The 56,127-nt window shown below is 65.0% G+C and carries 48 protein-coding genes, 5 tRNA genes, 3 rRNA genes and 3 pseudogenes (1 of these 59 only partly in view); 31 read left to right on the top strand and 28 right to left on the bottom strand.

All coding sequences use genetic code 11. From position 1 onward, the window contains the following. Positions 1 to 73, top strand: the 3' end of a protein-coding gene (locus WS92_RS27905; RefSeq protein WP_015600090.1) for a HugZ family pyridoxamine 5'-phosphate oxidase. 608 nt of this gene lie to the left of the window's left edge; 73 of the gene's 681 nt are visible here — the last part of the coding sequence; the start codon falls outside the window, past its left edge; its stop codon occupies positions 71 to 73. A 73-nt stretch (positions 74 to 146) separates the two neighbouring features. Here WS92_RS27905 and WS92_RS33595 read toward each other — a convergent pair whose 3' ends face one another. Next, positions 147 to 395 carry a hypothetical protein gene (locus WS92_RS33595; RefSeq protein WP_009913893.1) on the bottom strand — a complete coding sequence of 83 codons (249 nt, stop codon included), beginning with the start codon at positions 393 to 395 and terminating at the stop codon, positions 147 to 149. 62 nt (positions 396 to 457) lie between these two features. Between WS92_RS33595 and WS92_RS27900 the strand changes: the two genes are divergently transcribed. Further along, complete coding sequence (locus WS92_RS27900; RefSeq protein ID WP_015600403.1) at positions 458 to 751, top strand: H-NS histone family protein; 294 nt, start codon at positions 458 to 460, stop codon at positions 749 to 751. Positions 752 to 990: 239 nt separating this feature from the next. Next, positions 991 to 2,181 carry a cation diffusion facilitator family transporter gene (locus WS92_RS27895; protein WP_059934776.1) on the top strand — a complete coding sequence of 397 codons (1,191 nt, stop codon included), beginning with the start codon at positions 991 to 993 and terminating at the stop codon, positions 2,179 to 2,181. A 72-nt stretch (positions 2,182 to 2,253) separates the two neighbouring features. Here the strand turns inward: WS92_RS27895 and WS92_RS27890 are convergent, their stop codons facing one another. The 3 genes from WS92_RS27890 to WS92_RS27880 form a co-directional block, all read right to left on the bottom strand. Next, on the bottom strand, positions 2,254 to 2,712 hold the full coding sequence (locus tag WS92_RS27890; protein ID WP_004195771.1) for an Lrp/AsnC family transcriptional regulator: 459 nt from the start codon (positions 2,710 to 2,712) through the stop codon (positions 2,254 to 2,256). Between the two features lie 90 nt (positions 2,713 to 2,802). Beyond that, on the bottom strand, positions 2,803 to 3,456 hold the full coding sequence (locus WS92_RS27885; RefSeq protein ID WP_015601404.1) for a 3'-5' exonuclease family protein: 654 nt from the start codon (positions 3,454 to 3,456) through the stop codon (positions 2,803 to 2,805). Further along, on the bottom strand, positions 3,453 to 4,097 hold the full coding sequence (locus WS92_RS27880; RefSeq protein ID WP_059934777.1) for an MBL fold metallo-hydrolase: 645 nt from the start codon (positions 4,095 to 4,097) through the stop codon (positions 3,453 to 3,455). The genes WS92_RS27885 and WS92_RS27880 overlap by 4 nt, the downstream gene beginning before the upstream one ends. A 603-nt stretch (positions 4,098 to 4,700) precedes the next feature. Here WS92_RS27880 and WS92_RS27875 point away from each other — a divergent pair. Further along, a complete protein-coding gene (locus WS92_RS27875) occupies positions 4,701 to 5,333 on the top strand; it encodes a septal ring lytic transglycosylase RlpA family protein (RefSeq protein WP_059934778.1) in 633 nt (210 codons plus the stop codon). A 96-nt stretch (positions 5,334 to 5,429) separates the two neighbouring features. Here WS92_RS27875 and rsmI read toward each other — a convergent pair whose 3' ends face one another. Beyond that, complete coding sequence (gene rsmI, locus WS92_RS27870; RefSeq protein WP_059934779.1) at positions 5,430 to 6,317, bottom strand: 16S rRNA (cytidine(1402)-2'-O)-methyltransferase; 888 nt, start codon at positions 6,315 to 6,317, stop codon at positions 5,430 to 5,432. 46 nt (positions 6,318 to 6,363) lie between these two features. Between rsmI and WS92_RS27865 the strand changes: the two genes are divergently transcribed. The 5 genes from WS92_RS27865 to WS92_RS27845 all read left to right on the top strand — a co-directional run bounded on the left by WS92_RS27865 (position 6,364) and on the right by WS92_RS27845 (position 8,813). Next, entirely contained in the window at positions 6,364 to 6,798 is a 435-nt protein-coding gene (locus WS92_RS27865) for a YraN family protein (RefSeq protein WP_015601782.1), read from the top strand. Between the two features lie 122 nt (positions 6,799 to 6,920). After that, positions 6,921 to 7,499, top strand: a complete 579-nt coding sequence (locus WS92_RS27860) for an SIS domain-containing protein (RefSeq protein WP_006023787.1) — start codon at positions 6,921 to 6,923, stop codon at positions 7,497 to 7,499. Positions 7,500 to 7,517: 18 nt separating this feature from the next. Continuing rightward, the gene (locus WS92_RS27855; RefSeq protein WP_043281834.1) at positions 7,518 to 8,318 is read left to right on the top strand and encodes a BON domain-containing protein; all 801 of its coding nucleotides are present in this window, start codon (positions 7,518 to 7,520) and stop codon (positions 8,316 to 8,318) included. After that, positions 8,315 to 8,677 (top strand): c-type cytochrome, encoded by a 363-nt coding sequence (locus tag WS92_RS27850; protein ID WP_171845246.1) that lies wholly within the window; start codon positions 8,315 to 8,317, stop codon positions 8,675 to 8,677. Before WS92_RS27855 ends, WS92_RS27850 begins: the two co-directional genes overlap by 4 nt. 60 nt (positions 8,678 to 8,737) lie before the next feature. Continuing rightward, positions 8,738 to 8,813, top strand: a tRNA-Ala gene (locus WS92_RS27845). 158 nt (positions 8,814 to 8,971) lie between these two features. Here the strand turns inward: WS92_RS27845 and WS92_RS27840 are convergent. Beyond that, complete coding sequence (locus tag WS92_RS27840) at positions 8,972 to 10,378, bottom strand: amino acid permease (RefSeq protein ID WP_059934781.1); 1,407 nt, start codon at positions 10,376 to 10,378, stop codon at positions 8,972 to 8,974. Positions 10,379 to 10,887: 509 nt separating this feature from the next. On the opposite strand from WS92_RS27840, the gene WS92_RS27835 reads away from it, so the two are divergent. Next, the gene (locus tag WS92_RS27835) at positions 10,888 to 11,205 is read left to right on the top strand and encodes a hypothetical protein (protein ID WP_059934782.1); all 318 of its coding nucleotides are present in this window, start codon (positions 10,888 to 10,890) and stop codon (positions 11,203 to 11,205) included. Between the two features lie 331 nt (positions 11,206 to 11,536). Here the strand turns inward: WS92_RS27835 and WS92_RS35315 are convergent. Together WS92_RS35315 and WS92_RS27825 are read right to left on the bottom strand one after the other, a co-directional pair. Continuing rightward, positions 11,537 to 12,421, bottom strand: a pseudogene (locus WS92_RS35315) (ATP-binding cassette domain-containing protein); the annotation flags it as partial. Beyond that, positions 12,376 to 12,648, bottom strand: a pseudogene (locus WS92_RS27825) (iron chelate uptake ABC transporter family permease subunit); the annotation flags it as partial. The pseudogenes WS92_RS35315 and WS92_RS27825, both read right to left, overlap by 46 nt. 66 nt (positions 12,649 to 12,714) lie before the next feature. On the opposite strand from WS92_RS27825, the gene WS92_RS27820 reads away from it, so the two are divergent. Further along, positions 12,715 to 13,464, top strand: coding sequence for a 3-deoxy-7-phosphoheptulonate synthase (locus WS92_RS27820; RefSeq protein ID WP_082744157.1), 750 nt, complete (start codon positions 12,715 to 12,717; stop codon positions 13,462 to 13,464). 50 nt (positions 13,465 to 13,514) lie between these two features. Then, complete coding sequence (locus tag WS92_RS36845) at positions 13,515 to 14,084, top strand: hypothetical protein (RefSeq protein ID WP_059934783.1); 570 nt, start codon at positions 13,515 to 13,517, stop codon at positions 14,082 to 14,084. 46 nt (positions 14,085 to 14,130) lie between these two features. Here WS92_RS36845 and WS92_RS27810 read toward each other — a convergent pair whose 3' ends face one another. Next, positions 14,131 to 14,502, bottom strand: coding sequence for a hypothetical protein (locus WS92_RS27810; protein ID WP_059934784.1), 372 nt, complete (start codon positions 14,500 to 14,502; stop codon positions 14,131 to 14,133). Between the two features lie 652 nt (positions 14,503 to 15,154). Between WS92_RS27810 and WS92_RS36005 the strand changes: the two genes are divergently transcribed. Continuing rightward, a complete protein-coding gene (locus WS92_RS36005) occupies positions 15,155 to 15,385 on the top strand; it encodes a hypothetical protein (protein ID WP_015600273.1) in 231 nt (76 codons plus the stop codon). A 112-nt stretch (positions 15,386 to 15,497) separates the two neighbouring features. On the opposite strand, the gene WS92_RS27800 is transcribed toward WS92_RS36005, so the two are convergent. After that, entirely contained in the window at positions 15,498 to 16,253 is a 756-nt protein-coding gene (locus tag WS92_RS27800) for a Mut7-C RNAse domain-containing protein (RefSeq protein WP_006023776.1), read from the bottom strand. Between the two features lie 128 nt (positions 16,254 to 16,381). Here WS92_RS27800 and WS92_RS27795 point away from each other — a divergent pair, with 128 nt between their 5' ends. Both WS92_RS27795 and WS92_RS27790 read left to right on the top strand, forming a co-directional pair. Beyond that, positions 16,382 to 17,251 (top strand): NAD(P)-dependent oxidoreductase, encoded by an 870-nt coding sequence (locus WS92_RS27795; RefSeq protein WP_015600834.1) that lies wholly within the window; start codon positions 16,382 to 16,384, stop codon positions 17,249 to 17,251. Positions 17,252 to 17,358: 107 nt separating this feature from the next. Beyond that, positions 17,359 to 18,015 (top strand): LysE family translocator, encoded by a 657-nt coding sequence (locus WS92_RS27790; RefSeq protein WP_059934785.1) that lies wholly within the window; start codon positions 17,359 to 17,361, stop codon positions 18,013 to 18,015. A gap of 76 nt (positions 18,016 to 18,091) precedes the next feature. Here the strand turns inward: WS92_RS27790 and WS92_RS27785 are convergent, their stop codons facing one another. Beyond that, positions 18,092 to 19,366 (bottom strand): MFS transporter, encoded by a 1,275-nt coding sequence (locus tag WS92_RS27785; protein ID WP_059934786.1) that lies wholly within the window; start codon positions 19,364 to 19,366, stop codon positions 18,092 to 18,094. Positions 19,367 to 19,460: 94 nt separating this feature from the next. Between WS92_RS27785 and WS92_RS27780 the strand changes: the two genes are divergently transcribed. Next, positions 19,461 to 20,399, top strand: a complete 939-nt coding sequence (locus tag WS92_RS27780) for a LysR family transcriptional regulator (protein WP_009913870.1) — start codon at positions 19,461 to 19,463, stop codon at positions 20,397 to 20,399. Positions 20,400 to 20,586: 187 nt separating this feature from the next. On the opposite strand, the gene WS92_RS27775 is transcribed toward WS92_RS27780, so the two are convergent. The 7 genes from WS92_RS27775 to WS92_RS27740 form a co-directional block, all read right to left on the bottom strand. After that, a complete protein-coding gene (locus WS92_RS27775; protein WP_006023771.1) occupies positions 20,587 to 21,417 on the bottom strand; it encodes an OmpW/AlkL family protein in 831 nt (276 codons plus the stop codon). A 19-nt stretch (positions 21,418 to 21,436) separates the two neighbouring features. Beyond that, complete coding sequence (locus WS92_RS27770; protein WP_059934787.1) at positions 21,437 to 22,687, bottom strand: DUF2957 domain-containing protein; 1,251 nt, start codon at positions 22,685 to 22,687, stop codon at positions 21,437 to 21,439. Between the two features lie 121 nt (positions 22,688 to 22,808). Next, on the bottom strand, positions 22,809 to 24,182 hold the full coding sequence (locus WS92_RS27765; protein WP_041861563.1) for a DUF2957 domain-containing protein: 1,374 nt from the start codon (positions 24,180 to 24,182) through the stop codon (positions 22,809 to 22,811). A gap of 477 nt (positions 24,183 to 24,659) precedes the next feature. Next, entirely contained in the window at positions 24,660 to 25,604 is a 945-nt protein-coding gene (argC, locus tag WS92_RS27760) for an N-acetyl-gamma-glutamyl-phosphate reductase (protein ID WP_059934793.1), read from the bottom strand. A 147-nt stretch (positions 25,605 to 25,751) separates the two neighbouring features. Beyond that, complete coding sequence (locus tag WS92_RS27755) at positions 25,752 to 26,327, bottom strand: flavodoxin family protein (protein ID WP_006023766.1); 576 nt, start codon at positions 26,325 to 26,327, stop codon at positions 25,752 to 25,754. A gap of 101 nt (positions 26,328 to 26,428) precedes the next feature. Beyond that, entirely contained in the window at positions 26,429 to 27,004 is a 576-nt protein-coding gene (locus tag WS92_RS27750; RefSeq protein WP_171845256.1) for a YbhB/YbcL family Raf kinase inhibitor-like protein, read from the bottom strand. Positions 27,005 to 27,342: 338 nt separating this feature from the next. Beyond that, on the bottom strand, positions 27,343 to 28,029 hold the full coding sequence (locus WS92_RS27740; protein ID WP_006023763.1) for an orotate phosphoribosyltransferase: 687 nt from the start codon (positions 28,027 to 28,029) through the stop codon (positions 27,343 to 27,345). A 531-nt stretch (positions 28,030 to 28,560) separates the two neighbouring features. Here WS92_RS27740 and WS92_RS27735 point away from each other — a divergent pair. Continuing rightward, the gene (locus WS92_RS27735) at positions 28,561 to 30,831 is read left to right on the top strand and encodes an NADP-dependent malic enzyme (protein WP_059934790.1); all 2,271 of its coding nucleotides are present in this window, start codon (positions 28,561 to 28,563) and stop codon (positions 30,829 to 30,831) included. Positions 30,832 to 31,003: 172 nt separating this feature from the next. On the opposite strand, the gene WS92_RS27730 is transcribed toward WS92_RS27735, so the two are convergent. Beyond that, positions 31,004 to 34,588 carry an indolepyruvate ferredoxin oxidoreductase family protein gene (locus tag WS92_RS27730; RefSeq protein ID WP_059934791.1) on the bottom strand — a complete coding sequence of 1,195 codons (3,585 nt, stop codon included), beginning with the start codon at positions 34,586 to 34,588 and terminating at the stop codon, positions 31,004 to 31,006. A gap of 324 nt (positions 34,589 to 34,912) precedes the next feature. On the opposite strand from WS92_RS27730, the gene WS92_RS27725 reads away from it, so the two are divergent. After that, a complete protein-coding gene (locus WS92_RS27725) occupies positions 34,913 to 35,110 on the top strand; it encodes a hypothetical protein (RefSeq protein WP_059934792.1) in 198 nt (65 codons plus the stop codon). A gap of 157 nt (positions 35,111 to 35,267) precedes the next feature. On the opposite strand, the gene hppD is transcribed toward WS92_RS27725, so the two are convergent. Then, complete coding sequence (gene hppD / locus WS92_RS27720) at positions 35,268 to 36,365, bottom strand: 4-hydroxyphenylpyruvate dioxygenase (protein ID WP_006023759.1); 1,098 nt, start codon at positions 36,363 to 36,365, stop codon at positions 35,268 to 35,270. Positions 36,366 to 36,516: 151 nt separating this feature from the next. Between hppD and WS92_RS27715 the strand changes: the two genes are divergently transcribed. Beyond that, positions 36,517 to 37,032 carry an Lrp/AsnC family transcriptional regulator gene (locus WS92_RS27715; RefSeq protein WP_006023758.1) on the top strand — a complete coding sequence of 172 codons (516 nt, stop codon included), beginning with the start codon at positions 36,517 to 36,519 and terminating at the stop codon, positions 37,030 to 37,032. 107 nt (positions 37,033 to 37,139) lie between these two features. Here the strand turns inward: WS92_RS27715 and WS92_RS27710 are convergent, their stop codons facing one another. From WS92_RS27710 to WS92_RS27700, 3 genes are all read right to left on the bottom strand, one after another. Then, the gene (locus tag WS92_RS27710) at positions 37,140 to 37,787 is read right to left on the bottom strand and encodes a GNAT family N-acetyltransferase (RefSeq protein WP_015600051.1); all 648 of its coding nucleotides are present in this window, start codon (positions 37,785 to 37,787) and stop codon (positions 37,140 to 37,142) included. Positions 37,788 to 38,030: 243 nt separating this feature from the next. Next, entirely contained in the window at positions 38,031 to 38,630 is a 600-nt protein-coding gene (locus WS92_RS27705) for a TetR/AcrR family transcriptional regulator (RefSeq protein WP_015601996.1), read from the bottom strand. A gap of 39 nt (positions 38,631 to 38,669) precedes the next feature. Continuing rightward, positions 38,670 to 39,500, bottom strand: a complete 831-nt coding sequence (locus tag WS92_RS27700) for a DUF1835 domain-containing protein (RefSeq protein ID WP_015601954.1) — start codon at positions 39,498 to 39,500, stop codon at positions 38,670 to 38,672. Positions 39,501 to 39,666: 166 nt separating this feature from the next. Between WS92_RS27700 and WS92_RS27695 the strand changes: the two genes are divergently transcribed. After that, on the top strand, positions 39,667 to 40,764 hold the full coding sequence (locus tag WS92_RS27695; RefSeq protein ID WP_015602980.1) for an IS5 family transposase: 1,098 nt from the start codon (positions 39,667 to 39,669) through the stop codon (positions 40,762 to 40,764). 208 nt (positions 40,765 to 40,972) lie between these two features. Here WS92_RS27695 and paaE read toward each other — a convergent pair whose 3' ends face one another. The 5 genes from paaE to paaA form a co-directional block, all read right to left on the bottom strand. Beyond that, positions 40,973 to 42,061 (bottom strand): 1,2-phenylacetyl-CoA epoxidase subunit PaaE, encoded by a 1,089-nt coding sequence (gene paaE / locus WS92_RS27690; RefSeq protein ID WP_006023754.1) that lies wholly within the window; start codon positions 42,059 to 42,061, stop codon positions 40,973 to 40,975. A 1-nt stretch (position 42,062) separates the two neighbouring features. Next, entirely contained in the window at positions 42,063 to 42,701 is a 639-nt protein-coding gene (gene paaD, locus WS92_RS27685; RefSeq protein WP_059931994.1) for a 1,2-phenylacetyl-CoA epoxidase subunit PaaD, read from the bottom strand. Between the two features lie 31 nt (positions 42,702 to 42,732). After that, positions 42,733 to 43,536 (bottom strand): 1,2-phenylacetyl-CoA epoxidase subunit PaaC, encoded by an 804-nt coding sequence (gene paaC / locus WS92_RS27680; RefSeq protein WP_059931992.1) that lies wholly within the window; start codon positions 43,534 to 43,536, stop codon positions 42,733 to 42,735. A 10-nt stretch (positions 43,537 to 43,546) separates the two neighbouring features. Beyond that, entirely contained in the window at positions 43,547 to 43,831 is a 285-nt protein-coding gene (gene paaB, locus WS92_RS27675; protein ID WP_006023751.1) for a 1,2-phenylacetyl-CoA epoxidase subunit PaaB, read from the bottom strand. Between the two features lie 63 nt (positions 43,832 to 43,894). Beyond that, complete coding sequence (gene paaA, locus WS92_RS27670; RefSeq protein ID WP_015601658.1) at positions 43,895 to 44,893, bottom strand: 1,2-phenylacetyl-CoA epoxidase subunit PaaA; 999 nt, start codon at positions 44,891 to 44,893, stop codon at positions 43,895 to 43,897. Between the two features lie 392 nt (positions 44,894 to 45,285). Here paaA and WS92_RS27665 point away from each other — a divergent pair, with 392 nt between their 5' ends. The 11 genes and pseudogenes from WS92_RS27665 to WS92_RS27605 all read left to right on the top strand — a co-directional run bounded on the left by WS92_RS27665 (position 45,286) and on the right by WS92_RS27605 (position 56,125). Continuing rightward, a complete protein-coding gene (locus WS92_RS27665; RefSeq protein ID WP_059931990.1) occupies positions 45,286 to 46,572 on the top strand; it encodes an SGNH/GDSL hydrolase family protein in 1,287 nt (428 codons plus the stop codon). Positions 46,573 to 47,093: 521 nt separating this feature from the next. Continuing rightward, positions 47,094 to 48,624, top strand: a 16S ribosomal RNA gene (locus tag WS92_RS27655). A 64-nt stretch (positions 48,625 to 48,688) separates the two neighbouring features. After that, positions 48,689 to 48,765 (top strand) — tRNA-Ile (locus WS92_RS27650). Between the two features lie 38 nt (positions 48,766 to 48,803). Beyond that, a tRNA-Ala gene (locus WS92_RS27645) sits at positions 48,804 to 48,879 on the top strand. 395 nt (positions 48,880 to 49,274) lie between these two features. After that, positions 49,275 to 52,154, top strand: a 23S ribosomal RNA gene (locus WS92_RS27640). 183 nt (positions 52,155 to 52,337) lie between these two features. Beyond that, a 5S ribosomal RNA gene (gene rrf, locus WS92_RS27630) occupies positions 52,338 to 52,450 on the top strand. The 16S, 23S and 5S rRNA genes sit together here with 2 tRNA genes alongside, the layout of an rRNA operon. A 243-nt stretch (positions 52,451 to 52,693) precedes the next feature. After that, a pseudogene (locus tag WS92_RS37315) lies at positions 52,694 to 52,843 on the top strand (transposase); the annotation flags it as partial. A 46-nt stretch (positions 52,844 to 52,889) separates the two neighbouring features. Continuing rightward, positions 52,890 to 53,417 (top strand): IS66 family insertion sequence element accessory protein TnpB, encoded by a 528-nt coding sequence (gene tnpB, locus WS92_RS37025; RefSeq protein WP_331457897.1) that lies wholly within the window; start codon positions 52,890 to 52,892, stop codon positions 53,415 to 53,417. Positions 53,418 to 53,479: 62 nt separating this feature from the next. Next, positions 53,480 to 55,012: an IS66 family transposase gene (locus WS92_RS27615; RefSeq protein WP_059929090.1), complete on the top strand. Its 1,533-nt coding sequence runs from the start codon at positions 53,480 to 53,482 to the stop codon at positions 55,010 to 55,012. A gap of 912 nt (positions 55,013 to 55,924) precedes the next feature. Beyond that, a tRNA-Tyr gene (locus WS92_RS27610) sits at positions 55,925 to 56,010 on the top strand. A 41-nt stretch (positions 56,011 to 56,051) separates the two neighbouring features. Beyond that, positions 56,052 to 56,125, top strand: a tRNA-Gly gene (locus tag WS92_RS27605). Positions 56,126 to 56,127 lie beyond the last annotated feature (2 nt).

The following is a 56,127-nucleotide window of genomic DNA, read 5'->3' as shown; positions in this document are numbered from 1 at the left end:
CGACGCGCCGAAAATGGATGCCGAAGCGTTGTCCGCGGCGCTGCGCGAGGTCGCCGCCGTTTCGCTCACGTAAAGCGGTTGCGCCGATTATGAGCGATTCCGCACATTGTGAGCGTATTAAACGAGATAAGACGGCGTCCATGCTTTCAATCAACGGAACCTTTCGTTTCATGAAAACTTCCAATTTCGATTGTTCGGATCAATTGCGCAGTTTGCGAGCTTAAAATATGTCCTGAATTTTGCCAATCCACTTGTAAGACTGGCGATAATTGCAAATGAAGCGGATGCTGGTCAATTTGAACAATCAAATCACAAAGTACAACATTTATTTTCTGCGATGCGGTATTCACTGAATTCTTTTTTGTGCTAACCTTTGATCCAATTATCCGAGGCATCGTTAGTTAAGATGGCAAGCCGGCTCAAGATCGGCGCCATTTGGTCAGATAAAAGGGAATTTATGTCTTCTTACAAGGACCTTCTCGCTCAGCGAGAGAAGCTGGAGAAGCAGATCGAAGAAGCCAAGTCGCGCGAATACGCGGAGGTATTGGGCGACGTCAAGCAAAAGATCGCCGATTACGGTTTCACGCTCGCAGAACTCGGTCTCGGTCGTGGCAAAGCTGGAAAGGCGGGTCGTCCCCGCGCCGGTGTCGCGGCGAAATACCGCGACCCGGAATCCGGCGCGACCTGGTCAGGCCGCGGGAAGCCTCCTCGCTGGATCGCCGGCAAGAATCGCGAGCAATTCGCAATCTGAGCGCAACCTGCCCGCCAAACACAAAAGGCCACGCCCTTTCGAGGAGAACGTGGCCTTTTGTGTTTTGAATGCCGGGCGCCGCGCCCGGTATTTGTCATAAAAGTGTCATGTTGATGCTAAATGAAAATGCGTTGCGTTTCCATAAGCGGTTGATTTTGCTTGTTTTTTTGAGCCCGCTTCGCGCACTTTCAAGTCCGGCTTGATAGAATTGCGGTGTCCTTTGCCGCATTCGATATTTCATGTCTACGTTTTCAAATGACGACCTGGCGTCGGAAAAACAGGTCGTCGCCCGCAAGAGTACATTCGTCAGCATCGTCCTCAACGTGATTCTGGCGACGCTGCAGGTGGTCGTCGGTGTTATTGCGCATTCCCAGGCTTTGATTGCCGATGGCGTCCACTCTTTGTCGGATCTGGTTTCCGATTTTGTGGTGCTGCTCGCCAACCGGCATAGCGGCGCAAAACCGGACGCCGACCACAATTACGGTCACAGCCGTTATGAAACGGTTGCTTCATTCTTTCTCGGCGCAATCCTGATCGCGGTCGGCGTCGGGATGTTGTGGCGCGCGGGCGACCGGCTCGTGCATCTCGAAAACATCCCGCCCGTCCACGCGAGCGCGCTCGCGGTCGCGGTGGTCGTGCTGCTGTCGAAGGAGGGGCTGTTCCGCTACATGCTGCGCGAGGCGCAGCGCGTGCGCTCGGCGATGCTCGTCGCGAATGCATGGCATGCGCGTTCGGACGCCGCGTCGTCGCTCGTCGTCGCGATCGGCATCGTCGGCAGTCTTGCCGGCGTGCGTCTTCTCGACCCGATTGCCGCGGCGATCGTCGGCTTCATGGTCGCGCGGATGGGCTGGACGTTCGGCTGGGACGCGCTGCAGGATCTGTCGGATCGCGCGCTCGACGAGAACGCGTCGGCCGAAATCCGCGCGCTCATCGTATCGACGCCCGGCGTGCGCGACGTGCACGATTTGCGCACGCGCAAGATGGGCGATTCGGCGCTCGTCGATGCGCATATCCTCGTCGATCCGATGATGTCCGTCTCCGAGGGGCACTACATCGCGGAGGCCGTGCGCGCGCGCGCGCTCACCGACCGGCGCGTGCTCGACGCGCTGATTCACGTCGACCCCGAGCACGACGTTGCGCGCCGCACGGTGCTCGACCTGCCGCCGCGCGATCGGATCGAAGGGCAGATCGAGACGGCGCTCGAGAAGGCGGGGCTGAAGGCGAGCACGATCAACCTGCACTACCTGAGCACGGGGCTCGAAATCGACATCACGCTTGCGCCGGGCGCAAGCGGGGATCGGGAGGGCGACCACGATCCGGCCGCTCGTTTGGACATCGAAGCATTGAAGCGGCTGTTCGGCGCGCGACGCCTCAGCATTTCGCGCGCGCTCGTGTCGAGCGACGCGGCGGCGGTCGGCCGGCCGTTCTGATCGGGTCGAGCGCGACGCGGCGCGGGCGGCGCCGAAGCCGCCTGAACCTGCTCGAACCCGACTGGGCCCGCGTCAGAGCGGCAACTGCGTATCGAACTTGATCTCGCGCAGCACGACGCTCGTGCGCACCTGCGAAACGGCAGGAATCTTGAAGATCCGCTCGTGCAGGAAGATGTCGTAGGCCTTAATGTCCGGGGCGACGATCTTGAGGATGTAATCGGCCTCGCCCGTCGTGCTGTAGCACTCGGTCACCTCGGGGCAGGTCGCGATCTCCCGCTCGAACTGCTCGACGCCGCCTTCGTTGTGGCGGGTCAGGTGAACGTGCGCGAGCGCGCAGATATGGAGCCCGAGCTTCTCGCGATCGAGGAGGGCGGTGTAGCGCTGGATCACGCCGGACTGCTCCATATCCTTGATGCGGCGCCAGCACGGCGTGCTGGAGAGGCCGACCTGATCGGAGATCTCCTGCACGGAGCGGCGCGCGTCGAGCTGCAACAGGCGAAGGATTTTTTGCGAAAAGGTATCGAGGGTCACCTGCGCCTCCAAAGCGGCTACATCATTTGGCAATGGTAGAGGCGGGTGAAAAGAAAGGCAATCTGAGGCCGTTGAAACGAGCGATATTCGCTAATTTCTCGGGCCGTCGGCGGCATTTTGTGCTGATTCGTCAGCTTCTTCGACGGGCGGCGCCGACGCCTTCGCCGTCTGCAGCGCGCGCAGGTCGGCGAGCATGTTGCAGAAGAGCGCGCCTTGCTCGATCGCGTCGTCGAGCGCGATGTGCGTGTGCGGATGGTCGTCGAACCAGTGCTTCGGGAAGCGCGGCTTGATCGCCTTCCGGTACGGCAGGCCGGTGATCGCGAACGCGAGCGTCTTGATGTCGAGTGCCGACCACGAGAACGGGCAGCGCCCGGTGAAGCGCATCATGTACCAGAACATGAACGTGAAATCGAAGCCCGCCGGCATCGCGACGAACACGGGCTTGCCGGGCAGCGCCTCGACCCATTCGACGTACGCGGCGAGCGCCGCCTCCGGCGCTTGCAAATCGCGCCGGCATGCGGCCCACGCTTCGGGCTGCGTCTTCCACCAGGCATCCTGCACCGGGTGAGCCGCCGCGCCCGGCAGCAACTCGAGATTCGCGGAGAAGGTCGCGATCAACTGCTTGTCCTCGGTGAACGCGGCGGACGCGAAGCTCAGCATCGAATGCGGGCCCGGGATCGGGCCGTCCGCCTCGACGTCGGTGCTCACGTAGATTTCGCGGATCGGCATCGGCGCGGCGCTCATCCCGCCACCCCGTCTGCGACGAACGGATTCGTGCGGCGCTCGTTGCCGAACGTCGACACGGGGCCGTGGCCGGGCACGAACGTGACGTCGTCGCCGAGCGGCCAGAGCTTTTCGCGGATCGAGCGGATCAGGTCCGCGTGGTTGCCGCGCGGGAAGTCGGTGCGGCCGATCGAGCCGGCGAACAGCACGTCGCCGACGATCGCGAGCCGATGCGCGCGGCTGAAGAACACGACGTGGCCCGGCGTGTGCCCCGGGCAACGATAGACCTCGAGCGTCTCTTCGCCGAACGTCACGGTATCGCCATCGTCGAGCCAGCGGTCCGGCTCGAACGCTTCGGCGGCCGGAAAGCCGAAGCGTTCGCTTTGCATCGGCAGCTTCTCGATCCAGAAGCGCTCGTCCTCGTGCGGCCCCTCGATCGGCACGCCGTAATGCGCGGCGAGCCGCTTCGCGCCCGCGCAATGGTCGACGTGACCGTGCGTGAGCAGCACCTTCTCGACCTGCCCGCTCTGCCGGGCAACTTCCTGCTCGATCAGTTCGAGATCGCCGCCGGGATCGACGACGGCGGCGCGCCCTGTCTTCTCGCAAACGAGCAGCGAGCAGTTCTGCTGGAACGGCGTGACCGGAATGAGCGTGACTTTCATGGCGCGAGCGGCGGCTAAAAGCCCCGATTGTACTGGCCCGACGGATCGCCCGCCGCGCGCGCCGGTTCAATGTCGATTGTTTCGATCATAGAGAGAATCAATCATCGGAAGCGGTCGTTTTTGAGGCGACTGTTTTCGTTTATGTATAATGCGGCCCAGTGTGCGTGGAAGACCACGCCGTCAGTGGGCGTTCGGAACCTGTTTTCTTCCGGTTTCCGTGACGCCGTCAATGCAAGAGCCGCCGGTTGTCCGGCGGTGCATCCAGTGCCGATTCGTCGGTGCTCACGTCTTGTCCGGCCGGGCGCAACGCGCCCGCTGCGGCCCTGCTGCCGCGACGCCGGATGAGGCCTATGCCGCCGTTCCTGCGCGTTTGAGTTCACGATGCGCACGAACGTGGAAGCCATGTTCGATTGGCGGCATGTGGGGTCTGGTCAGGCTGCCGGGGACAGGTTGCGCCAGACGTGAAAGCTAATCAGGACCGGTTGCGGCAGAACGTGAGCCGCGCCAGATGCAAGCCGCCCGCGCGCGAGCGCGACTGGGGCATGCATGTCCGTCCGGATCGCATTCGTGGCGACGCGATCCGTACAAGCAGGCGACACGTCGATGAGATTTCGATTACCGAGACACCTCGGGACTCTAGCTGTATTTTTCGCGCTGACGGGCTGCGCGGTGCCGCCGAACGCACCGACTTCCGAACAGGCGAAAGGCGCCGCGGCGAAGGACGCGCTGCGCACGGCCGCGTCAGGCGCGGCCAACAACAATAAGGAATCGGCGGGCGCGCCGCTGAACTTCGACACGGCGCTCGCTTCGATGCCCGCAGCCGGCTCGCAGGACGCATCGCGCCCATCGCTTGCGGACGCGAAGCCGATCGACGCCGCGGACGTTTCGGATTTCCGCCAGACGGGGCGCGCATCGTGGTACGGCAAGGGCTTTCACGGCCGCCGCACCGCGAACGGCGAACGCTTCAACATGAACGAGCTCACGGCCGCGCACCGCACGCTGCCGCTCGCGTCGTACGTGCGCGTGACGAACCAGGCGAACGGCAAGTCTGTCGTCGTGAAGATCAACGATCGCGGACCGTTCTCGCGCGGCCGGATCCTCGATCTGTCATATGCGGCGGCGAAGGTGATCGGCCTCATCCACGCGGGCACCGCGCGCGTGAAGATCCAGGGGCTGTCGCCCGAAGAGGCGCGCGTCGCGCGCGACGAGACGCTCGCGTCGAACCTCACGAAGTAATCGCGGCAAGGGCGGCGCATCGGCCGCCCGGACGACAATCGAACGCATGCGAAAGGGGCCGCTTCATGCGGCCCCTTTCGCTTGTGCGGCGAATCCTTACTCCTCTTCTTCTTTCTTCAGCGCGAGCGCGCGCGCATAGAGCGCGTTGCGCGACGCGCCCGTCAGCGCCGCCGCGAGCTTCGCCGCACTCTTGACCGGCACTTCGTCGAGCAGCAGCTTGAGCAGCGCGTCGTGCGCGCGTTCATCATCGTCGCGCTCGTCCTGCGGCGCGCCCTCGACGACGAGCACGAACTCGCCGCGCTGCCGGTTCGCGTCCGCGCGCAGCCACGTTGGCCCTTCGGCCAGCGTGCCCTCGAACAGCTCCTCGTGTAGCTTGGTGAGCTCGCGCGCGATCAGCAGCCGGCGGTCGCCGCCGAGCGTCGCCGCGAGCGCCTCGACCGTCTCGACGATCCGGTGCGGCGCTTCGTAGAACACAAGTGCGTATGGATGCGTCTTCAGCGGCTGGAGCGCCGCGTCGCGCTGCTTCGGCTTCGGCGGCAGAAAGCCCGCGAACGTGAATGCGCCCGCCCAGGCGCCCGCCACGCTGAGCGCAGCGGCGGCCGCGTTCGCGCCCGGCAGCGGGATCACGCCGAAGCCGGCGGCGCGCACGGCGTCGACGAGTTTCGCGCCGGGGTCGGAAATGCCGGGCGTGCCGGCGTCCGACACATACGCGATCCGCTCGCCTGCGCGCAGGTGATCGATCAGCCTCGCGGCGGCCGCGCGCTCGTTGTGCTCGTGCACGGCGACGAGCGGCTTCGAGATTCCGTAGCGCGCGAGCAGTTGGCCCGTGTTGCGGGTGTCCTCGGCGGCGATGCGGTCGGCGAGCGCGAGCACGTGCAGCGCGCGCAGCGTGATGTCGGCGGCGTTGCCGATCGGCGTCGCGACGACGTAGAGGGCGCCCGTCGGATAGTGCTGCGCCTGCGCGAGATCGAGGAGGGAAGTCATGACACGAAAGGCGCCCGCACGCGGCGCAAACGGAAGAAGCCCCGCATTGTGCCACGCGCGCGCGTCGCGGCAGGAGGCGGGCGATGCCGAAGCCGCGCCGCGCAACAGCTTTTCGAAGGCGGCCGGGTCTGGGCGCGTCGTCGGCGCCGCGTTCGAGACGCGCGCGCAGCGCTTCCTCGAGCGCGCTGGGCTCGCGCTCGTCGCGCGCAACGTGACCGTGCGCGGCGGTGAAATCGACCTCGTGATGCGCGAGCGCGACGGCACGCTCGTGTTCGTCGAAGTGCGCGCGCGCACGAGCGGCCGCTATGGCGGTGCGGCGGCGAGCATCGGCGCGCGCAAGCGCATGCGGCTCCTGCACGCGGCGCATGCGTTCTGGGCGCGCACGGGCGGCGCGAGCGCGTGCCGCTTCGACGTCGTCGCGTTCGAGGGCGGCCGGCTCGAGTGGCTGCGCGACGCGTTTCGCGCCGACGAACCCGCTTAGCTTGTGTCGAGATGTAAGGAGATGCGGCGACGCTCGGGCGGCGGGGGCGGAGTGCGGTAAACTCGCCGCACTCACGATGCCGCGCGACGCAGACCACGCGCGCAGTACCCGATTAGGAATCGATGTCAGTCGAACGTATTCAGCAACATATCCGCGACAGCGCCGCGCTCGTTCGCGAAGCGCTTGACGCGCTGTCCCTGCCGATCGCGGCGGCCGTCGACGCGATGTTCATGGCGCTCGCGAACGGCAACAAGATCGTCGCATGCGGCGACGGCCCGTCGGCCGCCGCGAGCGAGCGGCTGGCCGCCGCGCTGATCGGCGGATTCGAGCGCGAGCGTCCCGGCCTGCCCGGGCTCGCGCTCCACACCGATGCGAGCCGCTCCGGCACCGGGGGCGACGGAGATCAGATCTTCGCGCAACAAGTGCGCACGCTCGGCCAGATGGGCGACGTGCTGCTCGTGCTCGATCCGCTCGGCGAATCGCCGCGCGTGCTGGCCGCCGTGGAGGAGGCGCGCGAGCGCGAGATGATCGTCATCGCGCTGACGGGCAACGGTGGAGGACGCCTGGGCGCGTCGCTCGCCGACACCGATATTCAGATCTGCGTGCCGTCCGAGCGGGCGGTGCGCATCCAGGAAGTTCATCTGCTGACCATCCATTGCCTGTGCGACGGCATCGACGCGATGCTGCTGGGCGAGGATTGATTCGAAGGAGAGCCGTCGATGAGTAACAGCCGCGTCAGACAGACGCTAGTCAGAACTACGCTCGTGATCGGCCTGTCGGCCGGCCTGGCCGCAACGCTGCAAGGCTGCGTGCTGGCAGTTGCCGGCGCGGCGGCGGGCGGCGGCGCGCTCGTCGCGACCGATCGCCGCACGCTCGGCGCGCAGACCGAGGATCGCGAGATCCAGGTGAAGGCGCTGACGCAGATGAACAACGGGCTGCCGGACGGCTCGCACGTGAACGTGACGGTGTTCAACCGCCGCGTGCTGCTGACGGGCGAAGTGCCGAGCGACGCCGCGAAGCAGCGCGCCGAAGAGATCGTCCGCGGGATCAACAACGTGAACGCGATCGTCAACGAGCTCGGGGTCGGGCCGGCGAGTTCGCTGTCGGACCGGGCGAACGACTCGTATCTCGAAGGCCGCGTGAAGACCGCGATGATCGCCGAGAAGGGCATCTCCGCGAACAACTACAAGGTGGTGTGCGAGCGCGGCAACGTTTATCTGATGGGTCTCGTGACGACCGACGAAGGCAGCCGCGGCGCGGACGTCGCGAGCCGTGTGCCGGGCGTCGAGAAGGTCGTCAAGGTGTTCCAGTACATCAAGCCGCAGGAAGCCCAGGCGCTGACGGCGGCGACGCCCGCGAGCGGCGCGTCGGCGGCCGCCGCGCCCGCGACGGCCGCCGAAGGCGCGACGGTCGGCGCGGTGCCGGATTCGAGCGTCACCGCGACGCCGCTGCAGACGCCCGCGCCGGTCTCCAATTCGACGAACGTGCATCCGGGCAATCCGAAGGCGGGGACGCCGTGATGGTGGCGAAGTACGTGAAAAGGATGATGGGCGGTGCCGTTGCTTCGATTGTGGTGCTTGGCGGCGCGATGGTGGCCGCGCCGGCGCGTGCGGATGTCGGCGATGGCCTGAAGGTCGCGCGCAGCAACGCGTGCATGGGCTGCCACGCGGTGGACCGGAAGCTCGTCGGGCCGTCGTTCCGGCAGATCGCCGAGCGATACAAGAGCGATCAGCAGGCGGTGCCGAAGCTTGCGAAGAAGGTGAAGGACGGCGGCTCGGGCGTGTGGGGCGCGATCCCGATGCCCGCGCACCCGCGGATGAGCGATGCCGATGTGCGCTCGGTCGTTCAGTGGGTGCTGGCCGGCGCGCCGTCGAAATAATCGGCGCAAATCTGTTGTCAAGTGCTGATGATGTGATGTATTATCATCGGCTGTTGGTGAGGGGCGGTAGCTCAGCTGGGAGAGCGTCGCGTTCGCAATGCGAAGGTCGGGAGTTCGATCCTCCTCCGCTCCACCAAAGAATTCAAAGGGCTTGGCCGAATGGCCAAGCCCTTTTTTTGTTTGGCCGGCTAAGACCTCCTCAAAACACTCAACAGAGCAGCGCGCCGAACCGCACAGCAGCCCACGCAACCGGCCATCGCAAACCACTTCGCGCCGCTCTCCTTCGCGAATCAATCAACCGCGCCCATACCTGCGCTCCAACCCCGCCGCCTTCCCACCCTCCGGTTCGAGCTTCAACGCGTAATACAGCACCACGAGCAACACGAGCCAAGCCGGCCCGACATAAAGCGCGACCCGCGTGTCCGGAAAATAAGCCATCAACCCGACCACGAGCACGAGAAACGCGAGCGCCACCCAGGACCCATACGGCCAGAACGGCATCCGGAACCGCAGCGCGCGCTCCTCTGCCGGCGCGAGGCTCGCGCGAAACTTCATCTGCGTGACGAGAATGACGCCCCACGTCCAGATCGCCCCGAACGTCGAAATCGACGTCACCCAGACGAACACCTTCTCCGGCACCAGGTAGTTGAGCAGCACGCCCACCAGCAGCGCCACCATCGAAACAAGAATCGCCCGGCGCGGCACGCCGCTTGCCGTCGCCTCGCCGAACGTGCGCGGCGCGTGGCCCTGCTTCGCGAGGTTGTACAGCATGCGCCCCGTGCTGAAGATGCCGCCGTTGCACGACGAAAGCGCCGCCGTCAGCACGACGAAGTTGATGATGCCCGCGGCCGTCCTGATGCCGAGCCGCTCGAACGTCATCACGAACGGGCTGCCTTGCGTGCCGATCTCGTTCCACGGGTAGATCGACAGAATCACGAAGAGGGCGCCGCCGTAGAAGAGCAGGATGCGCCAGAACACCGAATTGATCGCGCCCGGAATCGTCTTCTGCGGATTCTCCGCTTCACCCGCCGTCAGCCCGATCATCTCGACGCCGAGGTACGCGAACATCACCATCTGCATCGACATCAGCACGCCCTGCGCACCGTTCGGGAAGAAGCCGCCGTGCGCCCAGAGGTTCAAGATGCCGATCGGCACGCCGTGATTGCCGATGCCGAAGGCGATCATCGCGATGCCGGCCGCGATCATCACGACGATCGTCACCACCTTGATCAGCGCAAACCAGAATTCGAACTCGCCGTATGCCTTCACGGTGAGCAGGTTCACCGAGCCCATCGCGGCCAGCGCGGCGAGCGCCCAGATCCAGCGCGGCACGTCCGGGAACCAGATGCCCATGTAGATGCCGACCGCCGTGATTTCGGCGATGCAGGTGACGAGCCAGAGGAACCAGTAGTTCCAGCCCGTCAGGTAGCCAGCGAGCGGCCCGAGGTAGTTGCGCGCGTAGCGGCTGAACGAGCCGGCGACCGGCTCGTGCACGGCCATCTCGCCGAGCGCGCGCATGATCACGAAGATCACGGCGCCGCCGATGATGTACGACAGGATGATGCCGGGCCCCGCCATCTTGATCGCATTGGCCGAGCCGAGGAAAAGGCCGACGCCGATCGCGGCGCCGAGCGCGATCAGGCGCATCTGTCGTTGTCCGAGCCCTCGGTGTAGGTCGGTTTCCGTACTTCCTTTCTGCATCGGGATGTCTCCTTTGAGTTTGTGAAATCGGCAACGCATGCGTCGGCGCCGTGCGCATGCCTCGCGTCGTCTCGAGGACGGCGAGCAGGATGTGAATCGGCTGCGCGAAGGCGCGCGGGCAGCGCTTCAGGCGCGCGCGGTACGGACGTCCCGCTTGCGCGAGCCGGCGTGACTCAAGTGGAAGATAGGGCGAACAACACGCGGTGAAGTGGTGCATGACGTCGCGCGGCGCGGTCGGCGCTCGGCGGCGATGGCGGGCGTGGTGCGCGCGTATCGGTTCGCGCGGCGAATCGGTGGATGCATCGAGCGTTGTCTCCAGCATGCATGAACAGATGCCCCCCGGTCGGAGTCTGGTATTTGGCGCTATGCTAGTGGCTGTTCGCGAGTGGATGTTCCTGTATTTGTCTTAATTTTAGTAAAAGAAACTATGGGCGCGCGAGCACGCAGCGTCGTGCACGATACCCCGATCGCACGCGCCATCCGAACGACGACATTCACGGAGTCCGATCATGACGATCGACAGCGGTTGGGTTGCGTCTACCGGGTTGCCTGCGGCCGTCTACTGGTTCTGTTTCGGCTATGCGCTCTTTCGCGCGTTCGGGCCGCGCCACGCGCGCTATCCGAAGCTGATGCGCGGTTATGCGATCGCGTGCGCCGGCGCGATGCTGTTCGGGTTGCTCGCGGCGTTCGGCGTCGAGATTCGCGCGCCCGATGCGTCGGCGCTCTCGTCGCTCGGGACGACGGTCACGTTCATCGGGATAGTCGGCGTGTTGATCGGCTGCATGTGCGAAGCGACGGTGTCGTTCGGCAGGCGCTGGGAGCGCTGATTCGGCTCCGCTTTTCGGGCTCGTTCGACTGAATGCCGGGTTCGTGCGCGTCGACTTGAAGCGGCTGTAAAAGCGAATGCAAACACAGGAAAACATTGGGCCTGCGTGCGAAGAACAAGAGTTATCCACACCCAGATCTGGAAATCCTCGGGATAACTCGTCGCCCAGCCTGTGGACCAAATCTTGATAAAACCGGCCTCGCTTCCGGACGCATCGAAGTTGTCCTTTGCTCGCGGCGGATATTCACGCACAGCCGATACAGTTATGGAATTGATGCCGCTCTGATCCGTCAGGGAAAACCTGGGTTGTCCACAGGAAAGAGCCGCTTTTGTTAACTTTTACTACGTATACATCCATCAATTAAAAGAATTGGAGACAAAACGGCCGACGGCGCTTGTGTCGACGCCGAAAGCAGTCGACGAGTCGAATCGAACAAAGCCGCATTGGCAGGGTTGATGAGAACTGTGTTCGGTTCGAATCGACTGGATGGAGAAAGGCGTGCCGATGCGTCGTCGCGTCGATTCGGATTCGAGCGAGCTCGCAGCCATCGAACGTTCACGGAGGCGCACAGAAACGGGCTGGCGGAAAACGTGACGTTGCGCGGCTGAATGTAGATTGCTTCCGTCGCCAAGCAGCGCGATCCGCAGCGGAGATGCGAATCGATATGCACAAGGAAAAGACGCCGAAGAGAGCGAAGCGTGCATGCGCGCATCTCCGCCGCGCGCATGCCGATGAAAAGCCCGGACAACGCGGCCGCGCTTACCGGCCCGTCGTCTCGTAATCGACGCCAGGAACCGCCCGCTCGACGAGTACGAGGTGCTCCCCCTCCGAAGTGCGTTCGACCCGCGCATCGACCGCATACGCGCGCCGCAAGCGCGCCGGTTCGAGCACTTTGAACGGCAAGCCGTCCGCCCGCCAGCACGCCGTCCGGCCCGAGCAGCACCATCCGGTCGCAGAAGCGCGATGCGAGATTCAGATCGTGCATCGCGACGACGACGATCGCCGCGCGGCGGCTTGCCGCGTCGCGCATCGCTTCCAGCGCGAGCAATTGCCAGCGCAGGTCGAGCGCGCTCGTCGGCTCGTCGAGCAGCAGGAGCGGCGTGTGCCGCACCAGTACCTGCGCGAGGCCGACCATCTGGCGCTGGCCGCCCGACAGGCTGTCGAGCGGCTTCATCGCGAGCCGGTGCAGGCGTAACTGCTCGAACAGCCATCGCGTCTGCGCCGACTGATCAGCGTCATGAAAAGCGGCACGCCGACGAGCGCGGTGATGATGCCGATCGGCAGCACGAGGCCGCTGATGAGCGTTTTGCTGAGGATCGACGCGCCCGACAGCATGATTGCGCCCGCAAGCATGCCGCCCGGCAGGTAGTAGCGGTGATCGTCGCCGACGAGAAGTCTCGCGATGTGCGGCCCGACGAAGCCGATCGTGCCGACGAACAAAACATCACCCTGTACCCGAACGGCGGCGTGGCCGGGGCGCGCGCGAGCGTCGCGCGGCAGCGGGTCGGCATGCGGCTGCCGACGCCCGCCGCGCTGCGCCGCCGCTATCCGCTCTCGGCTGCCATCCAGACGACCGTCGACGCTGGCCGACGGCAAGTGCAGGCGATTCTCGAGCAGCGCGATCCGCGCTGGCTCGCGATCGTCGGACCGTGCTCGATCCACGATCCGCAGGCAGCGCTCGACTACGCGCTGCATCTCGCGCGCCTCGCGGATGCGGTGCGGGACGTGTTCTGCGTCGTGATGCGCGTGTATTTCGAAAAACCGCGCACGACGGTCGGCTGGAAGGGGCTCATCAACGATCCGCGCCTCGACGGCAGCCATCGGATCGACGAAGGGCTCGCGACCGCACGCCGGCTGCTGTGCGAAGTGAACGCGCTCGGGCTGCCGGCCGCGATCGAGGCGCTCGATCTCGTCACGCCGCACTACCTCGGCGATCTTGTGAGCTGGGCGGCGATCGGCGCGCGCACGACCGAATCGCAGGTGCATCGCGAGATGGCGTCGGGGCTGCCGATGCCGGTCGGATTCAAGAACGGCACGGACGGCGGCGTCGAGATCGCGATTCACGCGATGCAGAGCAGCATGCGGCCGCACGCGTTCATCGGCTTGCACGACGAAGGCTATCCGGTCGTGCTGCATACCGACGGCAATCCGTACGCGCACCTCGTGCTGCGAGGCGACCGCGACGGCCCGAATTACGATGCCGCGAGCGTCGCGGCGGCCGCGCACGCGCGTCTCGCCGCTCACGTTGCGCGGCGTTGACGCGTCCGCGCGCGCGTTGCGCATCCATTCATCGAACGAACAGGAGCCTCATGTCCACGACTTCCGTTGAAACCCCGGCCGCCGCCGAGCGCGCCGGCTTGCCGCTGACGCCGCTCCTCATCGCGAACTTCACGATGATGGCGGGCAACTACGCGTTCGTCGCGCTCGCGGCGCCGCTCGCGCGGATGCTGCATCTGCAGGCGTCGCATATCGGCGCGGTCATCGCCGTCGTCGGAGTCGTCTGGATCGCGGCTGCGCGTCGCTGGGGACGCGCCGCGGACATTCGCGGCCGCGTGCCGGCGATGCGAACCGCGATCGGCATGGTGATCGCGCCGCCGCTCGCCGGCTGGATCGGCCGTTACGATCTCGCCGCGACGCTCGCCGTGTTCGCGCTATTGCCGCTCGCGGGCCTGCCGGGGCTCGGCCGTCTCGACGACGCGCGGCCGCGCGAGGTGCGCGGTGCGCCGCCGCGGCTCAAGATGACCGACGCGCGGATCCGGCGGCCGTGGCTCAGCGCATTCGCGCTGTACAGCGTCATCGCGATCGCGAACAGCGCGCTCGGGTTTTACGTGATCGATTGGTTGCACGTCGACGCGCGGCGCGCAGCCGCGACGCAGTGAAGGCATCGATCGCGCGCCGCTCGCTTGCGGCGATGCGCGATGCGCATCAGACCGCGCAGCGCGCGATGTGGAAGCGCAGTTCCGACTCCTCCGGATCTCCGTCGCCGCTGCGCGGGCGATAGACGCCGATGGTCGTGCCGGACGATGCGGTGGGCGCAAGCGTGACGGTCCAGTCCGAATCGGCCGAATACGGGCCAATCAGGACCGTCGTCGGGTTGCGTTGCGCGACGCGCGCCTGCGGTACGCGGCTCGTCAGGCAGCTTTCAACATCGCGCGGGCTGCGCGGCGATGCGACGTAGATGATCCGGCCGCTGGGCGATTCGGCCTGCGGGCCGTTCGCGGGCGAGCCTGCGCAGCCGGCGAGTGCAGCCACGGTGCCGGCGAGCGCGCAGCTAGCGAGAATCTGAGTCGATTTCATGGGCGATCCAAGGTGAGTCGTTCGGCAAAAACGCATCCGGATTCCATGCGTTTCGCGTCGGTCCGATGCGCGACGTCGCGCGAACGGCGGCGCGCCGAAACGATAGAGGAAAAATCCGATCGTGTCGCGAGCCTAACAAGGCATGCGCGTCGTTTGTGTTAAAAATTGTTTTCGATCGGGCTCGTCGTACCGCTTGCGAGCGTTCGCCGCGGCTCATTCGAGGTCGCGCGTATCGCGAGCGAATCGAATGCCGGGCGAATGTGATCGCGTCGTGCGTCACCGTATCATGCATGAAGGCACGCGGTTTCTGTCGACATCGACCGTGCGAATTGCACGATTCACGCTCGCTCATCGAATCGCACGCAAAAAAACAATGCGCGGCATTTGACCGAGATCTGAAAGATCATTTGCCGATCATGCTATCTATTTGATCTTTCGAGCCGATATTCGAATCACCTCGAAAGACGCGCACGGCGTGTCAACGCGGCGCGCACGCGCTGCGTTATAGAGCCGGCGCACGAGCATTCATGCCGACAAAAGCCTTACGTCACGTAAGGCGCGAGCCGTGAATCTCGAACAACACCGGCGTCGGATGCGCTCCAACGCATCGTCATTAACCGGATATTTCCGTTTGGATATTCAAGGAAAAACAATGAAGAAGATCATCGCTTCGGTGGCAACCGCCGCTATCGCATTCGCTTCGGCTTCCGTGTTCGCGCAAGCGTCGGCACCGGCAGCGTCGGCACCGGCGGCAGCTTCGGCTGCGAAGCAAGACAAGAGCAAGGCGAAGCACGAGCTGAAGAAGCACGGCTCGGCGAAGGCCAAGGCGAAGGCGGAAGCCGCGTCGGCAGCCGGCACGAACGGCAAGGGCGCGCAGCAGTAAGCGCCTGTCGGCGGCGGCGCATGCGTCGCCGTCGGCTCGTGACGACGAACCCCGCGTTCTCGCGAACGCGGGGTTCGTTTTTTGCGCGCGTGATCCGCGCCCGATGCACGCGTCACGCGTGCGGCGGCTTTGGCGGCGACACGTGGTCGATCAGCGCGCGCATGCGCCGCCAGTGCGAGCCCTCCCAGAACACGCGACGGCAGACGTCGCAGGTGACGAAGCGCGTGTGACGCTGCAGCACGCCTTGCGGCGCGCGGCCTTCGGCCTCGGCGGGATCGATGCGCCGCAGCGGCGCGTTGCACGACAGGCACAGCCGGAACGGTTGCGCGGCGCCGGCGAGATCGAGCCGGTCGAACAGCTCGCGCAGTTGCGCCTGCGGCTTCAGCGCGCGCACGTAGCAGCCGTGCGTGATCGTGCGGCGCTTGAGCAGCTCGCGGTCGCGCGTGAGGACGATCCGCGCTTCGCGCGCGGCGATCGCCTCGATCAGGTCGTCCGGGTAGTGGTTGTCGTACAGCGTGTCGAAGCCCGCCAGCCGCAGCAATTGCGCGAGCCCGCCGAGATGCGCGTCGGCGATGAAGCGCGTGACGCGCAGCGGCGCGGCGCGCACGCGCAGCAGCGGGCGGATGTCGATCGCTTCGAAGGTCGGGTAGACGGCGACGCGGTCGCCATCTTCGAGCGCGCGGCTGAACGGCGCCGATTCGCCGTTGACGAGAATCAGCTCGACTTCGGTGTGCGGAACGCCGAGTGCCTCGATTGCGTGCTTGACGCTCGCGCCGCGCATGCACGCGCGCTCGAACTCGCGGCGGCGCAGCGGCCGCGCGAGGAAATCGTTCAGCTCCTCGTAGAAGCGGAAAGTCACGGTGACCATCGGCCCAGTATCGCACCGCCGCACGCTTGTCGCACGTCGCGCGCGATGGCTGCCGCGAAACGGCAAATGTCGCGCGCCTGTGCTCTACTCGTGCTTTCGACGAATAAGACGAATACAAGGAGCACGACATGGACATCGGATTTATCGGCGCGGGCGAGATGGGCAGCGCGATCGCGGCGAATCTGCTGAAGGCGGGGCATCGCGTTCGGGTGTGGAACCGCTCCGCCGAACGTGTCGCGCCGCTCGTCGCGCTGGGCGCGCAGCACGTCGCGACGGTCGCCGAAGCGTTCGCGGGCGACGCGGTGTTCTCGATGCTCGCCGACGACGCGGCCGCGCGCGAGGTGTTCGACGCGGCGCTCCTCGAGCACGCGCCGCGCGGCCTCATTCACGTGAACATGGCGACGATTTCGGTCGCGCTCGCCGAGCAGCTCGCGCACGCGCACGCGCAGCGGGCGATCCACTACGTCGCGGCGCCCGTGATGGGGCGCCCGCACGTCGCGGCAGCCGCGCGCCTCACGATCATCGCGGCCGGGCCTGCGGAGGCGATCGACCGGATGCAGCCCGCGTTCGACGCGATTGGCCAGAAGACGTGGCGGCTCGGCTCGCTGCCGCAGCACGCGAACGCGGTGAAGATCGCGGCGAACTTCACGATCGCGTCGGCCATCGAGACGATGGGCGAGGCGGGGGCGCTCCTCGCCGCGCACGGCGTCGCGATGAACGACTATCTCGACGTGATCACCAACAGCGTGTTTCCCGGCCCCGTTTATCAAGGCTACGGCGCGATGATCGCCGAGTCGCGCTACGAGCCGGCGCTTTTCAAGGCGCGGCTCGGCCTGAAGGACGTGCGGCTCGCGCTCGAGGCGGGCGACGCGCTGTCGGTGCCGCTGCCCGTCGCGAGCGTCGTGCGCGACAGCCTGATCGAAGCGGTCGCGCACGGCCACGGCGACAAGGATTTCGCGGTGCTCGGCCAGGTCGCGGCGCGCCGTGCGGGGCGATGATGCGCGCGTGATGCGGCATGCGTCGCGCGGCTGCCCCGCGGCTGACAGCGGCCCGCGTTCCCCGGCATAATTGACATTTCTATTTCATTTTCGAAAGCGGGGCGGCAATGAATCTGCATACGTGGTGGCTGTTCGTCGCGACGGTGTTCGTCGTGTCGGCGATTCCCGGTCCGAACATGCTGCTCGTGATGACGCACGGTGCGCGTCACGGGCTGCGGCGTTCGACGGCGACGATGGCGGGCTGCATGACGGCGCTCGTCGCGATGCTGTCGGTATCCGCCGCGGGCCTCGGCGTATTTCTCGAGGCGTGGCCCGCGATGTTCGACGCGCTGCGCTTCGCGGGCGCCGCGTATCTGATCTACCTCGGCGTGAAGGCGTGGCGCGCGCGCGTCGACGGGCAATCCGCGGCGGGCGCGGCCGACGTCGCGCCGCACGCGGGCCGTGCGGACGCAGTCGCCTCGGTGTCGCGCTGGACGCTCTTTCGCAACGGTTTTCTCGTCGCAGGCAGCAATCCGAAGGCGATCCTGTTCGCCGCCGCGCTGCTGCCGCAGTTCATCGACGCGTCCGCGCCGACGCTTCCGCAGTTCGGCATCCTTGTCGCGACGTTCGCGGTGATCGAGGTGAGCTGGTATATCGTCTATGCCTCGTTCGGCACGCGGATCGGCGTGACGCTGCGCAGCGCGAATGTCGCGAAGGCGTTCAACCGGCTGACGGGCGGCCTGTTCGTCGGCTTCGGCGCGATGATGGCGCTTGTGCGGCACTGAGCGGGCGCGGGCCGGCGAAGCGCCGCATGAAAGAACGAAACGCCCCGCGTCGGCTACGGCGCGGGGCTTCTTCGTTTCAGCGCGTCGCCTGTTCGCGCGAGCCGATCCAGTCCAGCGCGAACGCGGCGCCCGCAAACGCGAGGCCCACCGCGCACACCGCGCCCCAGCCCGCCCATGCCCACGCCGCGCCGGCGAGCACGGCGCCGAGCGAGCCGCCGACGAAGAACAGCCCGACAAAGAGCCCGTTGAGCCGCCCGCGCGCGGCGGGATTCAGCAGGTTGATCGCGCGGCGGCCGAGCGTCTGATCGGCGACGACGCCCGCATCGAGCGCCGCCGCGCCGGTGACGAGCAGCGCGAGCGCGAGCGCCGGATGCGCGGCCGCGTCGAACCCGGCCCAGCCCGCGCCCGCGACGCCGAGCGCAGCCAACGCGGCGAGCATCGCCACGTGCGCGCCGCGCAATGCGCCGCGCTCCCGGCCGCGGTCGCCGGCCAAGCCGGCGAACGGCGTGACGATCGCGCCCGTCGCGCCGGCGAACGCGAACATCGCGATTCCGTGCAAGCCGAGATCGAAGGGCGCAGCGGCGAGGCGCAGACCGATCGCGGTCCAGAACGCGCTGAACGCGCCCATCGACAGCGCCGCGGACAGCGCGCGCCGCTGCAGTACGCGCTCGGTCGCCGCGAGCGTCCAGAGCGACCGAAGCAGCGCCGCATAGCGGGTCGGCAGCGACGGTGCTCGCCGCGGCAGCCTCGCGGCGAGCACCGCGGCGATCGCGATGTCGGCGGCGGCGGCCGCGCCGTAGAACGCGCGCCAGCCCGCCGCGCCGGCGATCAGGCTCGCGAGCGGCCGCGACAGCAGGATGCCGAGCATCAGGCCGCTCATCACGTTGCCGACCGCGCGGCCGCGATTTTCGTCGGGCGCCATCGACGCCGCCAACGGCACGAGCATCTGGATCACGCTCGACGCCGCGCCGGCGACGAACACCGCGGCCAGATATACGGCGCCGGAGCGCGTGACGGCGGGCAGCGCGAGCGTCGCCGCGCAGACGGCGAGCGTCGTCACGATGAGCCGGCGGTTTTCGAGCAGGTCGATGAGCGGCACGAGCAGCACGAGGCCTGCCGCGTAGCCGAGCTGCGGCAGCATCGCAACGAGCCCGGTCAGGCCCGCGGGCAGCCGCAGCTCGGCCGCGATCGGCCCCGTCAGCGGCTGCGCGGCGAACAGATTGAGCACGATCACGCCGACCGTCGCCGAGAAGAACACGGTGAGTGCGGGCGTGAGCGTGGGCGCGGGGACGGGGGCGGCGCGCGGTCGCCCGGCGGCCGGGCCGGCGCGAAGATCGGCGGGGCGGTTCATCGGAAGGGTCTCGGAAATGAACGAGCCCTCATCGTAGAGACGCGCCAGTTATGCGACAATTGAAATATGTTTAATATGATTATGCGAGTTTGTTTTGAATACGCGTGATCTTCAAGCCTTCGTGGCGGTCGTCGACAGCGGCTCGATGGTGGCCGCCGCGACCAGGCTCCATCTGACGCAGCCCGGCCTCACGCGGCGCGTGCAGAACCTCGAGACGACGCTCGGCGTGCCGCTCCTCGATCGGCAGAGCAAGCCGCTCAAGCCGACCGCGGCGGGCCGCGAAGTCTATGCGCTCGCGCGCAACGTGCTGCGCTCGGTCGACGAGCTGCTCGCCGTCGCCTCGCCCGGCAGCGAGCCGGCGGGCGAACTGCGGATCGGCGTGCCGCCGTTTCTGTCGGAGCTCGCGCTCGAAGGGCCGATCGACCGGCTGCGCGACGCGTTTCCGCGCCTCACGCTGCGGATCACGGCCGGCTGGTCGCCGGCGCTGCTGCAAAACGTCGAGCGTGCGGCGCTCGACGCCGCCGCGGTGATGATGCCGGCGAGCTTTCCGATGCCGGAAACGCTCGTGTCGACGCTGCTCGGCGTGCAGCCGACGGTGCTCGTCGCCGCGCGCGACTTCGCGCTGCCGCCGGGGCCGCTGCCGCTCGACGCGCTCGCGCGCTACCCGTGGGTGCTGAGCCAGGATGGCTGCGGGATGCGCTCGGCGCTGAGCCGCGCGTTCAGCGCAGCCGGGCTGCCGTTCGACGTCGCGGTCGAAGCGTTCGGCTCGGATTTGCAGCTCTCGCTCGTCGCGCGCGGCGCGGGGCTCGGCATCGCGTCGGCGGCGGCGCTCGCGCGCAGTCCGCACCGCGGTGCGCTGCGGATCGTCGACACGGCGGATGTCGAGCCGGGGATCAACGTGTGGCTCGTGCACGGCGTGCTGCCGGGCCGGCTGATGCGGCCGGTCGAGCTGCTGCGCGAGCGGCTCGTTGCCGTGCTGGAGGCGGAAAGAAGCCGGCGATTAGGCGGCGAAGCAGAAATGCCGGCGAATTAGAACCAGCATTCGAGGGAAAATCCGTATTTTCTCGAAGGAAATGTTGCATTGCGTCAAACAAACCTGTATAGTCCGAACCGTCTCCTCCATGTCTCCTCTGATATGGATTCAGCCCGCCTCTTCAGGCGGGCTTTTTTTTTTTGCCCGCGCGAACCCGGAGCCAAGCCGCGCGGGCGGCCCTTCGTCGTCAGAACTTGTACGACACCGCCACGTAGCTGATGATCGGATCGGCCTTCAGGTCCGATTTCGACTCGGCGAGCGTCGTGCCGTCGGCCGCCTTGATCGTCACTGTCGACGTCGTCTTCAGCGGGATGTACGTGACCGACGCGACGAGCCCCCAGTGATCGGTGATGTTGTACGTGAGGCCCGCATTGAACACCGGCTGCCACGACGACGACGCCTTCGCCGACACCTGCGTGACCCCCGGCTTGCCCGCGCCCGCGGCGAGGATCGCGCCGAGGTTGTCCTGCGTCTGCTTGATGAAGTTCGTGTTCAGTTGCAGATCGCTGAACCAGTTGTACGACACGCCGACGCCGACGAACGGCCGGAACTTCGCGCTCGCCTGCGCGAAGTAGTACTGGAACACGACGGCGGGGCTCCACTGCCGCACGCTCTTGACGATCGGATTGACCGGGCCGAGCCCGATGTTCTGCGTGCCGAGCGCGCCGGCCGGGCCGGGCGGCGTGATCGTGCCGTGGCCGGACACCTTGAAGACGGGCGGCACGCCCGCCACCGACGTGACCGCGATGTGATCGGTCAGGAAGTGGCTGACGGTCAGGCCGACCGTGTCCGCGCCGCTCGTCGACAGGCCGGTGCCCGCCGACGTGAACGTCGGCGGCAGCCGCAGCGGCGTGTTGATCGGCGTCGGCGCGACGTTCGTCGTGAGCGGCGTGCTGCTTTGCTGCGGCATCACGTGAAACCAGCCGAGCGTGACGACGTTGCTGCCCGCGCTTTGCGCGTGCGCGGCGAGCGGCGTCAGCGCCGCGACGCCGAGCGCCGCGCAGAGTGCTTTTTTCATGAGGCCTCCCGAGCGTCGGTTACTGCACGAACGCGCCGACCGTGAAGTACGGCGACGACGAGTTGGACATGTCGAGGAAGCCGAATACCCCGCCCGTGAAGATGAACTTGCCGGTCGGCGTCGTGCTGCTCGCGCCGACGTGCGTCGACGTGACCGTGCCCGGCACCGCTTGCGCGTAGTCGAGGTTCAGCGCCGTCGCGAGCGACGCCTGCGACGCCTGGAACGGATCGAGGAGCGTCGCCTGCGCGTTGACGAGCGCGGTCGTCCGGTAGTCGAACTGGCTGTCGACGCCGATGTACTCGCCGTTTTGCGAGCCGACCGCAATCGCCGTCTGCGGCGCGAGGATCGAGATGCCCGATTCGTCGTCGGCGGTGAGCCCCGGCACGCCGTTCGCGTCGGGCGTCGGGTTCGGGTTCGCGACGCCGGTGCGGATCATGACCGGCACGAGCTGGTTGCGCAGCTTGCCGACGATGACGAAGCCCTTTGCCTGCGGAATCGTCGCGAGCGTCGGCTTCACCTGGCCCTGGTAGTGATCGGTCTCGAACGCGCCCGTGCGGTCCGCCGACTGCGCGAGGTTCGTGCCCGGCTGCCGGCAGGCGCCCGCGTAGATGCCCGTCGTGTCGCAGCGGCTCCACGTGCCGTCGGGGTTGATCGTCACCTTCGCGTCGATCGTCGTCGGCGCGAAATTTTGCGACGGGACCTGGCCGTAGCCGAGCTGGCTATACGTGCCGGCGAGATTCGCGATGTTCGTCTCGAGCGACGAGAACGCGATGAACGGGTAGTACGGGAACTTCGTGTCGGGAATCGCGCCCTGGCCGAGCAGGCCGCCATACTGGATTTCCGCGCCCGGAATCGTGCCGCCGACGATGCCCATGCCGAGGAAGATGCGCGCCGGCCGATTCGGATCGAGGCTCGCGCCGTTCAGGCGAAATGCGCAGTTGTTGAGCTTTTGCGTCGGCAGCAGCGTTTCCTGCGTGAGCGTGCCGCTTTGCGTCGTGCCGGCGCGCGTCGGCGCGGCGGTGCCCGTCGTCTTCGGAACCGGCGATTCGACGAAGGTGATTTGCCAGGTCATCTTCGTCGTGTCGATCTGCAGCTTGACGAGCTCGCCGTCGCCGCCGCCGCCCGTGTAGACCGTGTTGTAGTCGACCGACGACGGGCAGAGCGCCGCCTCGACGAGCGGCTGCGATTCGCCGCCGCCACCGCCGCCGCTGCACGCCGAGATAAAGGGCGCGGCGCAGGCCATCGCCAGGATCAGGTTCTGCTGCTTCATGTTGCTCCTCCAAACTCCACAATTGTCTTTATCCGGCGGCCGGCTCCCTGTCGGCCGCTCTCGATCTCGCCCGCTGCGGCGCGGCCGGCGCAATGCGCGCCGGCCGCGCGTGCGGGTCTCGTTACTTGCTGACCTGCGCGCCGACGCCGAAATACGGCGCGGACGGCGTCTGGCCGGCGATCGCCGAGCTCTGCGTGATCCCGCCGTTGACGGTGCCCTGGATCAGCGCCGCATAGAGGCCGCCGCTCGCGATCACGAAGCCCGGCGCCGACGTGTCGGCCGTCGTGACGCCGAGCAGGCCCGGCGTCGATTGGCCGTAGTCGAGCGTGAAGCCCGTTTCCGCCTGCTGCGTGCCCGGGTTCACGAACGTGGCCGTCGTGCCCTTGATCACCGTCGCCGTGTACTTGAAGTTCGAGTCCGCGCCCGCGTAGCCGCCGTCGATGCCGCCCGACGCGATCGCTTTCGCGAGCCCGAGCACCGCGATGCCCGATTCGTCGTCGACTTGCGCGTCGAGATGCAGCGGCGGCGTGCCGAGGTTCACGTTGCCCGTGCGCACGACGACGGGCACGGTCGCGCCGTTCAACTGGCCGAGCACCATGTGCGCGACGGCCGACTTGCCGGTCGCGCCAATGAGCGGCAACTGCGTCTGCGGCAGGATCTGCGGCGCCTGCGTGCTGTTGAAGTAGCCGTTGCCGCTCGCCGTCCACGGATTGCCGGTCGTCATGCAGCCCGACGCGCTCGTCGACGTGCACGCGCCGTTCGCATCGAACGTCTCGTTCGAGTTGGTCGCCTTCGCCGCGTAGTTGCTCGACGGCACCGTGTGGTAGAGGAGCGCGTTGTACGTGCCCGGCAGCTTCGACAGATCGGTCGTCGTGCTCGCGAAGCCGAGGAACGGATAGAAGTCGAAATGGCGCTGCGGCACCTGGCCGATGTTCTGCAGCACGCCCGGGATGATCGTGAGGCCGCTGTACTGGATCGTCGCGCCCGGAATGCCGCCGCCCGCGACGCCGAAGCCGATCAGGATCATCGGCGGGTTCGCCTGGTTGAAGTCAGCCGCGGTCGAGTACGTCGAGTTCGTCGCGGGCGCCGTGCCGCTGCCCGGCATCAGCACGAACGCGCAGCGCGTCTGCTCGGCGGTAGGCAGCGTGCCCGCGGGCGGATGCGCGACGCTGCCCGTGATCGTCGTGCCGGCGCGGGTCGGCGTGACCGTGCCGGTGGCGAGCGGAATCGGAGACTCGAGCCACTTGAGCGTGTATGTCATCGTGGCCGCATTGATGTTCACGCTCACGACCTCGCCGCCGCCGGCGCCGCCGAGATACGTGCTGCTGCCGATGTCCGCGTTCGCGGGACAGAGCGACGTGTTGCCCGCGCTCGAGCTGGGCGGACCCTGAACGCCGCAGCTCGAGCCCGAGCATTGCGGCGCGTCGATGGGAGCCGGGGTGCCGCCGCCCCCTCCACTACAAGCGGCAAGCAAAGGGGCGAGGGCTATGGCCATTGCCACCCCTTTCGAAAAGGCGTCCGACATGCCTCTGTCTCCAATGTGTTTAATTGTGTTGGGCTAATTTGGCCGCGTCGTTTTCCGCTGTCAATTGACGGAACCGTCTAACCCGGGCGATTTAAACAATTGACTGTATTCGGGCTCCCGAAATGAGTGGCTGGAGGCGATGAATTAAAACGAGATAGGCGTTTGAAATTTGTCCGGGCGGACAGGGAGGCTCTTGTTTTTACAGGGTTTTATGCGCGGGGTCGCGCACTGGATCATTCGTTTAAAGCGCGCGTATCGGGTAAATCCCTATTCGGGATAATCACGATGCTTTTGGAAATTCCGGGATTTATTTTTGGATGGAAATGAAAGTTTGTAAATATCTGTTAGCGCCGTGACAATATTTAAATAACTTTCGTTTTCCATTCTATGCAATGAAAAAGCCGGCCACCCGGGCCGGCTTCTCTCGCACTGCAAGCCCTGCGTCGTTCAGCGCGCGAGCCCCGTGTTTTCGGGCGCGCCGATGTTGAGGTTCATGCACTGGATCGCGGCGCCCGACGCGCCCTTGCCGAGGTTGTCGAGCCGTGCGACGGTGACGAAGCGCTCCGCGGTGCCGAACACGAACAGGTCGACGCGGTTCGTGCCGTTGTTCGCCTGCACGTCGAAGAAACCGTCGTCGAGATTCTCGGCCGCGTCGTACGGCGCGACGCGCACGAACGCCTCGCCCGCGTAATGCTCGGCGAGCACGCGCTGCACGTCGTGCGGCGTCACGCGCTTCGCGAGCTGGCTCGGCGTGAAGTACGTGGTGACGGCAAGGCCCTTGTAGAACGGCCCGACGATCGGCGTGAAGATCGGCGTGCTCGCGAGGCCCGTGTGCGCGGCCATCTCCGGCAGATGCTTGTGCGCGAGGCCGAGCGCGTAAGGACGCGGGCTCGCGAGCTTCGCGCCGCCCGCTTCGTAATCGGCGATCATCTTCTTGCCGCCGCCGCTATAGCCCGTGATCGAGTAGCTGTGCGCGGCGAAGTCCGGTGCGACGACGCCCGCGTCGACGAGCGGACGCATCGCGAGCACGAACGCCGACGCGTGGCAGCCCGGCACCGCGATGCGCTTCGCGGCGCGGATGCGCTCGCGCTGCGCGCGGTTCAGCTCGGGGAGGCCGTACGCCCAGTCGGTGCTCGTGCGGAACGCGGTGCTCGCGTCGATCAGCGTCGTGTTCGGGTTCTCGACGAGCGTCGCCGATTCGCGCGACGCGACGTCGGGCAGGCACAGGAACGTGACGTCCGATGCGTTGATGAGGCGGCGGCGCTCGTCGATGTCCTTGCGCTTCGCTTCGTCGATGCGCAGGATCTCGATGTCGCTGCGCGCGGACAGATATTCGAAGATCTTCAGACCGGTCGTGCCTTCCTGGCCGTCGACAAAAACTTTCGTGCTCATCTCGCTCTCGCTGGATCGGGGCGGCGCGGCGCGCGGCCGCGGAAAAACGATCATTTTAAGACGTGATGCGCGACGCCGTAACCGGTTCGGCCGAAAAAAGCCCGTGTCGCCGCACGATCCGGCAAAGGGCTGGATCGTGCGGCGATTTCACTTGCCGTTGCCGGCGAGCCAGCGGGCAGTCGCCGCCGCGACGCGCGCGCCGAACGCCTTCGCGGTGTCGAGATCGCCATCCGAGGGCGCCTCGTCCGGCGACGCGTCGGATGGCGATTGCGCGAGCAGGCCCGTGAAGCCGCCCGCGTAGTTGATGTCGTTGCGAGTCGCCGCCTTCGTGTTCGCGGGCAGCAGGCCCGTGCCGACCCACACCATCCCATGCTGCATCGCGAGCGTGACGAAATATTGAATCGTCGAGAACTTGTCGCCGTTCATCGATGCGGAGTTCGTGAAGCCCGCCGCGATCTTGTCCTTCCATGCCTGGCCGAACCATGCCTTCGACGTCGCGTCGGCGAACTTCTTGAAGTCGGCCGACGGGCCGCCCATGTAGGTCGGCGCGCCGAAGACGATCGCGTCGGCCGCGTCGAGCGCGGCCCAGCCGGCGTCGTCGAGATCACCGACGGCGACGAGTCGCGCGTTCGCGCCGGCTTCCCGCGCGCCTGCGAGCACCGATTCGGCGAGCTTTTTCGTGTGGCCGTAGCCGCTGTGATAAACGATGACGAGATTCGACATGTCTGTTTCTCCAAGATGAGACGACGACGAGACGACGAAGCCGCGCGCGCTGGGGCGGGCAGCGCGGCGGACGATGACTGTTCGCCGCGCCTTGCCGCAGACTAGCGGCCGTATGTGACGACGAGCTGCGCGGAGCCGATCGACTCGGTGCCGATCTCGTGGTCGAACATCTGCGCGGGGCGGCCTGTCGCGACGCGCAGGTCGGTTGCCTTCAGCGCGTAGACGGTGATCACGTAGCGGTGCGGCTTGCCGGGCGGCGGGCACGGGCCGCCGTAGCCGTCGACGCCGAAGTCGTTGCGCGCCTCGGCCGCGCCGAGCTTGCGCAGGAAGCCGGATGCGCTCGCGTCGGCGGGCAGGCTCGAGACGCTCGCCGGAATCCCGGCGACCGCCCAGTGCCACCAGCCGCGGCCGGGCGCGTCGGGATCGAACATCGTGACGGCGAAGCCCTTCGTGCCGGGCGGCGGGTTGCGCCACGCGAGCTGCGGCGAGCGGTTGCCGCCCTTGCAGTCGCCTTGATTGAACACGTGCGGCGCGCCGACCCGGCCGCCGGGGCGCAGATCGTCGCTCGTCAGCGTGAATGCGTCTTCGGCGAGCGCGTGCGAGCCGCCGGTCGGCGCGAGAACGGAAACGCAGGCGAGGGCGAGCGAGAGCAGACGACGGGACGAACCTCGCGGCACGACTCGGCGACCCACACGCATATGGCCCTTCTCCCGTCAGTTGTGCCGGGGCGACCCGGCGCCGATCGTGGTCGAGATGTGATGCTCGAACCCGAATATGAGGGGGAAGTCTAGCATTAGGGGACGCATGGCGGACGCGGTCGCGTCAACTTCGCGCGACGGACCGGCGCATAGGACCGGCGACAGGGCCGCGGCAGCGCCCCGACGGCCGGCCGGCGCGCGCGGCCCCGCCACCGCCGCCTGCGCGTGCGAAAAAAAACCGCCCGCGGTCGACGACGGCGGGCGGTTCGTTGCGTCGGCCGGGCGGGCGCGGCCGAGCGAGGGCGATGCGGGGCGCGTTACTCCTGCGCGCCCGTCGCGCCGCCGTGCGCGGCCGACCACTCGGCCGGCGAGTGCAGGAATTTCTCGACTTCGTCGAGCGTCTTCGTCTCGAAGTAGCCCGACGCCTTCGCGACGCGCAGCACGTCCCACCAGGTCGCGAGCGCGTGCAGGTCGACGTCGATGTCCTTCAGCACCGACACGCTTTCCTTGAAGATGTCGTAGTGGAACAGCACGAAGCAGTGGTTCACCTTCGCGCCCGCGGTGCGCAGCGCGTTGACGAAGTTGATCTTGCTGCGGCTGTCGGTCGTCAGGTCCTCGACGAGCAGCACGCGCGAGCCTTCTTGCAGATAGCCCTCGATCTGCGCGTTGCGGCCGAAGCCCTTCGGCTTTTTGCGCACGTACTGCATCGGCAGCATCATCCGGTCGGCGATCCACGCGGCGAACGGGATGCCGGCGGTTTCGCCGCCCGCGACCGCATCGATCTGCTCGAAGCCGACGTCGCGCAGGATCGTCGCCTCGGCCATTTCCATCAGGCCGCGGCGCACGCGCGGAAACGAGATCAGCTTGCGGCAGTCGATGTAGACGGGGCTCGCCCATCCGGACGTGAAGATGAAGGGCTTGTCGGCGTTGAAGTGCACCGCTTGCACTTCGAGCAGCATTTTGGCGGTCGTGTCGGAGATCGTCTGACGATCGAAGCCTGTCATGAGGGCGTTCCTTGGTGATGAGCGAGGGGCGGGCGCGGGCCCGGTGGCGCAGCTCGCGTGATTCCCGCCGTGAGGGCCGGGGGCGGGCCGACATGGGCGATGACCGCCGGCGTCGAGCCGCTTCGCTGCGCGCGTAGCCCGCTATTTTACCCGATTTGCGGGTTTTTCGAGACGCCCGGCGGCGCGGCGGCGGCAGATTTTCCGCGCCCGGACGGCCGCCTCGCGCGGCCGGGTGAGCGTGGCGCGCGCGCGGATTTTCCGCCGGCTTGCGGCGATGAAAGGCAGTACGCCGAAACGGCGGGCTGCCGCGCCGCAGCAACTGGCGCGCCTGCGCGGGGTGTACACTAAGCGACCCTCTAAGATTCGCTCGGTGCTTTGTACTCCCCGCTTGCCACCCGCCAAGGTTCGAAGCCGCGCCAATCCGGCGCGCGACGGACGCCGCAGTCGACCATCCCCTCGATTTCCGCATCCGCGGCTTCCGGTGCTCGGTACTGAGTCTTCAAAATTACGCATGTCTCTCGCAGGTCAATCATGGATGAACAACTGAAGCAAAGCGCTCTCGCTTATCACCAGAATCCGAAACCCGGCAAGATTTCGGTCACGCCCACGAAGCCGCTGTCGAACCAGTTCGATCTGTCGCTCGCGTATTCGCCCGGCGTCGCGGCCGCGTGCGATGCAATCTACGCCGATCCGCTCGACGCGCAGAAGTACACGTCGCGCGGCAACCTGGTCGGCGTCGTGACGAACGGCACCGCGGTGCTCGGCCTCGGCAACATCGGCCCGCTTGCCGCGAAGCCCGTGATGGAAGGCAAGGGGTGCCTGTTCAAGAAATTCGCGGGCATCGACGTGTTCGACATCGAGCTCGCCGAGTCCGATCCGGACAAGCTCGTCGAGGCGATCGCGATGCTCGAGCCGACGCTCGGCGGCATCAACCTCGAGGACATCAAGGCGCCCGAGTGCTTCTACATCGAGCAGAAGCTGCGCGAGCGGATGAAGATTCCCGTCTTCCACGACGACCAGCACGGCACCGCGATCATCGCGTCGGCGGCGATCCTGAACGGCCTGAAGGTGGTCGGCAAGGATCTGTCGGGCGTGAAGCTCGTCTGCTCGGGCGCGGGCGCGGCGGCGATCGCGTGTCTCGACCTGCTCGTGAAGCTCGGCCTGTCCAAATCGAACGTGCTCGTCGCCGATTCGAAGGGCGTGATCTACGAAGGGCGCGGCAATCTCGATCCGTCGAAGCAGCGCTACGCGGCGGCGACCGACGCGCGCACGCTCGCCGACGCGATTCGCGATGCGGACGTGTTCCTCGGCTGCTCGAGCGCGGGCGTGCTGAAGCCGGACATGGTGAAGACGATGGCGGACCGGCCGCTCATCCTCGCGCTCGCGAACCCGGAGCCGGAAATCCGCCCGGAAGACGCGAAGGCGGTGCGTCCGGACGCGATCGTCGCGACGGGCCGCTCCGATTATCCGAACCAGGTCAACAACGTCCTGTGCTTCCCGTTCATCTTCCGCGGCGCGCTCGACGTCGGCGCGACGACGATCACCGAGGAGATGAAGCTCGCGTGCGTGCGCGCGATCGCCGGGCTTGCGCAGGAAACCGACCAGAGCGAGGAAGTCGCGAAGGCGTATGAAGGCCATTCGCTCGAATTCGGCCCGGAATACCTGATTCCGAAGCCGTTCGATCCGCGCCTCATCATCAAGATCGCGCCCGCCGTCGCGCAGGCCGCGATGGATTCGGGCGTGGCCACCCGCCCGATCGCCGACATGGACGCGTACCGCGAGCAGCTCGGCACGACCGTCTATCGCACCGGCATGGTGATGCGCCCCGTGTTCGCGACCGCGAAGACGAAGACCGCGCGCATCGTGTTCGCCGAGGGCGAGGACGAGCGTGTGCTGCGCGCCGCGCAATTCGTGCTGCAGGAGAAGATCGCGAAGCCGATCATCGTCGGCCGGCCGTCGGTCGTCGAGATGCGGTTGAAGAAGATCGGTTCGAAGCTCGTCGGCGGCGTCGACTTCGAAGTCGTCAATCCGGAAGACGATCCGCGCTACCAGCAGTGCTGGCAGGCGTATCACGAGATCGGCGCGCGCGACGGCGTGACGCCGGAGGTCGCGAAGGCCTCGCTGCGCAAGTTCAACACGCTGATTGGCGCGATGCTCGTGCACCTCGGCGACGCGGACGGCATGATCTGCGGGATGATCGACACGTATCACAGCCACCTGAAGTTCATCGAGCAGGTGCTGGGCCGCGCGAAGGGCGCCGAGCACTTCGCCGCGATGAACCTGCTGATGCTGCCGGGCCGCAACCTGTTCATGTGCGACACCTACGTGAACGAAGAGCCGAGCGCCGAGCAGCTCGCCGACATGACGATCCAGGCCGCGGCCGAGATCGAGCGCTTCGGCATCACGCCGAAGGCGGCGCTGCTGTCGAACTCGAACTTCGGCAGCGCGCCGTCGGCGTCGTCGCGCCGGATGGCGGAAGCGCGCAAGCTGATCGTCGAGCGCGCGCCGGACCTTGAAGTCGACGGCGAAATGCACGGCGACGCGGCGCTGTCCGAAGTGGTCCGCAAGGCCGCGTTCCCGGGCACGACGCTCACGGGCGAGGCGAACCTCTTGATCATGCCGAACGTTGAGGCGGCGAACATCGCGTACAACCTGCTGAAGATGGTCGGCGGCGAAGGCGTGACCGTGGGCCCGTTCCTGCTGGGCGCGGCGAAGCCCGTGCACATCCTGACGCCGGCCGCGACCGTGCGCCGGATCATCAACATGACGGCCGTCGCCGCGGCGAACGTTCAGGTGAAGTAACGCGCGAAAGCGCGCGCCGCAGGCCGTTCCAGCCGGCGGCGCGCGGTGGCGCGAGGTAAAAGGCGGCCGCTCGGCCGAACCGTATCCCAAAGTGGGGGCTCAACTTGCGGGCGGTTCAGTCGGGCGGCCGCCTTGTTTCTTTTTCTCGGCGAACGGCCCCGCGCGCGATCCGTCACGCGACGTTGCGCGTTTGCCCGCCCTCCGGCGAGCGCCACTGCGCGAGCAATTGCGCCCACTTCGCGCGCACCGCGCGCAGGTTGTGCTCCTTCACGTGCCCGTAGCCGCGAATGCCGTCCGGCAGGCTCGCGAGCTCGACCGCGAGCGGCAGCGTGTCGCGCGTGAGGCGGCTGCCGATCAGCTCCTGCACGAGCGTCTCGTATTCGCCGATCAGCGCGCGCTCGGTGCGCCGCTCCTCGGTGCGGCCGAACGCGTCGAACGCGGTGCCGCGCAGGAACTTCAGCTTCGCGAGCACGCGGAACGCCGGCATCATCCACGGCCCGTACGGCTTCTTCACGAGGCGGCCGTGCGCGTCCTTCTTCGCGAAAAGGGGCGGCGCGAGATGGAACCTGAGCTTCCAGTCGCCTTCGAACTGTTCGGCGAGCTTCGCGACGAACGCCGGATCGGCATGCAGCCGCGCGACCTCGTACTCGTCCTTGTAAGCCATCAGCTTGTACAGATTGCGCGCGACCGCGTCGGTGAGCGGTTCCTGCGCGGTGTCCGCGCCGAGCGCGCGCTCGGCCTCGCGCACCTTGCCCACGACGGCCGAGAAGCGCGCCGCGTAAGCGGCGTTCTGGTACGCGCTCAGATGCTCGACGCGCGTCGCGACCAGCGCGTCGATCGCGTGGTTCGTGCTGCGCAGCGAAATCACCGTTGCGCCGGCTTGCGCATCGCCTGCCGCGGCGGCGCGCACGCTCGCCGGATCGAACGCGGCGCGGCGGCCCCATTCGAATGCCGCGCGGTTCTGCTCGACCTGCACGCCGTTCAGCTCGATCGCGCGCACGAGCGACGCGTACGCGAGCGGCAGCCAGCCGCGCTGCCACGCGTAGCCGAGCACGAACGGGTTCGTGTAGATCGCGTCGCCGAGCAGCGCGACCGCGAAGTGGTTCGCGTCGACGAGATCGACCGCGTCGCCCGCCGCCGCGCGGATGTCGAGCTCGGCGCTCGCGCCCGGGAACGTCCACTTCGGATTCTTGATGAACTCGGCGGTCGGCGTCTTCGCGCTGTTGACGACGACGCGCGTCGCGCCGTGGCGCATCCGCGACGTGCATTCGTCGCCCGCCGTGACGATCGCGTCGCAGCCGATCACGAGATCGGCCTCGCCCATCGCGATGCGGGTCGCGTGGATGTCGGCCGGCGCGTGCGAGATCTGCACGTGGCTCATCACGGCGCCGCCCTTTTGCGCGAGGCCCGTCACGTCGAGCACCGTCACGCCCTTGCCTTCGAGGTGCGCGGCCATCCCGAGCAGCGCGCCGATCGTCACGACGCCCGTGCCGCCGACGCCCGTGACGAGCACGCCGTACGCGCGTCCGATCGCGGGCAGCGCAGGCTCGGGAACCGGCGGCAGCGCGCTCGCGTCGACCGACACCGCCTTCGGCTTGCGCAGCTTCCCGCCTTCGACGGTCACGAAGCTCGGGCAGAAGCCCTTCAGGCACGAAAAGTCCTTGTTGCAAGTCGACTGGTTGATCTGCCGCTTCGTGCCGAACTCGGTCTCGAGCGGCTCGACCGACAGGCAGTTCGACTGCACCGAGCAGTCGCCGCAGCCTTCGCACACCGCTTCGTTGATCACGACGCGCTTCGCCGGGTCCGGATACGCGCCGCGCTTGCGGCGGCGGCGCTTCTCGGTCGCGCAGGTCTGGTCGTAGATCAGGATCGTCGTGCCCTCGATCTCGCGCAGCGTGCGCTGGACGTCGTCGAGCTGGTCGCGATGGTGGATCGTCACGCCCGGCGCGAGCGGCGACGTGCGGCCATCGTATTTCTGCGGCTCGTCGGTGACGATCACGATCTTCCTCGCGCCTTCCGCCGCGAGCTGGTGCGTGATCTGCGGCACCGTCAGCACGCCGTCGACCGGCTGGCCGCCCGTCATCGCGACCGCATCGTTATAGAGGATCTTGTAGGTGATGTTCGCCTTCGACGCGATCGCCGCGCGAATCGCGAGGAGGCCCGAGTGGAAGTAGGTGCCGTCGCCGAGGTTCGCGAACACGTGCTTCTCGTCGGTGAACGGCGCCTGGCCGATCCACGCCACGCCTTCGCCGCCCATCTGGCTGAACGTGCTCGTGTTGCGGTCCATCCAGACCGTCATGTAGTGGCAGCCGATGCCCGCGATCGCGCGCGAGCCTTCGGGAACGGTCGTCGATGTGTTGTGCGGGCAGCCCGAGCAGAACCACGGCTTGCGCTCGGTGCTCACGTGCGGCTTCGCGAGCGCGGTCTCCTTCGCTTCGATCACCGCGATGCGCGCGGCGATCCGCGCGCGCACGTCGGACGGCAGCTCGAACTTGTCGAGGCGCGTCGCGATCGCCTTCGCGATGATCGCGGGCGACAGCTCGTAATGCGCGGGCAGCAGCCAGTTGCCCATCGGCACCGACCATTCGCCGCCCGCGCCGTCCTTTTCGTCGAACTTGCCGAACACGCGCGGGCGCTGGCCGTCCGGCCAGTTGTACAGCTCTTCCTTGATCGCGTATTCGAGAATCTGGCGCTTTTCCTCGACGACGAGGATCTCGTCGAGCCCGCGCGCGAACGCCTGCGCGCCTTGCGCTTCGAGCGGCCACACGCAGCCGACCTTGTAGAGGCGAATGCCGATCCGCGCGCAGGTTTCGTCGTCGAGGCCGAGGTCGACGAGCGCCTGGCGCACGTCGAGATACGCCTTGCCGCCCGTGACGATGCCGAAGCGCGCGTGCGGCGAATCGATCTCGATGCGGTCGAGCTTGTTCGCGCGCACGTACGCGAGCGCCGCGTACCACTTGTAATCGAGGAGGCGCGCTTCCTGCACGAGCGGCGGATCGGGCCAGCGGATGTTCAGGCCGCCGTCGGGCATCACGAAATCGGTCGGCAGCATGATCTGCGTGCGATGCGGATCGATGTCGACGGAAGCCGACGATTCGACGACGTCCGTCACGCACTTGAGCGCGACCCAGAGGCCCGAATAGCGGCTCATCGCCCAGCCGTGCAGCCCGAAGTCGAGATATTCCTGCACGTTCGACGGAAACAGCACGGGCAGCCCGCACGCCTTGAAGACGTGCTCCGACTGGTGCGCGAGCGTCGACGATTTCGCCGCGTGGTCGTCGCCCGCGAGCACGAGCACGCCGCCGTGCGGCGCGGAGCCGGCCGAGTTCGCGTGCTTGAACACGTCGCCCGTGCGGTCGACGCCCGGGCCCTTGCCGTACCACATCGCGAACACGCCGTCATGCTTCGCGCCCGGATACAGATTGACTTGCTGGGTGCCCCAGACGGCCGTCGCCGCGAGGTCTTCGTTGAGGCCGGGCTGGAACACGATCCGGTGCGCGGCGAGATGCTGCTTCGCCTTCCACAGCGACAGGTCGAGCCCGCCGAGCGGCGAGCCGCGGTAGCCGGAAATGAAGCCGGCGGTATTGAGGCCCGCCGCGCGGTCGCGTTCCTGCTGGAGCATCGGCAGGCGCACGAGCGCCTGGATGCCGCTCATGTACGCGCGGCCGCGCTCGAGCGTGTATTTGTCGTCTAGCGTGACGGATTGCAGCGCGGCTTCGAGCGATGCGCGCTGGCCTGCGTCTAGCGGGGCGTTCATGCAGTGTCTCCTCACCCGGTTAGGGATCGCCAAAACTATCGGCGCGTCGGCGTCTTGTGGACGCGTCGGTCGGCCCGAATATTGGCGGGTTTCGTTCGATGGTAGCACTGGGAAAAACCCGCCGCTGCGTGTCAAAAAAAGCCGGTGTGCGACCCGAAAACGTGAGGAATCAATGCGTTACAGGCTGTAAAAGCATGTAAAACGGCGCGCCCCACGACGCGTTTGCCGTTAGGCTCTAGGGCCCTGTCCGGTTGCGCGGGCGGCGCGGGTTCGTGCCCGCGCCGCGCATCGCGCGCCGGACGGTTGCAATGGAGGTGCAATGCAATGAAGACTCGAAATATCCAGAATTTCCTGATGGTGTCGGCCGCGTTTTTCGCGATGAGCGGCCCGGCGCGCTCGGAAGGTGCGGGCGTGCTGGCGACGGCGAGCACCCGGATGCTGCAGCTTGCGGCGACGGCCGGCGTGGATGCGCCGGCGTTCGCGAGCGTCGCGACGAACGGGCGCGGCGCGATGCAAAAGTAAGCCGCGGCGGGCGATCGCCGGTCCGTCGCGTGACGGTCGGCAACGCCAATGCGAAAGGGCGGGAATCCCGAAGATTCCCACCCGTTTCTTTTGCGGGACCGCTCATCGCGCCGTCCATCGGGCCATGTGCGGCCCCCGCGCGCCGCGCGCGGCGCGCTTACGCCTTGTCCTGCACGACGCCGCGGCGGATCTGGTCGAGCTCGATCGATTCGAACAGCGCCTTGAAGTTGCCTTCGCCGAAGCCCTGATTGCCCTTGCGCTGGATGATCTCGAAGAAGATCGGCCCGATCTGGTTCTCGGTGAAGATCTGCAGCAGCAGATCGTCGTGCGCGCCGTCGATCAGGATCTTGCGCTTCCTGAGCTCGTCGAGCGGCTCGCCGTGGTTCGGCACGCGGCGGTCGACGAGCTCGTAGTACGTGTCGATCGTGTCGAGCAGCGTCACGCCCTTCGCGCACAGCCCGTCGACCGCCTTGTAGATGTCGGCTGCGCCGAGCGCGATGTGCTGGATGCCTTCGCCGCGATACGCGTCGAGGTATTCCTGGATCTGGCCGGCCGTGTCCGAGCCTTCCTCGTTGATCGGAATCCGGATCTTGCCGCACGGCGACGTCATCGCCTTCGATTTCACGCCCGTCACCTTGCCCTCGATGTCGAAGTAGCGGACTTCGCGGAAGTTGAACAGGCGCTCGTAGAACTCCGCCCATTCCTGCATGCGGCCGCGGTGGACGTTGTGCGTCAGGTGGTCGATGTACGTGAGGCCGTGGCCGACCGGATTCGGATCGGCGCCCGGAATCGGCTCGAAGTCGACGTCATAGATGCTGATGTCGCCGATCGCGCCCGGCTTCGCGCCGTTCTTGCCGCGCCAGCGGTCGACGAAATAGATCAGCGAGTCGCCGATGCCCTTGATCGCCGGGATGTTCAGCTCCATCGGCCCCGTCTTGTTGTCGAAGCCCCACGCGCCGAGCTCGAGCGCGTGCCGGTATGCCTTCGCGGCGTCCTGCACGCGGAACGCGATCGCGCAGATCGACGGCCCGTGCAGCCGCGCGAAGCGCTGCGCGAACGAATCCGGTTCCGCGTTGATGATGAAGTTGATGTCGCCCTGGCGGTATAGCGTCACGTCCTTGTGGCGATGGCGCGCGACCGCGGTGAAGCCCATCCGCTCGAACAGTTGGCCGAGCGCTTTCGGATCGGGGGCGGTGTATTCGATGAATTCGAAGCCGTCGGTGCCGACGGGATTGTCCCAGGTGGGGATTTGCATGGCGTCTCCTAGCCCCCGGCGGGGCATGCGTCTTGATGAATGTCTGCGGCAAAGTGTAGCGGGGCGGGCCGGGTGGAAACTTGCGAACTTGGTCGTGCAACGCTACGCTTGCGCAATTTCTCGTCCACACGAACAAGCAGGGAGACAGGAAATGGCGCGCGTGGAATTGGATGCGATTGACCGGCGCATTCTTTCGATTCTTCAGGAGAATGGGCGTTTGTCGAACCAGGACATCGCCGAGCGGGTGAATCTGTCGCCGAGCCCCTGTCTTCGGCGGATCCGCCGGCTCGAGGAGATGGGCGTGATCACCGGCTACGTCGCGCTTCTCGATCCGCAGAAGCTCGGGCTCGATCTGCTCGCGTACGTGAGCGTGCGGCTGGAGAAGCGCGGCGGCGTTGCGTCCGCGCGCGGCGACGAGACGTCCGCGCGCGCCGGCGCGACGCATGCCGAGCTGTTCCGCGCGGCGGTGCAGGCGTGGCCGGAAGTCGTCGCGTGCCACGCGATGACGGGCGACATGGATTATCTGTTGCGCGTGCAGGTCGAGGACATGGCGCATTTCTCGCGCTTCATGCAGGAGCAGTTGCTGCATCATCCGTCGGTGATCGACGTGAAGACGAGCTTCTCGCTCGAACGCTTCAAGGAGACGACCGCGCTGCCGATCCGCTGAATGCGGATGTGGCGCGCCGGCCGAGCGGCCGGCATCGGCCGAATGGCCAAAAAAGAACGGGCGTCCCGTCGTGGGCCGCCCGTTCTCGTTCGTGCGTGGCGAAGCGCTTACGCGGTGAGGCCCGCGGGCAGCAGCGATTCGAAGATCTGCGTCGCGCGGCGCGCCTGGCGCTTGAGCGCGTAGTCGAACACGGCCGCCTGCTCCTGCATCATCTCGGCGATGATCGTCGAGTGATCGGCGGGCGGCAGCGACAGATACGCATCGGCTTCGCCGTACGCGTACTCGATGCGCATTCCCGATTTCTTCGCGATGTGCATCATCGTCGCGTTGCGCGACAGGCAGTGCATGTAGAGCGTCGTCACGTGCGTGTTGCGGCTGCGGATCGCGGCGCGCTCGAACAGCTTCGAGCCGACGCCCTGGCCGCGCGCGCGTTCGAGCACCGACACGCCGAATTCGGCGGTGCGTTTGTCGCCTTCCGCGGGCAAGTATGCGAGATGGCCGACGCCGATCAGTTCGAGCGCGTGATCGAACACGCCGAACACGGTGTCGCGGCCGAAGTCGATCGTGCGCACGTAGTTCTCGATTACGTGATCGGGCACCGCCTGGCCGAAGCGCAGCAGCCGATCGTCCGCGTCGAGCGCGAGAAAATGGGTGAGCAGTTGCTGGCGGTCGCCGGAAGCCAGTTCCCGAACGAGAACTGGCGCGGGACCGGCGATGCCGACCGACTCGGCAGGGCGGAGGTCTGGCTTGTTCATCGTAGGTTCCTCAAAAAGACCGCACATTGATTTGTGCATTGCAGCGCAATTTTAACCGAACGGCCGTGCGGAGATTGGGGAAAACCCGGATATTTGAGTCGAGGTCAAGCTCTAAACTCATCGATTGATGTGTGTAAGTATTTGATTTTATTAGTATTTAAATGATCTTTGACAAGGGTGTGAGCAAAGCATCGCACTGTTACGCCGGCGCAACGCTTGCTGCTCTGCAATAAATCAGACGATTCAGCTACCGAGCCCGCGCTCGATCATGCCGATCACCTGCTCGGCGAAATCGCGATAGCCGAGGCGGCCGCCCGGCTTCAGCCACGTGAACGTCCAGTTGATCATCCCGAACACCATCATCGTCACGGGCGTCTGGTTGTCCTTCGAGATCCGTTCCGGATACGCGCGCGCGAGCTGGCGCGAGAACGCGGCGACGATGTCGCGCTGGCGGTCGAGGATGATCTGGCGCTGCGTGTCCTCGAGGTACTTCACGTCGTTCAGCAGCGCAACATGGCGGCTGTGCGACGTCTCGTATTCGGCAAGGAACGCGCGCACGAGCTCAGCGAACGCCTCGCGCTCGGTGAGCCCGCGCCGCTGGCTCGCGCCCTCGACCTCGGCGATGATCAGCATCAGCCGCTTCGTGTAGCGGTCGAGCAGGTCGAAGAGGATCGCTTCCTTGCCCTCGTAATAGTGATAGAGGCGTGCCTTCGACGTGCCGCTCGCGTTCGCGAGGTCGGTCATCGACGTGCTCGGGTAGCTCGTCTGCGCAAACTTGGCGGCGGCGAGATCGAGGATCTGCTCGCGCTGGGATTCGTGGTCGGGGGCGCGGGTGCGGGCCATGTGATTCGGTGCGTGTTCGGTGCGTGAAGCGGGGGCGGGTTAGCGGGGGAGGGCGACGGCGGGCGTCGTGCGCAGCGTCGCCGTTCTCAGGTCGTCGATCGATCGGGCGTCGCCTTGCAGCTCGATGCGGCCGGCCGCCGCGAGCTCGCGGCAGCGCCAGAACGCGATCACGTCGCCGACGAACAGGTGCCCGTGGTCGGCGAACGCCATCACGGCGCCGACCGTGCGCGCGGCGGGGCCCCATTCGTCGGGCGCGTGCTCGAGCACGAGCGCGTCGATGTCCGCGTAATGGCCGCTCTTGAACGTGTTGCAGATCCAGTAGCGCAGCTCGGCGTTCGTCTGCTTCGCTTCCTGCCATTCGAGCGCGAGCCGGCTGATCCGCAGCACCGAGATCGGCGCCGCCTCCGGCAGTTTCGCGAGCAACCGGGCGGGCGAAAAGATGCCGGTGGCCGTCGCCTGGTCGGCGCGCAACCGCACCCACGACTGCGGATCGTCGATGTCCGCGCTCGACAGCCGCACCTCGTTGAGGCGCTGCGGCGCATTGCGCAGGTGGTAGGCGACGCGCCGCAGCATCAACTGATCGGCGACGCTGTGCGCGTGCCAGACGACGACCTGGCCCGTGCCGGCCGCGAGCGTCTCGAGCTTCGCGAAGTCGTCGCCGAGCCCGGCGATCCAGTCCTGCTGCACATCGCCGATCGCGCGCTCCCAGAACGCGGCGCGCACGTCCGGCGTGTCGTCCGCGCCGCGCAGCGGGCCGACCGACAGATCGTCGAACAGCCCGACGACGCTTTCGTCGCGGCCCGCGTCGGCGAGCGCGATGCGAAGAGAAGCGGCGGCGGAGCCGCCCATGGTCACGTGGATGGTGCTCATTGGCCTGTCGTCAACATGAGAAAAGCCGCCGGGAAGCCGGCGCGCGTCCGGCCTGCAGGCGGCCCCTAGCAGGCTGTTGAATTTGGGCCCAGCGTAAACGGGCGTTGAGAGTCGCGCGTTATGGATATCGTGTTCATGACCTTGGGCAATGAGAGCGATGCGCGGAATGGACGAGATGCAAGAACCGCTGTTCACAACGGTCAAGCTGGAAGACTTCGTGCCGGCCGATCACCCGCTGCGGCCGGTACGGCAACTTGTCAACGAAGCGCTCAAGCAGCTCAACGGATTGTTCAGCGTGATCTACGCGGACAGCGGCCGCGCGTCGATTGCGCCGGAGAAGCTGCTGCGGGCGTTGCTGCTGCAGGTGCTGTACTCGGTGCGCAGCGAGCGCATGCTGATGGAGCAGATGCGCTACAACCTGCTGTTCCGCTGGTTCGTCGGGCTGGCGATCGAGGACGCCGTGTGGGACCACTCGACGTTTTCCAAGAACCGCGACCGGCTGCTCGAACACGAGGTCGTCGAAGCGTTCTTCACCAAGGTCATGGGCTTGGCCGAGCAGCGTGGCCTGCTCTCGCGCGAGCACTTCTCGGTCGATGGCACGCTGATCCAGGCCTGGGCCAGCCACAAGAGTTTCCGCCCCAAGGACGGCCCGGGCGACGAGCCGCCCGCGGGTGGCGCTCGCAACGCCGACACTGACTGGCGTGGCCAGCGGCGCAGCAACGAGACACACCAGTCGAGTACCGATCCGGATGCACGCCTGTTCAGGAAGAGCAAGCAAAGCGGGGCCATCCTCGCTTACCAAGGACACATTCTCATGGAGAACCGCTCGGGCCTGGTGGTGGGTGCCGTGGTGAGCCATGCCGACGGCTTTGCCGAACGCGCGAGCGCCCTGCGCTTGCTTGATTGTGTACCGGGCCGCCATGCCAAGACGCTGGGCGCCGACAAGGGTTACGACATGCGCGACTTCGTTGGCGATTGCCGGGCACGCAAGGTGACGCCGCACGTGGCACGCAACGACACCCGCCAAGGCGGCAGCGCGATCGACGGCCGCACCTCGCGGCATGCCGGCTACCGGATCAGCCAAGTCATCCGCAAACGCATCGAAGAGCACTTCGGTTGGGGCAAGACGGTGGGCCGGATTCGGCAGACGGTGTATCGCGGCATCCGGCGCGTCGATCAGCACTTCAAGCTGACGATGCTCGCCAGTAACCTGACTCGCATGGCTCGAATACTGACGGTGGTGTCGCCCCGAGTTGCGCAATAAGCCGCCTGAGCGGGGCCGACGTGCGTCGGCATGCCGGCTGGCATGTCCACCAGCCGGGAGATTTGCATGGTGCTGCTGTAATTCACCGCTTGATCGCACGTGAAATCCTTTTAACCAGCGCTCCGGTTGTCATGACGGAGGGCTTTTCAACAGCCTGCTAGTGTAAGCGAGATGGCGGGCGGCGCGTAACCGCGCGGCAAGACGCCGCTTACCGTTCGTCGTAGCTGACAACGATCCTGTCGCTGACCGGATGGCACTGGCAGGTGAGCACGAATCCGTCGGCGATCTCCTGCGGCTCCAGCGTGTAGTTCTTCTCCATCCGCACTTCGCCTTCGAGCACCTTCGCGCGGCACGTGCAGCAGACGCCGCCCTTGCACGCGTATGGCAACGCGAGGCCCGCGTGCAGCCCGACGTCGAGGAGGCTCACGCCTTCGTAGGGCAGGCGCAGCTTGCGCTTCTTGCCGTCGAGCACGATTTCGAGGTCGGCGGCGGGCGTGTCGTCGGTGATCTCGACGGCGGGCGCGCCCGCCTGCGGCAGCGGCGTGCCGAAGCGCTCGACGTGCACCCGCTCGCGCGGCACGCCGGCCTCGGCGAGCGCGGCTTCGGCGGCGTCCATCATCGGCGCCGGGCCGCAGATGAACGCCTCGTCGATGGTCGCGGCGGGCACGAGCGAATCGAGGAATGCCACGCATTTCGCCTGATCGAGCACGCCGTTGAACAGCTCGACGTCCTGCACGTCGTCGGACAGCACGTGGTAGAGGACGAACCGCTGCATGAAGCGGTTCTTCAGGTCCTCGAGATCCTCGGCGAACATGATCGAATCGACGCTGCGGTTGCCGTAGATCAGCGTGAACGTGCTGCGCGGCTCGAGCTCAAGCGTCGTCTTGACGATCGCGAGCACGGGCGTGATCCCCGAGCCGCCCGCGAACGCGACGTACTGCTTGCCGTGCTCGGCGTTCAGGTGCGTGAAAAAGCGGCCGTCCGGCGTCATCACGTCGATCGTGTGGCCGGGCTTGAGCGTATCGAACGCGAAGTTCGAGAAGCGGCCGCCGCGCACGCGCTTGATGCCGATGCGCAACTCGCCGTTACGGTCGTAGTCGGTCGTGCCGACGCAGATCGAATACGAGCGGCGGGTTTCCTCGCCGTCGACATGCGCCTTCAGCGTGACGAACTGGCCTTGCGTGAAGCGGTACGCGTCGCGCAGCTCGGGCGGCACCTCGAACGACACCGTGACGGCGTCGGCGGTCTCGGGCCGCACGTCGCGAATGCGCAGCGGATGGAATTGCGGAGTCGCCATATCAATAAGGTTTGAAGTAGTCGAAGGGTTCGCGGCAGTCGATGCAGCGATAGAGCGCCTTGCATGCGGTCGACGCGAACTGCGCGAGCCGCTCGGTGTGCGCGGAGCCGCAGCGCGGGCAGACGGGCACGGCGGGCGCGGCGGGCACGGCGGGCGGCTTCGGCGCGAAGCGGACGAGGCGCGGCGCCGCGGCGTCTGCGCCGCCCGCCCTGCCGCATGAGCCGGCGGGCGGCGCGATGCCGTACGCGCGGAGCTTCTCGCGGGCGTCGGCGGTGATCCAGTCGGTCGTCCATGCGGGCGCGAGCACGGTCACGATCCGGTGCGGCGCGATGCCCGCCTGCCGGAGCGCGGCGTCGATGTCTTCGGCGATCTGCTGCATCGCCGGGCAGCCGGAGTAAGTCGGCGTGATCACGACTTCGAGGGCGCCGTCGGCGGCGCGCCGCACGTCGCGCAGGATGCCGAGCTCGCGGATCGACACGACCGGGATCTCCGGATCGGGCACCGCTTCGAGCGCGTTCCACGCTCGTTCGACGAGCCGATCGTCGCCGGGCGCGGCGGCGCGGCCGTCGCCGGGGCGCTGGCCCGGACGGTTGCCGGCGGCGGCCGGCTGGCCGAGGGCGGGTGCGGGGAGGGCGGACATCGTCTGGCTCCGTCGTTCGTCGTGCTCGGGCTTACCAGCTCGCGCCGGGGTGCTGGCGCGCGACGCTCTGCAGCTCGGCGAGCAGATAGCCCATGTGCTCCGAGTGCTCGCCGCGCTTGCCGGTCGGCACGTACTGGCCGGCCGTGGGCAGCGCGAGCGTCGCCTCGGCGAGCGCCGCCTCGATATCGGCGCGCCACGCCGGCTCGATCGACGCGCTCGCCGGGCCGATGCCGGCCGCGGCTGCCGCGTCGTCGATCGCATCTGTCGCGAAGAATTCGCTCGTGTACGGCATCAGATAGTCGAGTGCGGCCTGCGCGCGGCGATGCGATTCGTCGGTGCCGTCGCCGAAGCGGATCAGCCATTCGCGCGCGTGGTGCTCGTGATAGCGCGTTTCCTTCACCGATTTCGCCGCGATCGCTGCGAGCTGTGCGTCGCCCGACGTCTCGAGCGCGGTCCACGCGTGCAGCATCAGCGTCGCATAGAGGAAATTGCGCACGACGGTCACCGCGTAGTCGAGCTCGGCGTGCGCGGTGCCGCAGAGCGGGCCGTAGTGCGGCAGCTCGACGAATGTGTAGTTCGCGAATTCTCGCTCGGTGCGGAAGTACGCGTAGTCGTCCTCGGTCCGCGCGGCGCCGGTGAGCTGCCGCTCGAGCTCGGCCGCGTGCGAATACAGCAGGCGCGCCTGGCCGATCAGGTCGAGGCTCATGTTCGTGAGCGCGATGTCTTCCTCGAGCACCGGGCCGTGCCCGCACCATTCGGCGTTGCGCTGACCGAGGATCAGCGCGTTGTCGGCGAGGCGCAGCACGTACGCGAGATGTTGTGGGGTCGTCGTCATGGCGTGCCGCTCACATGTGGTTGACTTCGTCGGGCAGCGTGTAGAACGTCGGATGGCGATAGATCTTGTCGCCCGCCGGCTCGAACATCTCGGCCTTCTCATTCGGATCGGACGCGGTGATCGCCGCCGACGGCACGACCCAGATGCTCACGCCTTCCTGGCGGCGCGTGTAGACATCGCGCGCCATGCGCAGCGCCATCGACGCGTCGGCCGCGTGCAGGCTTCCGCAGTGCTTGTGGTCGAGCCCCTGCTTGCTGCGCACGAAGACTTCCCAGATTGGCCATTCCTTGTTCATCGCTTTCTCCTGAATCTCCTGAATACGGATCGCGGCGGCCGCGCTTTTCGCGCGCCATGCCGGTCATGCCGCTTGTTGCTGCGCGCGGCGGCGGCGCTTTTCCTCGTGCGCGAGCGCGGCTTCGCGAACCCACGCGCCGTTCTCGTGCGCCTTCACGCGGGTGGCGAGGCGCTCCTTGTTGCATGGGCCGTCGCCGTTGACGACGCGCCGGAATTCGTCCCAATCGAGCGCGCCGTAGTCGAAATGGCCGCGCGCGTCGTTCCACTTGAGGTCCGGATCGGGCAGCGTGACGCCGAGCACCTTCGCCTGCTCGACTATCGCGTCGACGAACTTCTGTCGAAGATCGTCGTTCGAGATCCGCTTGATCCCCCATTTGGCCGACTGGTTGCTATGGACGGAATCGGCGTCGGGCGGGCCGAACATCATCAGCACGGGCCACCACCAGCGGTTCACTGCGTCCTGCACCATCGCGCGCTGCGCGCCGGTGCCCTTCATCATCGCGAGCAGCGCGTCGAAGCCTTGCCGCTGATGGAACGATTCCTCCTTGCAGACGCGGATCATCGCGCGCGCATACGGGCCATACGTGCAGCGGCAGAGGGGGATCTGGTTCATGATCGCGGCGCCGTCGACGAGCCAGCCGATCACGCCGACGTCCGCCCACGTGAGGGTCGGGTAATTGAAGATGCTCGAGTACTTGGCCTTGCCGGCGTGAAGCGCGTCGATCAGCGCGTCGCGCGACACGCCGAGCGTTTCCACGGCGCTATAGAGATAGAGGCCGTGACCGGCTTCGTCCTGGACCTTCGCGAGCAGGATCGCCTTGCGTTTGAGGCTGGGCGCGCGCGTGATCCAGTTGCCTTCCGGCAGCATGCCGACGACTTCCGAGTGCGCGTGCTGCGAAATCTGCCGCACGAGCGTCTTGCGGTACGCGTCGGGCATCCAGTCCTGCGGTTCGATCTTGCCGTCGGCGGCGATGACGGCATCGAATCCGGCCTGTTCGGGCGAATCGGCGGCGGCATCGAGTGGCGCGACGCTGCCGGGGATGTCGAGGGATTGCGTGTACATGGCGATGTTCTCGTCCAGGTGGAATGTTCACGCAGTATAAATCAACCGACCGGTCGGTTAATAGATCATTTTAGCGGATGGGCGAGATTCGCAGTTGGGGCGACGACGATTTGCCGCGGACGCGACGGTTGTGCCGCGCATGAGCGAGCCGTGCGTGCTTTGGGGCGGATGGCTGGCCCCCATCTCCGGAATCCGGATTCGCCAGACAGATAGATAGACTTACTGTCGACGACCGACGATTGGAAATTGGCGATCACCGAGAAGTAGGAGTGGCGAACCGAAAGCAGAGAGCCGCTCCGACAAGCAGCGTCGACAACCGCGTTCCCGCGACCGAACGGAGCGTACAAACCGAGTTCAGGCAAAATCCGAAGCTTTGCCGTGAGGAGTATCGAATGACGTTCCGACGTTGGCTCTCCGCTCTTTCGTGCTGTTTCGCGCTGGCTGCATCGCCGACGGCGAGTGCCGCGCAGGCCGACGCGTCGGCGCAGCCGACGCGCTGGGTCGCGTCCTGGGCGACGGCGCTGCAGCCGATCCCGGATCTCGCTGCGCCGCCGCCGTTGTACCGCGCGCCGGACGTCGCGGGCCGTACGATCCGCCAGATCGTCTATCCGACGCTCGCGGGCGGGGCGATCCGCGTCCGCGTAAGCAACGCGTACGGCAAGACGCCGCTCGTGATCGACGAGATGAGCATCGGCCGGACGACGGGCGGTGCGGCGGTCGCGGCGGGCAGCTCGACGACGGTGACTTTCGGCGGCCGTCGCGAGATGGAAGTGCCGCCCGGGCAGGAGCGGGAAAGCGATCCCGTTGCATACGACGTGACGGCTGGCGAGCCGTACACGCTCAGCCTATATATGGGAGATCACCAGACGATGACCGTCTGGCACCGCGTGTCGAATCAGGTCAATTACGTGTCGACGCCGGGTAACCACACGAGTGACGCTGCACCCGACGCATTCCGGACGCGCTTCACGCAATCCGCATGGATCGCCGAGTTGGCGGTGGAGGCGCCGCGGTCGGGCGCGGCGACGATCGCGGCCGTCGGCGATTCGATCACCGACGGCTTGCGCTCGAGTCTGAACCGCAATCGCCGCTGGCCGGACGCGCTGGCGGCCCGGCTCGAACGCGCAGGCGCGCGCGACATTGGCGTGGTGAATCTCGGCATCAGCGGGAACCGGCTGCTGAGCGATTCGCGCTGTTACGGCGTCGCGCTCGAGCGCCGCTTCGAGCGCGACGTGCTGACGCGCGCCGGCGTGAAGGCCGCGGTGCTGCTGATCGGCATCAACGACATCAATTTCGCGGCGATGCCCGCACGTTCGGGGCTCGATTGTGACGCGCCGCATACGCAGGTCGACGCGCAATCGTTGATCAGAGGCTACCGCCGCGTGATTGCGGCTGCGCATGCGCGCGGCATCGCGGTATTCGGCGCGACGCTGACGCCGGCGTCGTTGCCTCCGGCGCGCGAAGCGATCCGCCGCGAGGTCAACGAGTGGATTCGAACCTCGGGCGCGTTCGACGGCGTCGTGGACTTCGACGCTGCGCTGCGCGATCCGGCGAAGCCGTCGGAATTGCTGCGCCGCTATAACAGCGGAGACGACATCCATCCGAGCGACGAAGGGTATGCGGCGATGGCCGACGCGGTGCCGCTGGACCGGTTGGTGGCTGCGGCCGGGCGCCGCTGAACGCGCGGCGTGGACGTGGCATGCGGCGGCCACGCAAGAAATTTTACGGGACCCTCAAAAAGAGCTTGCGCGGGGGAGGGGATGTGCATAGAATCACGCCTCTTTCGCGCTACGGCGAACGCGGCGCGAAGGGGGGAGTGGGAAGTCTTGAGCTCGGGCAGTACGGTCGACCGCGAGGACGAACGGGAGCGCGAGACGGCGATGACGAGGTTTCGGTGGCGCGGAGGTAAAAAAGTTGTTGACGCGCTGCGAATAAGTGATCATAATCTCATTTCTCTGCTGCTGACAACGCAGCGCTGCTGAGAAGACGGTGGCAAGTAGTGAAATCTTCTCGCAGATATGCTCTTTAACAATGAACAGCCGATAAGTGTGGGCGCTTGATGTGGCGGACGATCTTCGGATCGCGAGCAAAAGTATCAAGAGTCTCACACTAAAGTAAGTCAGGTTTGTGAAGCAATTCACGACCTGTCAGCTTTGAGTGAGCGACCGGTTGGAAACAACCGAAAACAGTAACGGGCATTGAACTGAAGAGTTTGATCCTGGCTCAGATTGAACGCTGGCGGCATGCCTTACACATGCAAGTCGAACGGCAGCGCGGACTTCGGTCTGGCGGCGAGTGGCGAACGGGTGAGTAATACATCGGAACATGTCCTGTAGTGGGGGATAGCCCGGCGAAAGCCGGATTAATACCGCATACGATCTGAGGATGAAAGCGGGGGACCTTCGGGCCTCGCGCTATAGGGTTGGCCGATGGCTGATTAGCTAGTTGGTGGGGTAAAGGCCTACCAAGGCGACGATCAGTAGCTGGTCTGAGAGGACGACCAGCCACACTGGGACTGAGACACGGCCCAGACTCCTACGGGAGGCAGCAGTGGGGAATTTTGGACAATGGGCGCAAGCCTGATCCAGCAATGCCGCGTGTGTGAAGAAGGCCTTCGGGTTGTAAAGCACTTTTGTCCGGAAAGAAATCATTCTGGCGAATAACCGGGGTGGATGACGGTACCGGAAGAATAAGCACCGGCTAACTACGTGCCAGCAGCCGCGGTAATACGTAGGGTGCGAGCGTTAATCGGAATTACTGGGCGTAAAGCGTGCGCAGGCGGTTCGCTAAGACCGATGTGAAATCCCCGGGCTCAACCTGGGAACTGCATTGGTGACTGGCGGGCTAGAGTATGGCAGAGGGGGGTAGAATTCCACGTGTAGCAGTGAAATGCGTAGAGATGTGGAGGAATACCGATGGCGAAGGCAGCCCCCTGGGCCAATACTGACGCTCATGCACGAAAGCGTGGGGAGCAAACAGGATTAGATACCCTGGTAGTCCACGCCCTAAACGATGTCAACTAGTTGTTGGGGATTCATTTCCTTAGTAACGTAGCTAACGCGTGAAGTTGACCGCCTGGGGAGTACGGTCGCAAGATTAAAACTCAAAGGAATTGACGGGGACCCGCACAAGCGGTGGATGATGTGGATTAATTCGATGCAACGCGAAAAACCTTACCTACCCTTGACATGGTCGGAATCCTGCTGAGAGGCGGGAGTGCTCGAAAGAGAACCGGCGCACAGGTGCTGCATGGCTGTCGTCAGCTCGTGTCGTGAGATGTTGGGTTAAGTCCCGCAACGAGCGCAACCCTTGTCCTTAGTTGCTACGCAAGAGCACTCTAAGGAGACTGCCGGTGACAAACCGGAGGAAGGTGGGGATGACGTCAAGTCCTCATGGCCCTTATGGGTAGGGCTTCACACGTCATACAATGGTCGGAACAGAGGGTCGCCAACCCGCGAGGGGGAGCCAATCCCAGAAAACCGATCGTAGTCCGGATTGCACTCTGCAACTCGAGTGCATGAAGCTGGAATCGCTAGTAATCGCGGATCAGCATGCCGCGGTGAATACGTTCCCGGGTCTTGTACACACCGCCCGTCACACCATGGGAGTGGGTTTTACCAGAAGTGGCTAGTCTAACCGCAAGGAGGACGGTCACCACGGTAGGATTCATGACTGGGGTGAAGTCGTAACAAGGTAGCCGTATCGGAAGGTGCGGCTGGATCACCTCCTTTCTCGAGCTTAAATCCGCGAAGTTGAGCGCTCACGCTTATCGGCTGTAAATCAGGACAGACTCAGGGGTCTGTAGCTCAGTCGGTTAGAGCACCGTCTTGATAAGGCGGGGGTCGTTGGTTCGAATCCAACCAGACCCACCAATTGTCTGGCGAGAAGGGAACCTGAGTGTCTCTGTACGGGGGGCATAGCTCAGCTGGGAGAGCACCTGCTTTGCAAGCAGGGGGTCGTCGGTTCGATCCCGTCTGCCTCCACCACAATCTTCAATGGCAAGCGTTCGACTTGAGTCGAATCTTTGTCCTTGGCGATTGAGCCAGTCAGAGTGATGCAGGCAACTGTATCGGCTGTCGTTCTTTAACAATCTGGAAGAAGTAAGTAATTTGGATAGCGGAAGCGTCTTTGAGATGGACGTGGAAGTTATCCGGGTTGTGATTGTATCGATGTATCTCAAGATGATTCGAACTTCATGTTCGGCTCCCTACGGGAGTGGGACCAGAGTAAGCGCTAAAGCGCTAACACTGGTCGACATCAAATTGGAATACGGCACAACGCGAGAACTCAACCTGTAGCGGCTGTCATCCCCATTCGGGGATGGGGCCATCGTAAGTGCTAAAGCGCTAACGATGGCCGACATGAGACAGACTCGTTATAGGGTCAAGCGAACAAGTGCATGTGGTGGATGCCTTGGCGATCACAGGCGATGAAGGACGCGGTAGCCTGCGAAAAGCTACGGGGAGCTGGCAAACGAGCTTTGATCCGTAGATGTCCGAATGGGGAAACCCACTCCTTTTGGAGTATCCATGACTGAATACATAGGTCATGTGAGGCGAACGCGGTGAACTGAAACATCTAAGTAACCGCAGGAAAAGAAATCAACCGAGATTCCCAAAGTAGTGGCGAGCGAAATGGGAAGAGCCTGTACTCTTTATTTGTATTGTTAGCCGAACGCTCTGGAAAGTGCGGCCATAGCAGGTGATAGCCCTGTAGGCGAAAACAGTATGAAAGAACTAGGTGTACGACAAGTAGGGCGGGACACGTGAAATCCTGTCTGAAGATGGGGGGACCATCCTCCAAGGCTAAATACTCGTGATCGACCGATAGTGAACCAGTACCGTGAGGGAAAGGCGAAAAGAACCCCGGGAGGGGAGTGAAATAGATCCTGAAACCGCATGCATACAAACAGTCGGAGCCTCTTCGGGGGTGACGGCGTACCTTTTGTATAATGGGTCAGCGACTTACGTTCAGTAGCAAGCTTAACCGAATAGGGCAGGCGTAGCGAAAGCGAGTCCGAATAGGGCGTTCAGTTGCTGGGCGTAGACCCGAAACCAGGTGATCTATCCATGGCCAGGATGAAGGTGCGGTAACACGTACTGGAGGTCCGAACCCACTAACGTTGAAAAGTTAGGGGATGAGCTGTGGATAGGGGTGAAAGGCTAAACAAACCTGGAAATAGCTGGTTCTCTCCGAAAACTATTTAGGTAGTGCCTCGTGTCTCACCTTCGGGGGTAGAGCACTGTCATGGTTGGGGGGTCTATTGCAGATTACCCCGCCATAGCAAACTCCGAATACCGAAGAGTGCAATCACGGGAGACAGACATCGGGTGCTAACGTCCGGTGTCAAGAGGGAAACAACCCAGACCGCCAGCTAAGGTCCCCAAATATGGCTAAGTGGGAAACGAAGTGGGAAGGCTAAAACAGTCAGGAGGTTGGCTTAGAAGCAGCCACCCTTTAAAGAAAGCGTAATAGCTCACTGATCGAGTCGTCCTGCGCGGAAGATGTAACGGGGCTAAGCCATATACCGAAGCTGCGGATGCGTGCTTGCACGCATGGTAGGAGAGCGTTCCGTAAGCCTGCGAAGGTGCACTGTAAGGTGTGCTGGAGGTATCGGAAGTGCGAATGCTGACATGAGTAGCGATAAAGGGGGTGAAAGGCCCCCTCGCCGTAAGCCCAAGGTTTCCTACGCAACGTTCATCGGCGTAGGGTGAGTCGGCCCCTAAGGCGAGGCAGAAATGCGTAGCTGATGGGAAGCAGGTCAATATTCCTGCACCGTCGTTAGATGCGATGGGGGGACGGATCGCGGAAGGTTGTCCGGGTGTTGGAAGTCCCGGTCGCTGCATTGGAGAAGGCGCTTAGGCAAATCCGGGCGCAGGATTCAAGGGTGTGGCGCGAGCTCCTTCGGGAGCGAAGCAATTGGAAGTGGTTCCAAGAAAAGCCTCTAAGCTTCAGTCTAACGATGACCGTACCGCAAACCGACACAGGTGGGCGAGATGAGTATTCTAAGGCGCTTGAGAGAACTCGGGAGAAGGAACTCGGCAAATTGGTACCGTAACTTCGGGATAAGGTACGCCCTGGTAGCTTGATGCGCCTGCGCGCAGAGGGTGAAGGGGTTGCAATAAACTGGTGGCTGCGACTGTTTAATAAAAACACAGCACTCTGCAAACACGAAAGTGGACGTATAGGGTGTGACGCCTGCCCGGTGCCGGAAGATTAAATGATGGGGTGCAAGCTCTTGATTGAAGTCCCGGTAAACGGCGGCCGTAACTATAACGGTCCTAAGGTAGCGAAATTCCTTGTCGGGTAAGTTCCGACCTGCACGAATGGCGTAACGATGGCCACACTGTCTCCTCCCGAGACTCAGCGAAGTTGAAGTGTTTGTGATGATGCAATCTACCCGCGGCTAGACGGAAAGACCCCATGAACCTTTACTGTAGCTTTGCATTGGACTTTGAACCGATCTGTGTAGGATAGGTGGGAGGCTATGAAACCGGAACGCTAGTTTCGGTGGAGCCGTCCTTGAAATACCACCCTGGTTTGTTTGAGGTTCTAACCTTGGCCCGTGATCCGGGTCGGGGACAGTGCATGGTAGGCAGTTTGACTGGGGCGGTCTCCTCCCAAAGCGTAACGGAGGAGTACGAAGGTACGCTAGGTACGGTCGGAAATCGTGCTGATAGTGCAATGGCATAAGCGTGCTTAACTGCGAGACCGACAAGTCGAGCAGGTGCGAAAGCAGGTCATAGTGATCCGGTGGTTCTGTATGGAAGGGCCATCGCTCAACGGATAAAAGGTACTCTGGGGATAACAGGCTGATACCGCCCAAGAGTTCATATCGACGGCGGTGTTTGGCACCTCGATGTCGGCTCATCTCATCCTGGGGCTGTAGCCGGTCCCAAGGGTATGGCTGTTCGCCATTTAAAGAGGTACGTGAGCTGGGTTTAAAACGTCGTGAGACAGTTTGGTCCCTATCTGCCGTGGGCGTTGGAAGTTTGAAGGGGGCTGCTCCTAGTACGAGAGGACCGGAGTGGACGAACCTCTGGTGTACCGGTTGTGACGCCAGTCGCATCGCCGGGTAGCTATGTTCGGAAGAGATAACCGCTGAAAGCATCTAAGCGGGAAACTCGCCTTAAGATGAGACTTCCCCGGGGACTTGATCCCCTTGAAGGGTCGTTCGAGACCAGGACGTTGATAGGTCGGGTGTGTAAGCGCAGTAATGCGTTCAGCTAACCGATACTAATTGCCCGTAAGGCTTGATCCTATAACAAGTCTGTCTCGATAGCCGTTAGCGCTTCAGCGCTTACGGATATCGAGCGTCGAGTGCAAGGCACTCGACGTACAGCGGTTGAAGTACCGCGTATGTGTGAGATGCAACCTCACAACCCAAGATTACTGCTTCTTCCAAGATTGGTTGCGCTGCGAAGCAACGCAACAACCCTCTTTGCCTGATGACCATAGCGAGTCGGTCCCACCCCTTCCCATCCCGAACAGGACCGTGAAACGACTCCACGCCGATGATAGTGCGGATCCCCGTGTGAAAGTAGGTAATCGTCAGGCTCCTCCTCTTGAAACCCCCGCCCCTCACAGGCGGGGGTTTCGCCTTTTACCCCCCCACCTCAACAAAAACAACGCGCGCATTGCGCTCTCTCATCACTCCTCACGCCAGCCTTGTGTTCGTCCGGATTCGAGCATCGGCTGGCGAATGTCGATCGTAAGCGCCCGGCAAAGGCGCCTTGAAGCGCAGGAGTTCTGACGCGAGCATCGTGTCCATTAACAACTTTTAATGGACAGGTGTACACGATGGAAGAACTCGCAGCGAATCCCGAAGTCGCCGTGCAGCCGGTGCGCCGCCGCCGGCATAGCAAAGAATTCAAGGCGGAAGTGATGCGTGCGGCGATGCAGCCGCACGTATCAATCGCAGCGGTGGCGCTGCACTATCGTCTCAATGCCAATTTGGTCCGCACGTGGATCACCCGGCAAGCCAAGTGCCAAGGCGGTGCACAAGCCAGTCATTCAACCGATGCGTCGCCTGCGGAATTTGTTCCGCTACAGCTCGCGGCGCCGCCGAGCACAGCACCGGCATCTGCGCAATCGAGGTGGAAGTGCGCCGTGGGGCAACGACGATCACGGTGCGTTGGCCGTTGTCGGCCGCCGGCGACTGCAGCGCGTGGCTGCAAGGCTGGCTGCGGTGATTCGCATCGAGGCGATTTGGCTGGCGACCGAACCGCTGGATATGCGCGCCGGCACGGAGACGATCCTCGCGCGTGTCGTCAAGGTCTTCGGCTCGGCGCGCCCGCATCACGCGTACTTGTTCGCCAACAAGAACTCGACACGGATGAAGGTGCTCGTCTATGACGGCTTGGGTATCTGGCTGGCCGCTCGGCGCCTGAACAAGGGGCGGTTCGTCTGGACGAATGGGGATCTGATGATCGCCACCGCGCTCAACCCCGAGCAATTGCAGGCGCTGGTGATGGGGCTGCCCTGGAGCACGCTCGCCCACGATCACGCGATCACGGTCATGTAATGTCCCTAAAGCCGTAAACCGGCTTGCTTCCGCGGCGCGGTGGGTTCTGGCAGACTGCCCGCATGAACCTACCCGCCAATCTCGACGCCATGAGCCCCGACGAGCTGCGCAAGCTGGCTGCGCAGTTGATGGCTCAGGTCGGCGAGAACGAGCGGGAACTGTACTACCGTCAGACGCGTATCGACCAGCTCACGCACGAGATTGCTACGCTCAGGCGCCTGCATTTCGGCAAGCGCAGCGAGCAACTGAACGTCGAGCAGATGAGCTTGCTGAACGAGGCCATCGACGCCGACCTGGCTGCACTGGAAATCGAACTCGAGCAGTTGCAGTCGAAGACGCCCGAGGACAAGCAGCGCCAGCAGCCGAAGCGTGCACCGTTGCCGGCACACCTGCCGCGCACCGACGTCCACCATGAACCCGACGATATCACGTGCGCCTGCGGTTGCCAGCGAGTGCGTATCGGCGAGGACATCAGCGAGAAGCTGGACTATACGCCGGGCGTGTTCACGGTCGAGCGTCACATCCGCGGTAAATGGGCCTGCAAGGCATGCGAGACGCTGATTCAGACACCTGTGCCGCCCCATGTGATCGACAAGGGCATTCCCACCGTCGGGTTGCTCGCCCAAGTGTTGGTCGCGAAGTACGGCGATCACTTGCCGTTGTACCGTCAAGAACGCATCTTTGAACGCGCGGGTCTTGCCATCCCCCAGTCAACGCTGGGCGAGTGGGTTGGCGTATGCGGCGTGCGATTACAGCCGCTGGTCGACGCGCTTCGCGAAGTGCTTCTGCAGCACGACGTGCTGCATGCCGACGAGACGCCGGTGCAAATGCTCGTTCCCGGCAAAGGAAAGACGCAGCGCGCGTACGTATGGGCATACGCCACCACGCAATTCTCTGACGTGCGCGCCGTCGTCTACGAGTTCGCCGATAGCCGCGCAGGCGAACATGCTCGCAAGTTCCTCGGCAACTGGCGCGGCAAGCTGGTATGTGACGATCACAGCGGCTACAAAGCCGGATTCGAGTTGGGCATCACCGAGATCGCATGTGTCGCCCATGCAAGACGCAAGTTCTTTGAGCTGCACGCCAGCAACAAGAGTGAAATCGCCGAACAGGCGCTGAAATACTTCGGCGAACTTTACGCGGTCGAGCGCGATGTTGCAGAACTCACGCCCGATCACAGACGTGAAGTGCGCCAAGAGCGCGCTCGGCCGATCGCCGATGCGTTACATCAATGGATGCTCGCCCAACGCGAACTCGTCTCCGAGGGATCGGCGATCGCCAAAGCGCTCGACTACAGCCTCAGGCGCTGGGACGCATTCACGCGTTATCTGGACGACGGGCACGTGCCCATTGATAACAACTGGTTGGAAAACCAGATCCGTCCTTGGGCCATCAGTCGGTCGAACTGGTTGTTTGCTGGTTCGTTGCGCGCCGGACAACGCGCCGCGGCGATCATGAGCCTCATTCGATCCGCCCAACTCAACGGCCATGATCCCTACGTCTATCTGAAAGACGTGCTCAATCGATTGCCGACCCATCGAGCCGACGACATCGCCGCGCTTCTACCGCATCGCTGGGCGCCTGCCGCCGTTTGATTGACCGCAAAGATGCCCGGGGATGCCTTAGCCGGGTGCTTACACAAGAACTGCGTTTTCGAGTTGAACGAGTTGTGAGCGGCCTCGCCCGCGGCTAAAGCTGCGGAAAATGAATGGCCCATCAAGGCTGAGTGCTCTTGGTAATCTGACAACCTATCTCCGCTCTCCTGTCTTTGGCGGAATGCCGGCGAACAATGCCGATCTGATCTTGAACTGAACGCGTACTCACGGCACACGATCGTTGCCGCGGAAAGAAAAGGGCGTCTCAAATTTCCGTCAAGCCTAAGCATTCGGAATGCTTCCGTGATCGATTTGCCGAAGGCTGACGGGCACGATCGCATGAAGACAATCGAATCACCAGTTCGCGCGAGCGACAACAAATGAAGATGCCGCGCCGTCTCCGAATTGCCTCCGGCAACCTCGACGTGACCGAGGACATCGCCTGGCAACCCGCTGCGCGACCCAGGTTCGAGTGTCGCAGAGCTATTGCGCGTTGAACGTCGCTCATCTGCGCCATGAAACTGTGTGCTGACATCCCTGATCAACCCTGCTAGCGACGATTCGCATTCGGGGCCGGATCTTTGATTCGAGCTTCGCATCCCCGGTGACTTCTTTTTTCGCGCACGGCCGCCGTTTGGCACTTGGCGGCGTTCCTCCAACACCGTATGATTCAGGACTTCCATTTTCCGGCGCGTTTTCACCGGGCAGACGGAAGCGACGAAAGGAAAGGTGGTACCAGACGTCCCGTTCGATTCAGTAGCGCACAAGCTTGGCCCTGTTGCCGAGGAGATGACAACTGAAAAGCGGCGGCGCAGATCGGACGACGTCAGCGCGGTCGAAGAAGACGCAAAATAATTTCAACGAAGCGCTTGACACGAATTCGATGTACCCCCATAATCGTCAGTTCTCTACGGAGGGGTGCCCGAGTGGCTAAAGGGGGCAGACTGTAAATCTGTTGGCTTACGCCTACGTTGGTTCGAATCCAACCTCCTCCACCAAGACATAGCACGGAGCGGTACAGGGATTGTTGCTGGCCCTTGCGGGTGTAGCTCAATGGTAGAGCAGAAGCCTTCCAAGCTTACGACGAGGGTTCGATTCCCTTCACCCGCTCCAGT

The organism is Burkholderia sp. MSMB1588 (assembly GCF_001546925.1).
Classification (GTDB): domain Bacteria; phylum Pseudomonadota; class Gammaproteobacteria; order Burkholderiales; family Burkholderiaceae; genus Burkholderia; species Burkholderia humptydooensis.
Note: the sequence above shows the minus strand (reverse complement) of the source record. Positions and strands in the feature narration are given on the sequence as shown.

Bases quoted from the DNA above. Each gene is read 5' to 3' on its own strand.
- WS92_RS33595 (WP_009913893.1), bottom strand. From the start codon at position 395: ATGCCTCGGATAATTGGATCAAAGGTTAGCACAAAAAAGAATTCAGTG.
- WS92_RS27900 (WP_015600403.1), top strand. From the start codon at position 458: ATGTCTTCTTACAAGGACCTTCTCGCTCAGCGAGAGAAGCTGGAGAAG.
- WS92_RS27895 (WP_059934776.1), top strand. From the start codon at position 991: ATGTCTACGTTTTCAAATGACGACCTGGCGTCGGAAAAACAGGTCGTC.
- WS92_RS27885 (WP_015601404.1), bottom strand. From the start codon at position 3,456: ATGAGCGCCGCGCCGATGCCGATCCGCGAAATCTACGTGAGCACCGAC.
- WS92_RS27880 (WP_059934777.1), bottom strand. From the start codon at position 4,097: ATGAAAGTCACGCTCATTCCGGTCACGCCGTTCCAGCAGAACTGCTCG.
- WS92_RS27875 (WP_059934778.1), top strand. From the start codon at position 4,701: ATGAGATTTCGATTACCGAGACACCTCGGGACTCTAGCTGTATTTTTC.
- rsmI (WP_059934779.1), bottom strand. From the start codon at position 6,317: ATGACTTCCCTCCTCGATCTCGCGCAGGCGCAGCACTATCCGACGGGC.
- WS92_RS27860 (WP_006023787.1), top strand. From the start codon at position 6,921: ATGTCAGTCGAACGTATTCAGCAACATATCCGCGACAGCGCCGCGCTC.
- WS92_RS27855 (WP_043281834.1), top strand. From the start codon at position 7,518: ATGAGTAACAGCCGCGTCAGACAGACGCTAGTCAGAACTACGCTCGTG.
- WS92_RS27840 (WP_059934781.1), bottom strand. From the start codon at position 10,378: ATGCAGAAAGGAAGTACGGAAACCGACCTACACCGAGGGCTCGGACAA.
- WS92_RS27835 (WP_059934782.1), top strand. From the start codon at position 10,888: ATGACGATCGACAGCGGTTGGGTTGCGTCTACCGGGTTGCCTGCGGCC.
- WS92_RS27820 (WP_082744157.1), top strand. From the start codon at position 12,715: ATGCGGCTGCCGACGCCCGCCGCGCTGCGCCGCCGCTATCCGCTCTCG.
- WS92_RS36845 (WP_059934783.1), top strand. From the start codon at position 13,515: ATGTCCACGACTTCCGTTGAAACCCCGGCCGCCGCCGAGCGCGCCGGC.
- WS92_RS27810 (WP_059934784.1), bottom strand. From the start codon at position 14,502: ATGAAATCGACTCAGATTCTCGCTAGCTGCGCGCTCGCCGGCACCGTG.
- WS92_RS36005 (WP_015600273.1), top strand. From the start codon at position 15,155: ATGAAGAAGATCATCGCTTCGGTGGCAACCGCCGCTATCGCATTCGCT.
- WS92_RS27800 (WP_006023776.1), bottom strand. From the start codon at position 16,253: ATGGTCACCGTGACTTTCCGCTTCTACGAGGAGCTGAACGATTTCCTC.
- WS92_RS27795 (WP_015600834.1), top strand. From the start codon at position 16,382: ATGGACATCGGATTTATCGGCGCGGGCGAGATGGGCAGCGCGATCGCG.
- WS92_RS27790 (WP_059934785.1), top strand. From the start codon at position 17,359: ATGAATCTGCATACGTGGTGGCTGTTCGTCGCGACGGTGTTCGTCGTG.
- WS92_RS27785 (WP_059934786.1), bottom strand. From the start codon at position 19,366: ATGAACCGCCCCGCCGATCTTCGCGCCGGCCCGGCCGCCGGGCGACCG.
- WS92_RS27775 (WP_006023771.1), bottom strand. From the start codon at position 21,417: ATGAAAAAAGCACTCTGCGCGGCGCTCGGCGTCGCGGCGCTGACGCCG.
- WS92_RS27770 (WP_059934787.1), bottom strand. From the start codon at position 22,687: ATGAAGCAGCAGAACCTGATCCTGGCGATGGCCTGCGCCGCGCCCTTT.
- WS92_RS27765 (WP_041861563.1), bottom strand. From the start codon at position 24,182: ATGGCCATAGCCCTCGCCCCTTTGCTTGCCGCTTGTAGTGGAGGGGGC.
- argC (WP_059934793.1), bottom strand. From the start codon at position 25,604: ATGAGCACGAAAGTTTTTGTCGACGGCCAGGAAGGCACGACCGGTCTG.
- WS92_RS27755 (WP_006023766.1), bottom strand. From the start codon at position 26,327: ATGTCGAATCTCGTCATCGTTTATCACAGCGGCTACGGCCACACGAAA.
- WS92_RS27740 (WP_006023763.1), bottom strand. From the start codon at position 28,029: ATGACAGGCTTCGATCGTCAGACGATCTCCGACACGACCGCCAAAATG.
- WS92_RS27735 (WP_059934790.1), top strand. From the start codon at position 28,561: ATGGATGAACAACTGAAGCAAAGCGCTCTCGCTTATCACCAGAATCCG.
- WS92_RS27730 (WP_059934791.1), bottom strand. From the start codon at position 34,588: ATGAACGCCCCGCTAGACGCAGGCCAGCGCGCATCGCTCGAAGCCGCG.
- WS92_RS27725 (WP_059934792.1), top strand. From the start codon at position 34,913: ATGAAGACTCGAAATATCCAGAATTTCCTGATGGTGTCGGCCGCGTTT.
- hppD (WP_006023759.1), bottom strand. From the start codon at position 36,365: ATGCAAATCCCCACCTGGGACAATCCCGTCGGCACCGACGGCTTCGAA.
- WS92_RS27715 (WP_006023758.1), top strand. From the start codon at position 36,517: ATGGCGCGCGTGGAATTGGATGCGATTGACCGGCGCATTCTTTCGATT.
- WS92_RS27710 (WP_015600051.1), bottom strand. From the start codon at position 37,787: ATGAACAAGCCAGACCTCCGCCCTGCCGAGTCGGTCGGCATCGCCGGT.
- WS92_RS27705 (WP_015601996.1), bottom strand. From the start codon at position 38,630: ATGGCCCGCACCCGCGCCCCCGACCACGAATCCCAGCGCGAGCAGATC.
- WS92_RS27700 (WP_015601954.1), bottom strand. From the start codon at position 39,500: ATGAGCACCATCCACGTGACCATGGGCGGCTCCGCCGCCGCTTCTCTT.
- WS92_RS27695 (WP_015602980.1), top strand. From the start codon at position 39,667: ATGGACGAGATGCAAGAACCGCTGTTCACAACGGTCAAGCTGGAAGAC.
- paaE (WP_006023754.1), bottom strand. From the start codon at position 42,061: ATGGCGACTCCGCAATTCCATCCGCTGCGCATTCGCGACGTGCGGCCC.
- paaD (WP_059931994.1), bottom strand. From the start codon at position 42,701: ATGTCCGCCCTCCCCGCACCCGCCCTCGGCCAGCCGGCCGCCGCCGGC.
- paaC (WP_059931992.1), bottom strand. From the start codon at position 43,536: ATGACGACGACCCCACAACATCTCGCGTACGTGCTGCGCCTCGCCGAC.
- paaB (WP_006023751.1), bottom strand. From the start codon at position 43,831: ATGAACAAGGAATGGCCAATCTGGGAAGTCTTCGTGCGCAGCAAGCAG.
- paaA (WP_015601658.1), bottom strand. From the start codon at position 44,893: ATGTACACGCAATCCCTCGACATCCCCGGCAGCGTCGCGCCACTCGAT.
- WS92_RS27665 (WP_059931990.1), top strand. From the start codon at position 45,286: ATGACGTTCCGACGTTGGCTCTCCGCTCTTTCGTGCTGTTTCGCGCTG.
- WS92_RS27615 (WP_059929090.1), top strand. From the start codon at position 53,480: ATGAACCTACCCGCCAATCTCGACGCCATGAGCCCCGACGAGCTGCGC.